Origin of the sequence: Algivirga pacifica (genome assembly GCF_039543525.1) — a bacterium.
Taxonomy (GTDB): Bacteria; Bacteroidota; Bacteroidia; order Cytophagales; family Flammeovirgaceae; genus Algivirga; species Algivirga pacifica.
In genome coordinates this window covers 115,343-173,013 of sequence record NZ_BAABJX010000052.1, presented here as the reverse complement: position 1 = coordinate 173,013, position 57,671 = coordinate 115,343, and the positions used below count along the sequence as shown (strand labels likewise).

Annotated in this window: 42 protein-coding genes (1 of these 42 cut by a window edge); 15 read left to right on the top strand and 27 right to left on the bottom strand. The window is 40.0% G+C overall.

Annotation, left to right across the window (positions count from 1 at the left end; genetic code table 11):
- Positions 1-264: 264 nt before the first annotated feature.
- Positions 265-1,284: an arsenosugar biosynthesis radical SAM (seleno)protein ArsS gene (arsS, locus tag ABD985_RS16990; RefSeq protein WP_345373824.1), complete on the top strand. Its 1,020-nt coding sequence runs from the start codon at positions 265-267 to the stop codon at positions 1,282-1,284.
- A gap of 371 nt (positions 1,285-1,655) precedes the next feature.
- The gene (locus ABD985_RS16985) at positions 1,656-2,879 is read left to right on the top strand and encodes an amidohydrolase family protein (RefSeq protein ID WP_345373822.1); all 1,224 of its coding nucleotides are present in this window, start codon (positions 1,656-1,658) and stop codon (positions 2,877-2,879) included.
- Between the two features lie 49 nt (positions 2,880-2,928).
- Here the strand turns inward: ABD985_RS16985 and ABD985_RS16980 are convergent, their stop codons facing one another.
- On the bottom strand, positions 2,929-5,754 hold the full coding sequence (locus tag ABD985_RS16980; protein WP_345373820.1) for an Ig-like domain-containing protein: 2,826 nt from the start codon (positions 5,752-5,754) through the stop codon (positions 2,929-2,931).
- 218 nt (positions 5,755-5,972) lie between these two features.
- Between ABD985_RS16980 and ABD985_RS16975 the strand changes: the two genes are divergently transcribed.
- Both ABD985_RS16975 and ABD985_RS16970 read left to right on the top strand, forming a co-directional pair.
- Entirely contained in the window at positions 5,973-7,151 is a 1,179-nt protein-coding gene (locus ABD985_RS16975; RefSeq protein ID WP_345373818.1) for an anhydro-N-acetylmuramic acid kinase, read from the top strand.
- A 218-nt stretch (positions 7,152-7,369) separates the two neighbouring features.
- Complete coding sequence (locus tag ABD985_RS16970; protein WP_345373816.1) at positions 7,370-7,930, top strand: rhomboid family intramembrane serine protease; 561 nt, start codon at positions 7,370-7,372, stop codon at positions 7,928-7,930.
- Positions 7,931-8,333: 403 nt separating this feature from the next.
- Here the strand turns inward: ABD985_RS16970 and ABD985_RS16965 are convergent, their stop codons facing one another.
- Entirely contained in the window at positions 8,334-9,815 is a 1,482-nt protein-coding gene (locus tag ABD985_RS16965; protein ID WP_345373814.1) for a Do family serine endopeptidase, read from the bottom strand.
- A 688-nt stretch (positions 9,816-10,503) separates the two neighbouring features.
- Here ABD985_RS16965 and ABD985_RS16960 point away from each other — a divergent pair.
- Positions 10,504-11,139, top strand: a complete 636-nt coding sequence (locus tag ABD985_RS16960; RefSeq protein ID WP_345373811.1) for a hypothetical protein — start codon at positions 10,504-10,506, stop codon at positions 11,137-11,139.
- 137 nt (positions 11,140-11,276) lie between these two features.
- Here ABD985_RS16960 and ABD985_RS16955 read toward each other — a convergent pair whose 3' ends face one another.
- From ABD985_RS16955 to ABD985_RS16945, 3 genes are all read right to left on the bottom strand, one after another.
- Positions 11,277-11,624, bottom strand: coding sequence for a four helix bundle protein (locus ABD985_RS16955; RefSeq protein ID WP_345373809.1), 348 nt, complete (start codon positions 11,622-11,624; stop codon positions 11,277-11,279).
- A gap of 117 nt (positions 11,625-11,741) precedes the next feature.
- On the bottom strand, positions 11,742-12,710 hold the full coding sequence (gene arsM / locus ABD985_RS16950) for an arsenosugar biosynthesis arsenite methyltransferase ArsM (RefSeq protein ID WP_345373807.1): 969 nt from the start codon (positions 12,708-12,710) through the stop codon (positions 11,742-11,744).
- 209 nt (positions 12,711-12,919) lie between these two features.
- On the bottom strand, positions 12,920-15,103 hold the full coding sequence (locus ABD985_RS16945; RefSeq protein WP_345373805.1) for a S9 family peptidase: 2,184 nt from the start codon (positions 15,101-15,103) through the stop codon (positions 12,920-12,922).
- Positions 15,104-15,387: 284 nt separating this feature from the next.
- On the opposite strand from ABD985_RS16945, the gene ABD985_RS16940 reads away from it, so the two are divergent.
- On the top strand, positions 15,388-16,095 hold the full coding sequence (locus ABD985_RS16940; protein WP_345373803.1) for a cytidylate kinase-like family protein: 708 nt from the start codon (positions 15,388-15,390) through the stop codon (positions 16,093-16,095).
- Positions 16,096-16,517: 422 nt separating this feature from the next.
- Entirely contained in the window at positions 16,518-18,770 is a 2,253-nt protein-coding gene (locus ABD985_RS16935; RefSeq protein ID WP_345373801.1) for a HEAT repeat domain-containing protein, read from the top strand.
- Between the two features lie 471 nt (positions 18,771-19,241).
- Here ABD985_RS16935 and ABD985_RS16930 read toward each other — a convergent pair whose 3' ends face one another.
- The 6 genes from ABD985_RS16930 to ABD985_RS16905 form a co-directional block, all read right to left on the bottom strand.
- The gene (locus ABD985_RS16930) at positions 19,242-20,141 is read right to left on the bottom strand and encodes a ChaN family lipoprotein (RefSeq protein ID WP_345373799.1); all 900 of its coding nucleotides are present in this window, start codon (positions 20,139-20,141) and stop codon (positions 19,242-19,244) included.
- 341 nt (positions 20,142-20,482) lie between these two features.
- A complete protein-coding gene (locus tag ABD985_RS16925; protein ID WP_345373797.1) occupies positions 20,483-21,106 on the bottom strand; it encodes an HmuY family protein in 624 nt (207 codons plus the stop codon).
- A gap of 30 nt (positions 21,107-21,136) precedes the next feature.
- Positions 21,137-23,365 carry a TonB-dependent receptor gene (locus ABD985_RS16920; protein ID WP_345373795.1) on the bottom strand — a complete coding sequence of 743 codons (2,229 nt, stop codon included), beginning with the start codon at positions 23,363-23,365 and terminating at the stop codon, positions 21,137-21,139.
- Positions 23,366-23,378: 13 nt separating this feature from the next.
- On the bottom strand, positions 23,379-24,821 hold the full coding sequence (locus tag ABD985_RS16915; protein ID WP_345373793.1) for an FMN-binding protein: 1,443 nt from the start codon (positions 24,819-24,821) through the stop codon (positions 23,379-23,381).
- 73 nt (positions 24,822-24,894) lie between these two features.
- Positions 24,895-25,821, bottom strand: coding sequence for a sirohydrochlorin chelatase (locus tag ABD985_RS16910; RefSeq protein WP_345373791.1), 927 nt, complete (start codon positions 25,819-25,821; stop codon positions 24,895-24,897).
- Positions 25,822-26,100: 279 nt separating this feature from the next.
- Positions 26,101-28,884, bottom strand: a complete 2,784-nt coding sequence (locus ABD985_RS16905; protein WP_345373789.1) for a TonB-dependent receptor — start codon at positions 28,882-28,884, stop codon at positions 26,101-26,103.
- 283 nt (positions 28,885-29,167) lie between these two features.
- Here ABD985_RS16905 and ABD985_RS16900 point away from each other — a divergent pair, with 283 nt between their 5' ends.
- Positions 29,168-29,302 (top strand): bacteriocin, encoded by a 135-nt coding sequence (locus ABD985_RS16900; RefSeq protein ID WP_345373787.1) that lies wholly within the window; start codon positions 29,168-29,170, stop codon positions 29,300-29,302.
- Between the two features lie 78 nt (positions 29,303-29,380).
- Here ABD985_RS16900 and ABD985_RS16895 read toward each other — a convergent pair whose 3' ends face one another.
- The 5 genes from ABD985_RS16895 to ABD985_RS16875 form a co-directional block, all read right to left on the bottom strand.
- Entirely contained in the window at positions 29,381-29,806 is a 426-nt protein-coding gene (locus tag ABD985_RS16895) for a hypothetical protein (protein ID WP_345373785.1), read from the bottom strand.
- Positions 29,807-30,003: 197 nt separating this feature from the next.
- Positions 30,004-30,486 (bottom strand): hypothetical protein, encoded by a 483-nt coding sequence (locus ABD985_RS16890; protein ID WP_345373783.1) that lies wholly within the window; start codon positions 30,484-30,486, stop codon positions 30,004-30,006.
- A 551-nt stretch (positions 30,487-31,037) separates the two neighbouring features.
- A complete protein-coding gene (gene thiD / locus ABD985_RS16885; protein ID WP_345373781.1) occupies positions 31,038-31,859 on the bottom strand; it encodes a bifunctional hydroxymethylpyrimidine kinase/phosphomethylpyrimidine kinase in 822 nt (273 codons plus the stop codon).
- A gap of 142 nt (positions 31,860-32,001) precedes the next feature.
- Complete coding sequence (gene dnaG / locus ABD985_RS16880; protein ID WP_345373779.1) at positions 32,002-34,002, bottom strand: DNA primase; 2,001 nt, start codon at positions 34,000-34,002, stop codon at positions 32,002-32,004.
- A gap of 140 nt (positions 34,003-34,142) precedes the next feature.
- Positions 34,143-35,492 (bottom strand): C69 family dipeptidase, encoded by a 1,350-nt coding sequence (locus ABD985_RS16875; RefSeq protein ID WP_345373777.1) that lies wholly within the window; start codon positions 35,490-35,492, stop codon positions 34,143-34,145.
- Positions 35,493-35,764: 272 nt separating this feature from the next.
- Here ABD985_RS16875 and ABD985_RS16870 point away from each other — a divergent pair, with 272 nt between their 5' ends.
- Together ABD985_RS16870 and ABD985_RS16865 are read left to right on the top strand one after the other, a co-directional pair.
- Positions 35,765-36,379 carry an NUDIX hydrolase gene (locus tag ABD985_RS16870; RefSeq protein ID WP_345373776.1) on the top strand — a complete coding sequence of 205 codons (615 nt, stop codon included), beginning with the start codon at positions 35,765-35,767 and terminating at the stop codon, positions 36,377-36,379.
- Positions 36,357-38,723 (top strand): WG repeat-containing protein, encoded by a 2,367-nt coding sequence (locus ABD985_RS16865; RefSeq protein ID WP_345373774.1) that lies wholly within the window; start codon positions 36,357-36,359, stop codon positions 38,721-38,723. Before ABD985_RS16870 ends, ABD985_RS16865 begins: the two co-directional genes overlap by 23 nt.
- Positions 38,724-38,810: 87 nt before the next feature.
- On the opposite strand, the gene ABD985_RS16860 is transcribed toward ABD985_RS16865, so the two are convergent.
- From ABD985_RS16860 to ABD985_RS16850, 3 genes are all read right to left on the bottom strand, one after another.
- The gene (locus tag ABD985_RS16860) at positions 38,811-39,086 is read right to left on the bottom strand and encodes a hypothetical protein (protein ID WP_345373773.1); all 276 of its coding nucleotides are present in this window, start codon (positions 39,084-39,086) and stop codon (positions 38,811-38,813) included.
- A 155-nt stretch (positions 39,087-39,241) separates the two neighbouring features.
- Positions 39,242-39,628, bottom strand: coding sequence for a response regulator (locus tag ABD985_RS16855; RefSeq protein ID WP_345373771.1), 387 nt, complete (start codon positions 39,626-39,628; stop codon positions 39,242-39,244).
- A 182-nt stretch (positions 39,629-39,810) separates the two neighbouring features.
- Complete coding sequence (locus tag ABD985_RS16850; protein WP_345373770.1) at positions 39,811-43,065, bottom strand: PAS domain S-box protein; 3,255 nt, start codon at positions 43,063-43,065, stop codon at positions 39,811-39,813.
- A 612-nt stretch (positions 43,066-43,677) separates the two neighbouring features.
- Here ABD985_RS16850 and hemA point away from each other — a divergent pair.
- Positions 43,678-44,943, top strand: coding sequence for a glutamyl-tRNA reductase (gene hemA / locus ABD985_RS16845; RefSeq protein WP_345373768.1), 1,266 nt, complete (start codon positions 43,678-43,680; stop codon positions 44,941-44,943).
- A gap of 33 nt (positions 44,944-44,976) precedes the next feature.
- On the opposite strand, the gene ABD985_RS16840 is transcribed toward hemA, so the two are convergent.
- The 5 genes from ABD985_RS16840 to serS all read right to left on the bottom strand — a co-directional run bounded on the left by ABD985_RS16840 (position 44,977) and on the right by serS (position 49,426).
- The gene (locus ABD985_RS16840; RefSeq protein WP_345373766.1) at positions 44,977-45,879 is read right to left on the bottom strand and encodes a TIGR01777 family oxidoreductase; all 903 of its coding nucleotides are present in this window, start codon (positions 45,877-45,879) and stop codon (positions 44,977-44,979) included.
- Between the two features lie 102 nt (positions 45,880-45,981).
- Positions 45,982-47,127: an N-acetyl-alpha-D-glucosaminyl L-malate synthase BshA gene (bshA, locus tag ABD985_RS16835; RefSeq protein WP_345373764.1), complete on the bottom strand. Its 1,146-nt coding sequence runs from the start codon at positions 47,125-47,127 to the stop codon at positions 45,982-45,984.
- 41 nt (positions 47,128-47,168) lie between these two features.
- Positions 47,169-47,498: a bacillithiol system redox-active protein YtxJ gene (gene ytxJ / locus ABD985_RS16830; RefSeq protein ID WP_345373763.1), complete on the bottom strand. Its 330-nt coding sequence runs from the start codon at positions 47,496-47,498 to the stop codon at positions 47,169-47,171.
- A 254-nt stretch (positions 47,499-47,752) separates the two neighbouring features.
- Positions 47,753-48,004: a 30S ribosomal protein S20 gene (rpsT, locus tag ABD985_RS16825; RefSeq protein WP_345373761.1), complete on the bottom strand. Its 252-nt coding sequence runs from the start codon at positions 48,002-48,004 to the stop codon at positions 47,753-47,755.
- Positions 48,005-48,154: 150 nt separating this feature from the next.
- Positions 48,155-49,426, bottom strand: coding sequence for a serine--tRNA ligase (gene serS / locus ABD985_RS16820; RefSeq protein WP_345373759.1), 1,272 nt, complete (start codon positions 49,424-49,426; stop codon positions 48,155-48,157).
- 432 nt (positions 49,427-49,858) lie between these two features.
- Here serS and ABD985_RS16815 point away from each other — a divergent pair, with 432 nt between their 5' ends.
- Both ABD985_RS16815 and ABD985_RS16810 read left to right on the top strand, forming a co-directional pair.
- The gene (locus ABD985_RS16815; RefSeq protein ID WP_345373757.1) at positions 49,859-50,614 is read left to right on the top strand and encodes a sulfite exporter TauE/SafE family protein; all 756 of its coding nucleotides are present in this window, start codon (positions 49,859-49,861) and stop codon (positions 50,612-50,614) included.
- 365 nt (positions 50,615-50,979) lie between these two features.
- A complete protein-coding gene (locus ABD985_RS16810; RefSeq protein ID WP_345373756.1) occupies positions 50,980-51,654 on the top strand; it encodes an HAD family hydrolase in 675 nt (224 codons plus the stop codon).
- Positions 51,655-51,789: 135 nt separating this feature from the next.
- Here ABD985_RS16810 and ABD985_RS16805 read toward each other — a convergent pair whose 3' ends face one another.
- Positions 51,790-52,374: a 5-formyltetrahydrofolate cyclo-ligase gene (locus ABD985_RS16805; RefSeq protein ID WP_345373754.1), complete on the bottom strand. Its 585-nt coding sequence runs from the start codon at positions 52,372-52,374 to the stop codon at positions 51,790-51,792.
- Between the two features lie 71 nt (positions 52,375-52,445).
- Here ABD985_RS16805 and ABD985_RS16800 point away from each other — a divergent pair, with 71 nt between their 5' ends.
- Both ABD985_RS16800 and htpG read left to right on the top strand, forming a co-directional pair.
- A complete protein-coding gene (locus ABD985_RS16800; RefSeq protein ID WP_345373753.1) occupies positions 52,446-53,180 on the top strand; it encodes a peptidase associated/transthyretin-like domain-containing protein in 735 nt (244 codons plus the stop codon).
- Between the two features lie 198 nt (positions 53,181-53,378).
- A complete protein-coding gene (gene htpG, locus ABD985_RS16795) occupies positions 53,379-55,247 on the top strand; it encodes a molecular chaperone HtpG (RefSeq protein ID WP_345373751.1) in 1,869 nt (622 codons plus the stop codon).
- 256 nt (positions 55,248-55,503) lie between these two features.
- On the opposite strand, the gene ABD985_RS16790 is transcribed toward htpG, so the two are convergent.
- Both ABD985_RS16790 and ABD985_RS16785 read right to left on the bottom strand, forming a co-directional pair.
- A complete protein-coding gene (locus ABD985_RS16790; RefSeq protein WP_345373749.1) occupies positions 55,504-56,157 on the bottom strand; it encodes an HD domain-containing protein in 654 nt (217 codons plus the stop codon).
- A gap of 473 nt (positions 56,158-56,630) precedes the next feature.
- Positions 56,631-57,671, bottom strand: the end of a protein-coding gene (locus tag ABD985_RS16785) for a B12-binding domain-containing radical SAM protein (RefSeq protein ID WP_345373747.1). The gene runs 1,170 nt beyond the window's last position; the window shows 1,041 of its 2,211 coding nt (coding positions 1,171-2,211); the start codon falls outside the window, past its right edge; its stop codon occupies positions 56,631-56,633.

Below are 57,671 nucleotides of genomic sequence, written 5' to 3'. Positions count from 1 at the left end.
AAAGATAGATACTATAGCATTCGTTTTGGTTGATCGCTTATCGATTACCGCTTATTGTTTATAAAAGATATCCGTAATATACATCCAGTAAATTATATATCTTACACAACTGATTACAGACTTCACCTTAAAAACCTTTTCGACTTACCTTTAAATAAAGCCTTTTCCTCCTGTTTTGGTTCTTAGCATTTTGTTAATAACTTTTATAACTCTTTTTAGAAAAATCGCGTTATACGATTATCATTATACCAAACCAAAAATTCTATGCTTAAAACAAAGCTTCCCTCTCCTAAGCAACAACTTGAAACCTTAGCCAATTGCAACGTCCCTACTTTTTCTGAGAAGTTACAGGAACATCAACTTTCCTCACTTACCCCTAACGCCTTGGAAATCCTTCAAATCAACTTGGGGAAAATGTGTAACCAGGTGTGTAATCACTGCCATGTGGACGCCGGCCCCGACCGAAAGGAGATTATGCCTAAGGAGATTATGGAAAAATGCCTTGACCTTATTAAAGAAGGAGATATTCATACCGTAGACCTCACCGGAGGAGCACCCGAAATGCACCCTCACTTCCAATGGTTTGTTACTGAAGTGCGTGCTTTAGGAGCAGAAGTTATTGTAAGAAGTAATCTCACGATTCTGACAGTCAATAAACATTATCGTACCTATCCAAAGTTTTTTAAAGATCATCAGGTAATAGTAATCTCCTCTCTTCCATGTTATACCGCTGACAATACTGATAAGCAAAGAGGTAAAGGGGTATTTCATCGCTCTATAGAAGCCCTAAAAGCATTGAATCAACTAGGATATGGTCAAGAAGGCTCTCCTTTGCAATTACATTTGGTTTATAATCCGGGAGGTCCTTCTCTTCCCCCTTCACAAGAAGCTTTGAAAAAGGATTATAAGAAAGTTCTTAAAGAAGACTATGATATTGTTTTCAACGATCTATATACCATTACCAACTTACCAATCAACCGCTTTTTAGAAGAGCTAATCCAAAAAGGAAGGGTAGAAGAATATATGCAGAAACTGGTCGATAACTTCAATCCATCGGCTGCTTTAGGTGTCATGTGTACCAATACGTTATCCATCAGTTGGGATGGTTATCTCTACGATTGTGATTTCAATCAGATGTTGGAAATGCCTATCAACGCTTCTTTTGCCCCACATATTAACGACCTACAACTAGCTACTCTTCAGCAAAGGGCTATTAAGGTGGCCCATCATTGTTTTGGCTGCACAGCGGGAGCCGGCTCCAGCTGTCAGGGAGCTTTAGTTTGATTCCACTAAAAAAAGACGCCCCCAAAAGGAGCGTCTTTTCAGTATTTTAACCAATTCAATTATATTTAATTGACTCTTTAGATGGAGAACAATTTCTCCTCAATATCTTTAATAATTAGGCCTTTGATGTAAAGTGAAGATTAACTTTTCAATATGTATTAAGAGAAAAAATTGACACTAGATTCTCTTTTTCTAATCATAAGTTGGTTTGTATAATACCACTTACATGCCACTAAATATAACCAACTGAAAAACAGTTGCATACAATAATATTTCAATTTATCACACTTCTATCAATTGTCCGATAACGATCAATTTTGTAATAGAAGCGTTCACTTTTATCATTATACTATTTCTCAATTTTGAACTGCATGAACATTCAAGTAATTAAACAGGCGATCCTATCCAGCCCACTGGAACGTATTCCAGAAAAGATGAGAACCTTACTAGCCAACGAACTGCCCTTTGTCGACGTACACACCCATTTATTTAATTATAAAGATGTCCCTGACAAATTTTTGGGAGTACGTTTCCCAATGCACGCCAACATTTTACAGTGGACTGAAAATATTCTAGATGCCATCATTCCCTGGGACGCAGAAGATAGTCTCAGTCTATTAGCTGATTTTATTGATGAAATAAACTCTGAGCACAGCGAGGAGGTTTTCCAGCATCTATGTTCTTTTTATCGAGATGATGTAATCTTTGGGGTGTTAACCATGGATATGTCCATTGGTATAGAAGGAAACGTAATGCATGAGTGGGAAATGCAAATGGAGATCATCAAGCAATTAAGAGACAAGCACCCTACAAGGATTGTCCCCTTTGCGGCTATAGATCCTAGAAGAGAAGATGCACTGAATAAATTTCATCAAGCTTTTGCTGCCGATGGACCTTATCAGTTTGCAGGCCTAAAAATCTATCCTTCTTTGGGCTATGTTCCTAGCCACCCTCGTATGATGCAAATGCTAGAGATTTGTGAGGAAAAGCAAATTCCTGTCATTGCCCATTGTAGTGGTGCCAGTGTAAAGGCTAGCAGTAATGTGCTTACCGTAGAGTATACCGAGCTAGATCAAGATGGACAACAAGTACATAAAAGTAACGAAGTCGTATTAGAGACTCCACAAGACTATTCGGACACCTTTAACGACCCTATCCATTGGACTACCGTTTTAGAAGCTTATCCTAACCTAAAGCTTAATCTGGCACACTTTGGGGGAGCTGATCAGTGGAATGCCTATCAGGTTTCTACCATTCATGATACTTGGGTAGACACTATTTTGGGCTTTATGGAAAAGTACCCTCATGTTTATGCAGACTTTTCCTATACCATGGCTTTTCCTGAGCTAGGAGCTGCCCTACAGACTATGATGACCCAGAATAAAACCGTACGTCATCGTACACTCTTTGGATCTGACTATTATATGCTCTTGCAAGAAGGGAAATATCAGCGAATGCTGGATGATTTTGCAGGAAAGATGGGCGCTGACTATATGTACCAGATTGGCGTGCATAATACACATCGCTTTTTATTTGGTATAGAAAAAGAGGTAACCACTGAAAAAAAACATGTGCTTACTTCTAAAAAGGTATAAAGTAAAAGGTAAGAGGTAATAATTACCTCTTACCTCTTACTTTTTACCTTTATTGTTTTAGTAGACGTTTCGTCACAACTTCTTCAGAGGTCTGAATACTCAGGAAATACAAACCACTCTCCAGGTTCTCCGTATTGATACTTCCTCTCAACTTAGCATTTACTTTCTCCATTCCTCCACAGTATACTTGCTTCCCATTTATATCATAGATTGCAAATACCCCTTTGGTAGCTGTTGAAGGCAGTTCTATATTGATATAATTGCTAAACGGATTAGGGTATACTTTTACTCCCTCAGCTTTGGCTACTTCCAACTCAGCAAAACGTGCTGAAGCCCCTCCGAAATAAGACGTATAGCTATTAGCATACTCATAATTCACCGTCTTATCCCAGTTGATAGACCAGGTCATCATTCCTCTAAGATTCGGGTATCCATTAGGATTTACCATCACATAATCTCCTCCAAAAGAAATCCCTTTGGTAAGGTAATCCAATGCCTTATGTACTTCTGCTGGTGTCACATATCCTCCAGCTGGAGCCGCTGGTGGTGTAGATGGCAAGCCTAAAGCAATCTGATCATCCCTAAAGGCAGGGAAGAATCCTGCTACACTTTTACTCTCAAAGCCTTGAAGCGTCATCTCTGTCATCGCTACAATAAAATCAGGGCTTGCCTGGCTATATGCCTGTCCATCCAGCGCCAATAAACTTCCTGTATTGTAAAGCTGTACGTGTACATAATTGAAGTCCTGATGGAATGCATAAAGTATAGGAAGGTAACCACCCCAAGATCCTCCATAAGAAATTGCCCCTCCTTGTACATAAGCGGTCTCAGGAGCAGCTGTCAAAATTAGAGAACCATTGAAGTGATCCAGAATTCCTCTTATACCGTCAATAAAGTTTACGATACGAGGGGTTTTCGGATTTTTGAAATCATCATCTCCTGCATCTAATGTCAAAGAAGATCCTTCCAAATCAATATCCACACCATCGAAACCATAAGTTTCAATCAAATCAATCATGGAAGCTGTAAACTTCTGCTTCTCGGTATCATTATCCAAATGCACTACGCCATTTGCGCCACCCAATGAAATCAATACCTTTTTTCCTTGACTCTGCAAGTAAGCAACATCCTCTTTAAACTCCTGTCTTGACTTATCAGTAGGTTGATATTGGAAAGCATCCAGATCCATAGGGTCAAAGATCATCGTATTATCTACGTCTCTTACCTTAGGCTCAGCAAAAGCAATACATACAACGTTATACGCAGGATTAATATCTCTCAAGCGGATATATGGTGCGCTGGCGTTGTTCCAGTTATGCCAGTACCCTACCAATACTTTATCTGTAAACGCAGTGTTTTCAGTAACTGTCACACTCACGGTTTCTGTTGTTGACAAGCCGTCATTATCCGTTACTGTTACTACAATACTATATGCTCCAAAGGTTGATGGTGTCCATGAAGCACTTGCTTGATTAAACGTTTGTCCATCCACTGTGATACTGGTGGATACTATGGTTCCATCAATGTCCGATGCGCTTACGGTAATCGCTACAGGAGCCAAGCTACTTTGCTTGATATTACTTCCATTTGCTGGTGAAATAGCAGTAATCACCGGTGCTTGTGGACCTTCAGGCTCACTTACAGTAAGCGTATAAGTTGCTGTACTGCTCGCATTATCTTCATCAGTTGCTGTTACCGTTACAGTAAAGGCTCCGTAAGAAGCCGGGGTCCAGGAAGCTGCATAGTTATCTCCTGTTGCCACTCCTGACAAAGTTGTGCCGTCCACTTCAAACGATACGGCATCTACCGTTCCATCAGCATCCACTACCGCTGCGTTAAGTGATACCGCAATCAGTCCTATGCTCTCCTGATCAGCTACTGTAATTTCAGGAGCATTGTTCGTATCCACACAAGGCCCCAATGGTTTCCACCAATGATCTGCCGTTCCTGGTTCGATGTTATACAAATTATCTACCTGTGCCTCATAAGTATCCCCGTTGTACTCCACAATATCTCCTGTCTGGTATACTGTAGGGTATCCCTCATAAGGAAGGTAATTACATAATCCATTATTTTGCTCCGCAATCGTTACTGATACACTACTTGTTGCTGTTAATCCATCGCTATCTGTAGCGTTAGCAACAATAGTATAGGTCCCAAAAGCTGAAGGTACCCATGAAGCTGTTGTTCCATTGAAAGACTGTCCATCCACCTCTATCGAGGTGCTGCTTATCATACCATCCTCATCTGATGCAGAAATATTAATCGTTACTGCCGAAAGACTCTCCATACGAATCGTTTCTCCATCTACTGGACTATCAATACTTACTACCGGTGCTACGGGAGCAGTAGAAGTAACCGTTATGGCGATGCTTGCAGTCGTTGATTTTCCTTGATCATCTGTTGCAGTGGCCGAAATCGTATAGTCACCAGCTGCTGTTGGTGTCCAGGTAGCTGAAGTTCCCGAAAAAGACTGTCCATCCACTTCTATAGAAACACTGCTGACTGTACCGTCTGCATCCGAAGCTGCCACATTGATTGTTATGGAAGAGGTAGTCTCCAGCTCAAAAGTCGCATTATTAGCCGGTGAGATAAAAGATACTTCAGGAGCCAAATTTCCATCATCACAAGTCCCCAATTCTTCCCAAGCGCCCCAGGTATTTGCTCCTGGCTCTTCTCCTATATTGGCATACCATTTATTCCTCCACAACTTCCCATCATATACTACTTTGGTGTTGGGACTTGGATATGCAATCGTAGCATCCCAATCCGGATAGTTACAATCGATAACTTCTACAGTAGTTGCTGTCACTTGTTGTACAGGCAATAGTGACCAGCTCATTACTACAAGAAGTAATAAGCAAGTAATTTTCATTTTCATATTGTTTATTGGTTTCTTTATAAAAAAGAGTTAGTAGCTGAAAGGTAGGGCCTTCTTTTAAGGTAAGGCAAATACTGGGGTGGTACATTTGGGGGTACAAGGAAGAAGGCTTAGGGTCTTCATCAGGTATACGAATACGATAAAAACTTACATTAACCCTATAAAAAGGTATAATTTATGGGGTACACATCACATAAAAAGATATAACTGAAATGAGCAAAACATATCGTGTTATTGGATTGATGTCTGGTACTAGTCTGGACGGTGTTGATCTTGCCTATTGCGAGTTTACCTATAAAAATGAAAAGTGGAGCTATGAAATGCCCATTACTGAAACCATCGCTTACTCCAAAGAATGGATTACCCGACTATCGGAAGTGGAAAATGCTTCTGCCCTGGAATATGCCCTCACCGATAAAGACTTGGGAGACCTTCTAGGATCCTACGTTAAGGAGTTTATTCAAAAGCATCAAATACAACCTGACTTTATAGGCAGTCATGGACACACGATTTTTCATCAACCCGAAAAAGGACTTACGACTCAGATTGGAAGTGGAGCCAACCTATCCGTTCAAAGTGGCTTACCCGTGGTGTGTGATTTTAGAACGGTAGACCTTGCCTTAGGAGGACAAGGAGCCCCATTGGTTCCTATAGGAGACCAACTCTTATTCTCTACCTATGACTATTGCATCAACCTGGGAGGGATAGCCAATATCTCCTATCAATCGCAAGGTGAGATGCAGGCTTTTGATATTAGCCCTGCCAATATGCCACTCAACCATTATATGCGCCTACACAAAGAACTGGAATATGATAAAGACGGTGCCCTAGCTGCTACGGGCACAGTACAGCAATCTATTTTAGACGCACTTAATGCTTTGCCTTACTATCAAGAACCTGCTCCAAAGTCATTGGGAAAAGAATGGGTTCTTGAATTTATCTATCCATTATTAGAGCAAATCAATGCTACGGAAGATCTATTGGCTACTGCGATAGAACACACGGCTATGCAAATTGGACAGGTACTTCAAGCACATGCGCCCAAAGGAAAAGTCTTACTTACAGGTGGAGGCGCTTTCAACAAGCATTTAGTAGAACGTATCAAACATTATAGTCCTTCACATAGCATTATTGTACCCGATGCAGCTACCGTATCCTTCAAGGAAGCCTTGATCTTTGGTTTTTTAGCGGTATTAAGAGTAGAGCAACAAGCGAACTGTCTCCAATCTGTTACAGGAGCAAAGTATAATAACTGTGGAGGGGCTATCTACCATCCTCAGGTAGATTCCTCTGCTTCTAAAAATAAGCTGGAAGAGAACACGTTAGAAGAAGACGACTACTCCCCTTTATCTAATCAAGGCTTTAATCGGTTGATTGGGTGTGGGGGATGATACAGCACTGCAAACCCGCTGTAAGTCGTAGGGAGGACCCTACGAGCAGTTTCTACCTTTTTACTTTCAGCTTAAGTTGACGGCATTGGACAGGAGCCTACGACCAGTACTAGATGCTTACGAACAGTGTCAGATGGATTGAAGACTTAATCCGTCACGATAACAGAAGGCTTAAATTGACAGCAGATAACAATAACAAACACCTATAAACTGTAAATATGAAAATTCAATACAACGCACCAGTCATTCTCACTTTTTCACTGGTCTGTACCATTTTTATGCTGATCAAGTCTTTTTTATTTATAGACCTGACAACGGCCTTTGCCATAGGTGGAGATTTCCAATACTCCGACCCTATAGACTATTTTACCTTGTTTACCCATGTACTCGCTCATGGCGATTGGGATCACCTCATGAGTAATATGCTATATATTTTACTGCTAGGCCCTATCCTGGAAGAGAAGTATGGCTCCAAGGCAATGTTCTGGATGCTTGTCGTTACTTCTTTGATCACAGGGGTTATTCACTTGATCTTATACAGTCATGAAATGCTGGTAGGAGCTAGTGGTATTGTCTTTATGCTTATCCTGTTGATCTCCGTAGTAAATGTACAAAGGGGACAAATTCCTATTTCCTTCTTATTAATTGTCGTCTTATTTATAGGACAAGAACTATTAAGAATGATGGATGACAATAACATTTCTGAACTAGCGCATGTGATTGGAGGGATTTGTGGGGCTTTCTTTGGGTTTAGACTGCTGAAAACCTCCAAAAGATGATTATTCAAACGGTCTGCACCTTATACTCTGTTCATATTGTTTAATTGTCGTTGCTTCGCAACTACGTTCATAATGTTTAGTTGTTTGTTAAACTCATTTCATGAACTTAATACACTTTTTTTCAACTAAACATCATGAACGAGCAAAGCTCAATTAAACAACATGAACAAGATTTAAAGTGCAAGCCACTCCAACATGAAAAAAGGCCTCCAGAAGAGGCCTTTTTTTCGATAACTTAAAGCAAACTAGTTAATATAAAATGAGAAGATCTTTAATCTCTTATAATATACTTTGTATGTGATTTAAGGTAGTGTAATTATTTACAATAGCCTTATTTACAGAAAGAGATTTGCGTTAACAAATATAAATGGACAAGAAACTCCCCAAATAATCCATTTACTTCTTACTGTAAGCCTAAACCATAGTATTTCTTACTACCTCCTGGATAGATCCCTTCCAATAGAATTGCATCTTTCTCATTCAGTATTTCATTCAATTTTTCTACATCTTCTATTACCTGTCGGTCTGCATGAGTAATGATAAATCCTTTACGGATACCCGCCTCCTGCAATTTACCAGGATACACACGACTTACCACTACACCATTCTCTAACTCAAATTTCTCTTTTTCTTCATCCGTTAATACTCTGAAGTTAGCCCCTAAAAGCTCTGTCAGTTCTTTCTTAACATTAGAAGACGTTGCCCAAGTCGTAGAGTTATTTCTGTTCTTCAAGGTTACTTCGAGTTCCTTCATTTTTCCAGCTCGTTTCACCACAGCATCAACCTTATCCCCCGGGTGTTTTCTGGCTACCAACTCTTGCAAAGCCGATACCGTGTTCACTTTAGTACCATCGATCTCAAGAATCACATCACCCGCTTCTATACCTGCATCATCTGCCCCACTGTCTTCCCCTACACCAGCGACGTATACACCTTCAATTTTATCTAATCCTTTATCTTCTTTAAGGGCTGCGTTAACATCCAGAATACTGATTCCCATCACAGCGCGCTGTACTTCTCCAAACTCCTTAATATCTTCTACCACCTTACGAGCCAACTCTGACGGTACGGCAAAAGAGTATCCGGTAAACGATCCTGTTTGGGAAGCAATTGCGGTGTTGATTCCGATCAAATTTCCATTTAGATCAACCAAGGCCCCACCACTATTTCCAGGGTTTACGGCCGCATCTGTCTGTATAAAAGATTCAATCGCCAGATCTGCTCTTCCTCTCAGAATATTAATACTACGTGCTTTGGCACTAATAATACCTGCCGTCACCGTTGATGTCAAATCAAATGGGTTTCCAACTGCCAATACCCACTGTCCTACCAGGGCATCGTCAGAGTCTCCAAACGTCAGATAAGGAAGGTCTTTTTCTTCTACTTTTACCAAGGCCAGATCCGTCGTAGGGTCTGTTCCCAATACTTTTCCTTTATACGAACGTTTATCTTCCAATACCACCTCAATCTCATTCGCCCCATCTACTACGTGGTTATTGGTTACAATATATCCATCGGAAGAGATAATAACGCCAGAACCAGATCCCCTACGCATATTTTGGCCACCTCCATGTTCTGGTATACCAAAGAACTCTCTCAGGAACTCATCTCTAGGACCTCCCTGGGGGGCTTTACTAAACGTCTTAATATGCACTACGGCAGGAGTTACCCTTTTCGCTGCTGTGACAAAGTTCAAACCTTCAGGAACGACATAATCCGACGGTGTATTTAATGGTTTTGTAAAATTAGTTGGCAGGGCTGTGGAAGTGATTGGGTCATTCTTTGGATCATCGCTTTCCAATGCCTTAAAAGTTGCCACGGATAACATACCTCCAATCATTGCAGAGGCTGTTAAAGCCATAAATAGTTTTCGATTGCTCATCATAGTTGTTAATTGTTTTACTAGAAATATTTTTATTCAAGATCACTTTGGATACGATCAAGTCCTTATTGATACAACATCCCTTTATTGCTTCTTGTTATATTCTTCGTTGATCGCTTGTCGGTTATTACTTATCGGTTATACACCATGAACTATAGTGAATTACAACAGGATTAACCTAAAAGGCTTTAATAAAAAGGGATCTTATAACAAGAAGCCATTCACCAAAAAAATATATAAGGTTTACTTGGTGATTTCTATCCGAAAATACGAGGAAATCACAGTACAGGATACACCCTAACCCTCTGTTTTTATATTATTTAACGTAAGTCGTCAGGTTTTAATTTTTTTTAAAAAACAAGTTGTTAAAAATTGCCTTGTCTATACGCTCTGAGAATTTGTCTTTTGATTAATAACTTGTTTGATTATTAATTTGCGAGACAGGATATCTATTTATATTTTTTCACAGAGTGATACCCTGTACTAGACTAATGATCTAAACACTAAGTTTTCTGATAGAAATAAAGGTACTACTTCCATATGGATAAAGGATCAAGGAAGAAGGAGGAAGGAATAGAAACCCCTGAATAGCAATCCTTCCTCCTTAAACCCCTTAAAAGTAGCACTTAACTATAAGTTTACTTGCGTTTAGTCCACTAGTATTCCCCTAAAACTAAGACTAAAACCAATCATGAGATTTCTGCTAAAGTGCTGTATTCTTTTTTTAATAACCGCCACTTCTCTAAATGCACAAGCTGTCTATAACCTCGAAACCCGTGTGGAAAATGATCAGGTATGGATTAATTTTGACCTTGTAGAAAAAGAGGATATTCGAGAACGTTTCGATATAGAAGTCTATTACCTCAAATCCAGATTTTCCAAACCTATACTAGCCCAAAGCCTTCATGGAGAAGTTCACAACACTTCTATCGGTCCACAGAAAAAAATACTATGGAACGCAGGAAAAGACCTGAACCAATACGATGGGAAAATGCGCATCAAGGTAGTTGCTAAACAAGTCTACACTCCTATGCATGCCAGAATGGTACGTATGCGCACTCGTTTTCGTTATGACCGTCCCAAGAGCATCAAACTATCTTGGAGTGGTGGTAGCCGAAAACCTATGGACTGGGTTTATGTCGACCTTTATGCAGAAGGAAAATTGATACAAAAAGGCATCAAAAAAACTAGAAGTAATAAAGGGAGTGTATGGGTCAATACCCCTATACAGAGAGGCAGCGATTATCAATTTTGCTTAAGGGATGATTATGGGAGCAAGCTGTTTGTTACACCGGAGTTTAGGGTAGGGTATTTTGGGCTGAAATAGTTGGAGTTTGGAGTTTGGAGTTTGGAGTTTGGAGTTTGGAGTTTGGAGTTTGGAGTTTGGAGTTTGGAGTTTGGAGTTTGCTATAAAAAAATTATTTCTCAATACTTTTAATAGCAAACTCCAGGTTCAAAAGAGTGTTATTTTATATTCTTAGAGGTTTTACAAATTGAACCTATTATTCTCTGTAGCTCTTCTGCAGCTTCTAGGCCTTCTTTTGCCTCCTTTAAAGAAATCATATTGAGATCTTTTAATAATCGATACCAATAATGTGCTTCTTTTGCTTCTTTATAAGCAATATACATTTTCGCAGTAAAATCCTTCACCGACTGTCCTCCTTGTGCTTCCTCTATATTTGCTCCTACAGAGGTAGCACAACGAATCAACTGTTTTGTAATAATATACTCCTTATGCTCTTGCATAATCGTGTAGCACGACTTTACTGTATTTAAAGCAAAATTGTAGCTTTTTTCTAATGCAACCCCCATAATAAATTAGGTTTAAAGTGAATCAATAATTTGATCACTTAAAATCATCACTCAGAAGATTATGAGATTACCCTGTCCGTTAATATTTCCAAACTCATCACAACTCCAGACTCCAAACTAACAGCAGCCTCCTCCATCATAACAGTAAGTAGAAGGGGTAATCAAGATATCCTCTCTTCCCAGCTCTTGTAAAGCATTGGCTGTTTTATCACATACAGCCAAAGGTTGGTTATTGAGAAGGGTATGCCCTTTTTGATCATCGAAGAACGACTCTGTTCCATAGTATACGGCCGTCTTTCCGGTAAAAATACATGGGCCATCCTCTGGCATCGGATCCTTGATCGCACAAACCTCCAGGCTTTCGATATAAATATTCTCCTCGGTATCATAATGTGCCGGAGACAGCACGCGGTACGGACGTTTTGCCCTTACCTCAATAGTTCCAAACCCTACCTCAGTCAACATATCTAGGTATTCCTTCATTGGTAAGGCTCCACTCAAGCACAAGGCCCTCAATCGCTCGTCCTGCTGTAAGTTCTCAGGCATAGACTGATTGCAAATAGGGTCACTCATCACCAATCTTCCGTGTGGCTTTAGTACCCTATACATTTCTTTAAGTGCTTTCTTTAAGTCCTCTTTTTCGAAAATATTGAAAAGGCAATTCTGGGCAGCAACATCCACACTTTCATCTTCCACCGGCAAAGAAAGGGCATTGCCTTTTTTCAAGGTTACAAACTCTTTTTTAAACCAAGGGTTTTGTTCCTCTGCTTCCAAAAAATTCTTTTGGCAGGCCTCCAACATCTCATCCACCACATCAATTCCTACGACACCATTTTCTTTTCTGGAAAAATAAGCAAACTGTAGCAACTCCATTCCTCCTCCAACACCTACATATAAGATTGTGGGATCATTCACCAGGTCTCTGAAATGTACGGTACTCCCACAACCATAATTCATCTCCAACATAATTTTAGGAATCTCTAGTCCCGGGAATTTCCATACCGGTGTGGTCGTGCAGCATAGCCCCACATCAGGGGTTAAAGCAGCTTGCTTGTATACGTCTTTGGTAGTTTCTAAATAAGCCACGGTTTATCAGTTATCAGTTATCAGTTATCAGTTATCAGTTATCAGTTATCAGTAAACAAGTTAAAGGCTACTAGGTTATAATTTTCCTAATAATATGACAAAAAAAAGGCAGCGATATCATTATACCGCTGCCTTTTTATTCTTAGAACAACAAAATTGTTCACTGTTCACTGTTCACTGATCACTGTTCACTGATCACTGATCATCGTCTACAGATTATTTTCTACGTAGTTGGTCATCATCTTATACAAATGCAAACGCGTATTTCCACCATAGATTCCGTGATTACGGTTTGGATAGTAGAATACATCAAACTGCTTCCCTGCCTTAATCAATGCATTCTGAAGCATAATGGCATTTTGTACGTGTACGTTATCGTCTCCTGTACCGTGGATCAAAAGATATTTCTTATCATCTCCCAGTTTGTCTACGTGCATGATTGGAGAGTTATCATCATACCCTGACGCATTATCCTGCGGACGTTTTAGGAAACGCTCTGTATAGATAGAATCATAGAATCTCCAAGTGGTTACTGGCGCTACTGCGATAGCCATCTTGAAAGCATCTCCACCTGTGAACAATGCCAAAGAAGACATATAACCTCCGAAGCTCCATCCCCAGATACCAATACGCTCACCATCTACATATGAAAGTCCTTTCAGATAGTTTGCTACATGGATTTGATCCTGTGCCTCCAATTTACCTAGCTGTGCATAAGTGCTATGCTTAAAGTCTCTTCCCTTGCTTCCTGTACCTCTACCGTCTACTACAGTAACGATGTAGCCTTTTTGTGCCAATAGTTGGTGCCACTCAAAGTTGCCACCACCCCATCTGTTTGCTACTTGGTTAGAACCAGGTCCACTGTACTGGAACATCAATACTGGGTATTTCTTCGTCTCGTCAAAGTCTGCTGGCTTCAACATATAACCATTTAGCGACTCTCCTGATGCTGACTCAAAAGTCATATGTTCTTTTGGAACAAAACCATACTGCTCTACCACTTCCTGATAAGCCTTGTTGTCTTTCAGTACCTCCAACAATTCATTTCCCTTGGTCTTATATAATGCGACTGTAGGAACATCTTTTGAGCTGCTGAAATAACTGATGTAGTACTTGAAGTCATTACTCATGTTCACCGAAGTGCTTCCCTTTTGCTCACTTAGCTTACGCTTACCTCTACCTCTTGCGTCAATTCTATAGAAATCTCTATCCAATGAAGACTCCTCTGTAGAAGTATAGTACAATACTGGTGTTCTTGAAGACTCGTCAATTCCTACCAAAGAAGTTACTTCCCAGTTTCCGCTTGTAATTTGTCTTACCAAACTACCATCTAACTTATAAAGGTAAATGTGCTTATAACCATCTTTCTCTGAAGTGAAGATGAACTGCTTACCATCTTTCAAGTACGTCAAATGATCATTGTAGTCAATATCTACATAGGTCTTGCTTTCCTCTGTCAGGATGACATTGCTTTTCCCTGTTGTTGCATTGGCATGAAGAATCTCCAACTTATTTTGAAGGCGATTCATACGAATAATCGAAAGCACCTCTGCATCTTGTGTCCACTGCACTCTTGGGATATAGATATCCTCTTCTGTACCGATGTCCATTTTAGCCACCTTGTCTGTTGAAAGGTGATAAACAGAAATAGTGATCTTAGAGTTATCTTCTCCTGCTTTAGGGTACTTGAAACGATAATCCTCTGGATAAAGACCATTACTCCACATTTGCATGTTATACTCCTTTACACCGCTTTCATCAAACGTATAGTAAGCAATTTTTTTGCTATCTGGAGCCCAGAAGAAAGCCTTTGCCATGGAGAACTCCTCCTCATATACCCAGTCGGCACTACCATTAATAATATGGTTGAACTTTCCGTCTGTAGTCAACTGCTTTTCTTTCATGGTAGACAAGTCTACAACAAATACATTGTTATCTCTGGCGAATGCTACCTGCATTCCGTCAGGAGAAAAGGTAGCATAAGACTGCTTACCTCCTTCAGAGAGTTTTTTCAGTTCTTTTGATGCGATATCATATACATAATAATCTGCCTTGAAAGAACGACGGTAAATACTCTCAAAATTCGTCATCAACAATACCTGACGCTCATCTGCAGAGAAGTTATACCCATCAATCTGAATACCCAGAGCACCTCCATCTACCAATGTTAGTTTATCCTCTTTATTGGTAATATTTCTACGGATCACTTTATTGTCCGACAATTCGGAATAAAACTGTCCGTCTTTCATCCAACGTACACCTCTTACAGACTCGGATCTGAACGTACGCTTACTCCAAATGTCCTCTAATGTAATCGGCGTTGTCGCCGTTTGTGCAAATACCTGCATGGTTAGTGAAAACAATAACCCAAGAAGCAAAATAGGCTTTCTCATGTTTATTAGTCTTAATTTTGTATTATGTAGATAAGTTTATTTGTCACTAAAAAATGGTGGAAACCCGAGTAGACTGAAATACAACTACCAGGTGTTATCCCAAAAATTCACATTGAACTCACAATTTAATAATAAGAAGCTGATTTTTACATTTTTCTAGCAACTTTACAAAAAAGGAATCTTAGTGAAATCCAATAATAACTAGAACGAAACCTATCTGTTTTTCGTAAAATACAATAAGATGATACGGTATTATGTCTCACCTTTAACCCACACCCAATACTATGAAAACAGTTTTGTATGATTACCTTATCCAACGATTTGCACACCCTAAGCAGTTTGGTATGGAGAGAGGGCCATTTATTACCCTTTCCAGAGATTATGGTTGTCTGGCCAAAGTACTTTCCAAGGAGTTAGTTGCTCGATTACGAGAACGAAAAGACTCCTTAAAAGAACACTTTAAATGGATTGCCGTCGATAAGGAAATTGTATTGGATGTCGCCAAAGAACTAGAACTCGACCCTGAATTTCTTAATCAAATAGACACTGAGAATCGTCGAGATATCTTCTCCCAAGTAGTTTTCTCCTTTGCAAAAAACTACAATATCGCTGATGTCCATATGACCAATGTGCTAAAAGAGGTGATCCGTTCCTATGCCTATAGAGGTAATGTTGTGATGGTCGGAAGAGGAGGTGCCATCTTTACACAAGATGATCCTCTAGGAATACATATCCACCTCACTGCTCCTTTGGACTGGAGAGCTGAGCATCTGGCTGAACGAAAAGGGGTTTCTGTCAAGGAAGCTCGCAAGGAAATAGAAATGATGGATGAGAAAAGAGATGACTTCCTTGCTTACCTCTATCCAGGCGATAATTATAAAGACGTCTTCGACTTAACCCTCAACTGTGCTAAGCTCACCCACGAGGAAATGGTGGATATTATTATCCATACAATGGAAATGAAGAAAGCTGCGGCAACACACAGTAAATAATTTTTTAATTATAAAAAATGGAATGAGAAGAAATCCTTCTCATTCCATAAAAACTAAGGGTATTGAAGTTTGGGCTAATTAGATTAGGTTAAACTGTAACTTAAACCGACAGTTATGATTACTAGATACTACTAGCGTACTATTATTTGCTTTCAATTATAAGACACACCAACTGGGCAATAGGACAAATATTTTTTTATTTTTTTTATTATTATTTCTAATAGACCTATTTCTAAGGATAAAGGAAGGGCGACCACAAAGGTCGCCCTTCCTTTATCCTAATAACTTTTCTGATTTCAATGAATTCGACATAAGTCATGTTTTTTCCCATGATTTTATTAGATTTTTAGTGTGAAACTTAAATATCAGTCATAGACTTCATCAAACAATACTTTCTCACTTTGCTCTAAAACCAACAACAGATGAACATCCCCTTGCGCCCCAGCTTATCACTTCTTGTCGCTAGCGTACTCTGCTGGATAGGTAGTCTTTTTTATGCCTGTACTGTAGAAAAATCCAATCCCGACAAATGGGAAACCTTAGAAGCTTCACTTAATGGCCCCAGACACTTTGTAGGAACCAACACCTGTAAAAGCTGTCATGAAGAAGCCTTTCAGGATTGGACAGGGTCCCACCACGAATGGGCAATGAAAGAACCGAACGACACGACTGTTCTTGGAAATTTTAATAATGTGATCCTTACCTTCAATGGTATTACTTCAAGGCTTTTTAAAGAAGGTGGTAAGTATATGGTCAATACTAGGGGTGAAGATGGTGTATACCACGATTATGAAGTCGCCTACACTTTCGGGGTAACGCCTCTGCAAAATTATCTGGTCAAGTTTCCGAAAGGTCGTTTGCAAGTACTTCGCCTCACCTGGGACTCCGAGAAAAACGAATGGTACAATATGCACAAAGATATGCACCTGGAAGATGGGGAATGGCTCAACTGGACAGGAGGAGCCGGCAACTGGAATACCATGTGTGCGGACTGCCATTCTCTCAACGTACAACAGAACTTCTTTTCTGAAGAAGATTCTTTCCATACCACTTTTGAAGAAATTAACGTGACTTGTGAATCTTGCCACGGCCCAGGAAGTGCACACGTTGCCTGGATAGAACATCAGGCCTATAAAGATTCCTCCAACCTTTTCCCTGGCCACCTGTTACATCAAACTGCTGTAATCACTTCTCAGGAACAGGTTAATCAATGTGCTCCTTGTCACTCCCGCAGACAAACATTGGGACAGCATCAATTTGACAGTGCGATGATGAACGCCTACCTTCCAGATATCCTAAGAGAAGGATTGTATCATGCCGATGGACAAATAAATGATGAGGTGTATGTCTACGGCTCTTTTACACAAAGTAAAATGTACCATAATGATGTAAGATGCTCCGACTGTCACAACCCTCACTCTTTAAAGCTCAAACGAGAAGGTAACTTGCTATGTACTTCTTGCCATTCTTCTAATACCTATGATGTACAAGCACACCATTTTCATGAAATGAATACAGAAGGTGCCGCTTGTGTAAGCTGTCACATGCCTGGGAAGACCTATATGGAGGTGGATTTTAGAAGGGATCATAGCTTTAGGATTCCTCGCCCTGACCTTAGCGCTGACTATGACACGCCCAATGCCTGTAATGATTGCCATAGTGAAAAAACAGCCCAGTGGGCCGCCAAACAAGTAGAAGAATGGCACGGCAAAGAAAGACCTTATCACTATTCGGAAGCGTTAGCCAAAGGACGAAATGCTACCGAAGATGCACTACCTGCCTTAATCGACCTGGTCAGAAGAAAAGATCAACCAGCGATTGCCCGTGCTACTGCGATCTATTACCTCAGCAGTATGCCACAAGAAGAAGCTATTAAAACAGTGATGAGTGCCTTAGCAGATGAAGAGCCTTTGGTACGCTACTGGGCAGTGGAAAGTATGACTGCCTATAGTGAACAAGACCGTATCGCCTACCTGCTTCCTTTAACCAAGGATAGTACCAAAGCAGTACGCATCGCAGTAGCACGAAGCCTAACTGGAATTCCTCTACAGCGTATTCCCAAGAATTACCAAGGACTATTAAAGGACACACAAGAAGAATATCAACAACAGCTGGCAGTCAATGCAGGATTAAGAGGGGGACAATTCAATATTGGACAGTACCATATGAGAATAGGAGAAACCCAACAAGCGATAAAAGCCATGGAGCGTACCCTTGCGATGGATAGTCTATTTGGCATGGCATCTATGAATCTTGCGATTCTTTACAATCGGGAGAATAGGAATACAGAAGCCTTAAAACTATTAAGGCTCCTCGTCAAACAAAATCCACAATATGGAGAAGGTTATTTCAACCTGGCTCTTCTATTAGCCGAAACAGAGGAATACGAGGAAGCTATGCTCGCACTACAGAATGCGGCCCTATATATGCCTGATAATCCAAGAGTCTTTTATAACTGGGGGTTAATTCAACAAAAGCTAGGCGCTTACCAAGAGGCTTCCAATACATTTCAGAAAGGTCTCCAAACAGCCCCTTATGATGAAGCCTTACATCAAGCAAGACTACAATTGTTACTACAACTCAATCAGAGACAAGAAGCGCGTACACATTTGGACTTTCTTTTGAAAAGATATCCTAACGATACATACCTACAGAACTTATCCAGAAGCCTTTAACACTTATCACAAAACCATCAAATAGGATTATTTCAATATTTTCTAGTTTATTATGATGTTTTTTTGACTTTTTTTTGGATAACTTTAGTAAGAGTGCTCTAAAAAAATTTATTTGTAAGTACATTAAGAATGGAACTAAAACAATTTAGCTATAAACCACTATCAGAATCATTGATTCTTGAAATAGCCCAAAAACTACTTAGGCCGCACAGTTATCTACTGTGTGGCCTTACTTTTTTTTCAGTGAGCAGTGAGCAGTGAGCAGTGAGCAGTGAGCAGTGAGCAATGAGCAATGAGCAATGAGCAATGAGCAATGAGCAATGAGCAATGAGCAATGAGCAATGAGCAATGAGCAATGAGCAATGAGCAATGAGCAATGAGCAATGAGCAATGAGCAATGAGCAAAAATATTTTGGATTCCTTTACGAACCAAATTTTCACTGTTCACTGCTCACTGCTCACTGCTAATTGTTATCTGTTGGTCTTCGTCATATTGCTTGGCACCAAAATAATATAATCTGCCGTCGTGAAATCTACCCCCTCTGTCTTATCCGGATGTTCTACCTCCATCACTGCAATATTGGCTATCGTCGCTTTCTTCATATCTTGCTTCACATACCAAGCCGTCCCTTCCTTAAAGTTAGAATGATAGCTCCCGTTAAAATGTAAGAACAAAGCGCCCTTGTTCGCCTTTTTCATGGCCTTAACAATACTATCACCCATCGTAGCGTCTTTGATTGCTTGAGCAGCTACGAATCTCTTCAACATTTCCTCTGGCATCTGATGTCCGTGTCCTCCCATCATCATACCCATATTTTTATAAGAAGGCAACTCATAATCTACCTCAATCGGTAGTTTAGGAAGGTACTGCTTACGAGCTGATTTTTCTACTTTCTCCAAAGCTTCCAGCCCTTGTTTTGAAACCAAACTCGCATAACGTCTTGGAACGTTGGTAGCTATAAAAGGTAATTGGTGTTCCTTTGCGAAATCTACCAAAGGCGCATAATCGGTCTGATAGTTTCCCCATGCTTTTGTTTCACTGAGCAAATGCTTTTCAGGAATTAAACCGGAGAGATACTCATCAAGCACTACCTGATCATCACATTCAAACATCTCTGCACCTAGAATCAAGTTTTCTTTTTTTCTTTCATATAATGCTTTAGTTGTTTCTAGTTGCATCCAGTGCGCAATAGGATTGTTGTGCAGTTCTCCAAAGAAAACGACATCTGTCTCAGACAAGGTGTCCATCATCTGCTCAAAAGTCACCACCTTTCCCTGAGCATTGTAAATTTCAAATGCTTTAAGTTGTGCAAAGCTGTTTGTTGTGATCATACTCAACAAAAAAAGAAAAACGATACGAAGATTAGCCATAGATTATTAATAGATATAAATTAAAAAAATCCCTTTTTAAAAAATGGAATTTAGGGATATTTTTCTCTTCCGAAAAATCAAAAAGATAAGATGCAGAAGGGGCTCAATAATTAACCGACAGTTGAGGCGGCTTACGCCGCTAGTTGAGTGGCACTCCGTACCGTTGAGTAGCCCTCCGGGCTGTTGAGAAATAGCAGTACTCTAAAAGCTCAACGGAGCGAAGCTCTACTCAACGACACGCAGTGTCACTCAACAAAGCCATTTAGTAGTATGACGGTTATTTATTCAAATTTAATAATTGCGCCCACACAAGCATAATTTATCACGCCCCAACCGCTATCTTATCTCAAACGCTGATACTCAAACCCAGGAGTACCTTTCACACCATCCAAATAGAAGTCCAAGAAACGAAGTTTGAAGTACTCACCTTCAGCAGTCTTGATTACGTAATACTTGTCTGCAACGATGTCATACTGGAAAGTATCAAAATTCAAGGACTTCCAATTATAACCTACTGCCTGCATTTCAGTTGACAACTCCATGCTTTGTGCCCTTGCCAAATCTACCTCAGCGTAATTGCTGCTGTCTACTGCTACAGCCATTGCTCCTGCTTCAGTGTTGATCAAAACACCTGTTACATCATAAGCTTGAAATTCTGTAGCACTTACTGGTATGTTGATTTTATAATTCGTGAAAAGGATATCCCATCCTTCCAGATTGTTTGGCGTAGGAATTTGATCTGCTGTAAAATCAAAGACCACATAATCATTTGCCGTACTTTCTACAGACAATGTTTTTCCTTCTTCCTCATCCTGATCAAGATTTACAAAAACTTGTGTTGTATACTCCTCCCCCATGACTACTTGAAGCTCTTGCGCGTCAGTATTGACAGGATCAACGGTTGTAGTATCACAAGACCAAAGTAAAGAAGTAAGTGCTAAAGCGAATACGGATAGTTTTTTCATTTTTATTTACTAGTTAGATTATTACAATAATTAAATTTTAGATAAACGATACTGTAAAGTGATAAAGACACTACGCCCAGTCGCCACTACCTGCGCACCTGAGCCTCCTCCCGAATGCGCCCCACCACTATACCCTGAGGTAGCGATATTGGTCACACCCAAAATATTTTTCACTCCCAAAGTGCATTGTAACTGATTTCTCAGGAAGCTTTTATGGAAAGAGGCATTAAGTATATGGAAGCTATCCTGCCAGCTTTCTGTAATTTCATCTTCAGAAGAAACAGAGAGTCTACGTTGTGCTCCATTCCATTTATAATCCAGTTTGATATCAGTATCCCAGAAAGGGCTTTTCCAAGTCGCATTAGCAATAAAATTGGTTTGAGGCACCGTAGATAACACATCGTTTTCGGCAAGTTTATAACCTGTCATCATGTAGTTTACCCCTGCCTTTAGCTTCAAGCGATTGTTATAATTATAGTTTGCAAAGACGTCTCCCCCCATCGTATGCTTGCGATCCAGGTTATCGTACGTATAAAAGTTGTTACTGTCTGCACCTTCTATCAACAATAAATCAATGACATTCTCGATACTGTTGTAAAAAGCGCTTGCTTCCAATGTCACCAAGGATGCTCCTATTTCTATATAGCGCTGTAGACGCCCTGATACGTGTTGGGAGGTTTCTGCTCCAAGATTTTCATTTCCAAAAATCGTATGGTTGGAATCCACAAAATCCATAAAACGCTCTTTCAAGGATGGCGCTCTAAATCCCTTGGCATAAGAGAAATGTGCCTCCCATTGATTTTGAACAAACCACTTTCCATGCAAGGTATAAATCATAGGGGCTTCATAAGCACTGTTTTCCATCCATCGTACTCCTGCTTGCAAGCCTAATGAAGGGGTTAACTCCACTTCTCCATTCATGTAGATCCCGAGGTCATTCATCATCGCATCTTGCGCCAGCTTATCTCCTATCCCGGCATCATAATTATGGTCTATTCCCAAAGTCAATCCCCAGTTTTCCTGATTAAACAAATATGAGAAGCGGTTATTATAATTAACAAATTGATCTGATGTAGCCCCTTCTTCCAGCGCTATTTTATCATTAGAGATAAGGCTTACCTCATAGGTCATACGTTCTCGTTGATACCCATTTCTGGATAACTGTAAATTAAATTTATGTGCTTCTCCTGCTTTCCAGTTTCCTTGAAGGTATAAGGTGTTTCTTAAAGTAGTGAAGTAATTGTCCATCGCCCTACGATTGGAAGAAAGTCCTATGGGTGTACCCAATATCCTTAACTCTTCCTCAAACCTATTCCAGCCAAGCTTCAAGTCTGACCCTTTGTTTTTCCATTGATAATAAGGCTGAAAACTCCATTGACTCTTAGGATTCCAGGCTACTTCTCTTACTTCCTTATCTTCATCAAAACCATTAAAATGCAAATATCCTGTACTCACGCTCATGTGATGGTTCCCGTTCATTCCTTTCACACTCACATTGCCACTATACTTCCCGATAGACTCGGCATAAGTATCAGCAGTGGCTTGCCAGCTATGGTATTTATTCGTCTTCGTAATCAGGTTAATCGTTCCGGCTAGCGCATTACTCCCATACGTAACAGAAAGAGGGCCTTCCAAAATTTCAATATGGGCTATTTCTGAAAGGTTTAATTGTGACAGGTCTATATTCCCATCCAGGCGACCAACTACCGGCATGCCGTCAATCAGAATCTTTACGTTTTCACCGCTCAATCCCTGCATACTTACTCCCGTACCCAAAGCGACATCCTGAGAAAGTTGTACGTTGGAAGTAAAGTGTAAAGCATCCGCCAAGGTTGTCGCACCCAGCGTTTGGAACTCCTTGCTTCCCATCACTTTGATATTGTACAAGGATTGGTCTACAGGAGTGGGACCTCCCTGTCCAGTCGTTACCAATACTTCTTCCAGCATTTTCATATCGGCTTTCATACCAACCTGAATAAATCCTGCCTGCCGAGGATAAACCACTTTTTTCTGATACCCTGAATACGTCAGCGTGTAGCGTCTTCCGACCTTCCAGGGTAAAGAAGCCGTTCCTTTTTGGTCCGTAGTATAGTAATGAGTACTAGCATTTACCGTATCTTCCACACAAATATTCGCGTAAGGTAGTGGCGCTTTGTCGACTACATCGGTTAATGTAAATGTTAGTTTTTGGGCATAACTTCCTATTCCCACCCCTATAAACAACAGGGATAGTGTGATCACTTTGATATATATTTTCATATCTTCTAAAGGGTCATGAAATCACTGCAATTGTTGTCTTTTTTAGCGTTTTTCTTGGACGGGCAACGGTCTTTTTATTTTTGGACTTACTCGCTTCCGATATTTTTTGAAGGGTATCCAGCACACATCCTGTAGGGCAAGTTACTCTACACCATAGCATTGGAAAACGCATGGAAATCACGACAAAAAATACTGCCAGGAAAAACCAGTAAGACGTATAATCCAAACCAAATAAATCCGGGAACAACTCAAAGCTCCCAAAGTCCCTATAGCCCATGACAAAGCCAGCGATCAACACTAAGGTAAGTCCATAGCGAATATATTCCGCTTGCTTGTTGGTAATGATCAGCTTCTTATTCTTGAAAGGCGAATAACGTAAAGAGATTATTTGAGCAGCACCAAACGGACATATATATATGCAATAAATATTCTTCCCCCAGATTGCCCCCAATAACGTAAGGAGTGCGTATCCAGCCATAAAGAGGGAAAGTTCGGTACCCATGAAAGGTTGTAAATAAGTAATATAGGTAAACGAACTATTCAGCGTAAACCCCAAATATCCCAAAGATGCCAAGGCAATCCACAAACGCATACGCTTGGTTTTCTTGATCTGCGGAAGGCTTGTCAACAAGACTATCAACACCATAAACAAAAGATGAATAATCCAGATATAGGTTAGTTCTGCTTTCACCAAAAATGCGTCTAGTCCCGAAGCATAATACACATCCAAATGGGGAGCATACACCCCTATCATATCTGTAACGGACTCCGCTACGGCCTTTGTCGTAATCGTGGCTCCAGAAATGGCATCTACCTGAGCACTTTCTTCTTCCAGGGCTATTCCTTTGTACTGCTCATAATACCCTGAGCGACTAATTTTTCTAAGGTAACTTTCCGTCTCCTTGGAGGTAAGGTAACGTACTTCCTCTATTTCTCCCCTAAGATCCAGAAAAGCCCCTACATAAATTGGTCCGGCATAGCCTTGTACCTTATTGTGCGCATAGTTTTCTACATACAGATTAACCAAGCGGCCTTTTTCATAAATCTCTGCAAAACAAAATTCTTCTTGCTGCATCACCTCAAAGGTTGCTTCAGCACCTAGTATAGAGAACAAACGTTGCTCCATCGTTTCTGCCCACTCATTATCATGCAAAGAAGACACTTCCTTGCCGGAAGAAAGCAACCCAAAAGCATCTTGCTCCTTTTTACCAGGAGTCAACAACCCATACTCCAACTTGATCCCGTGATTGCCGGTGCTCAAGATTCCATGAGAGACAACCATTTTTTCATTCGGTAGTACCAACTTGGCAGGAAAGAACTCATTTTCCAATGTCTCAAAATGTAATGCTTCCGTCTGCTCGTTAATCGATCCATTGATCCCAAAAAAAACGAATACCCCTAAGATCGTTACTGTGATTAGTGACTTGCGGTAGTCGATACGGAGATGCTTTTTCATTGCTGTGCCTATTTGCTGTAAATCTATTGTGATTATATGGGGATGCGATTCATCACACCCCTACGGTTGTATTTTATAATACAACCTCTTCTACGGTTTGCTTCACGATATCAATTACCCATTGGTTGATATACGGATCTGGCAAAATCGCATCTTGCTTGTAAATCACTTTGTCCTTATCACCAATCATGTCTACTCCTTTCTGGATGATCTCTCCCTGGAAGTACTCATCATTTGCTACCAATACAGGAATAACAATTGCTTTGTCCTCCAACTCCAACACTTGCTCAATCGCTTTTTTAGTTGGCTCGCTAGAGTAACGTACCAAGTGTCCACACCATCCGTAAGAGATGGTTCCAATCCCTGTTTGTACTTTCAGGTATTTCCCTAGGTCTTCTACCATTTCTTCCCACTGTTGATTGAACTCTGCATCACCGTAAGCGATCAAGGCTACTCCCTCATTTCCGGAACCATCACTCAAAGCTTTGACTCTTCTGGTAATGTTCTTCTTCAATACGCTAGGGTAATCCAATAGAGGAGCAATCGTCACTTTCGCTTTTGCTTTATATGTTTCGATTTTTTCAGACTCCAATTGCTTCTTTACATCAGGATTATTCGCAATACCTGCAATCGTAGGAATATCCTTATTCGTGTGAGAGCTAATTGTCAAAAAAATAGGAACAATCACGACCTCATCATACCCTTCCTGATCAAACCATTTTAGCTGTGTGGCAATAGAAGGCTCAGTATACTCCATAAATGCCGTTCTCACTTCAGATACCACACCCGATGCCATAATACTATCTTCTACATTGGCCTCAATATCCAACAACATATTTCTCCAGTTCTCTGATACAGAACCATGGTTTACTAGCAATACCCCTACTTTCGGTTGATCACTATGATTAGCACTTCCTTTTGAAGCTTGTTGCTCTGCTGAACATGAAAAAAGTAACATTGTCACCAACAATGTCCAAAGTGTGTTTGTAATTAGTTTCATCGATTAATTTTTAAATTTTATTTAGACTAATTATTAATTGCATCACTAAATTAGACTAATTTTAAATAAGAAAAAGCAGCAATGATTCAGAAAGCATGAAAATCACTTAATTAAACACCATTAAAGCACTGAAAAACAATACTTTGATAACAAGTTAATGTAATTAGTTAAAATAAGTTAAAAATATAAACCTTTTTATTAAACAAAAACCGAGAAGTAAAGAGTAATCTCCTTACTTCTCGGTCCGTATATACTACTCTCTTGCACTTTTTTACTTCATTATATTCCAGTCTTGATATGACTCAACTTATATCGAAACGTTAGCATAAAATACTGTGTCAATACATTGGTTCTGGTATCCTCCAGGTAAGCATCCGAAATAGTTCTACTCAATGCCTGATTCTGATTCAGTAAATCAAATACTTCCAGACGAAGTTCTCCTCTCTGATCTTTGAATAATTTCTTACCTAAACTTGCATTCCAGATCAAGAAATTCTGATTCAGTTCATCCGACAATCCTGTATACCAGATATGATTAAGATCTGTGCGGAATACAAAGCCCTTACCAAAAATATAATTCAGACTCCCTCCTGTCGTTTGCTTATAGTAATTATTATCCAAGACTGGTTGCAAGGTATTTTTAGCAATACTATACTCCCCCGTAGTCGATAATGTAAAGTCCACCATCGGGCTAATATTACTGGCAACCACTACACCATAGTTCATCGCTTTGGTATTGACTTCATTGATCTCGTCATTGATCACCCCTGGACTATGGGTATAACTCGCTCCTGTAGTCAGGTTAATGTTGGATTTAATCCACTCTGTGGCTACTCCGTAATTTAGTAATGCCCGAGCATTAAAATATCCCTCAACATTTATTGGCTGGGTATAAGTTCCTCCTGCTGGCAAAGCCACTCCCTCTATCAGCATATCTTCTTCAGCAATCACAGTACTGCTTCCAATATGATTCTGATCCAATGTCACGTTTACAAAGCCAAATAAACTCTGTCCTTGTCCCAACTGACTATTTCTATATCTAAAATTTAAGGAATGGGAGTACGCTTGCTCCAAATTAGCATTCCCCGAAGATAATTGCTGAGGATTGCTATTATCAACCACATTCTGTAACTGCGTAATGGAAGGGGCATTGGTTCGGGTACGATAAGAAAGCATCAGCATACTGTTTCTTCCTTCCCTGATCATCCAACGAGCATGAGGTAATAGATTGTCAAATTGATATTCATTCGCATCAATCAGTGGGTAGGTTTGCTCAGACAGTAAACTGGCACGTTGGTAATCCACCCCAAGCATCAACATAGAGAACTTTCTATTCTCTCCTCTCTTTCTATAATTAAATGCAATACCTCCTTTGTGTGTAAGGTAATCGTTATCAAAATAATTGGAATATAGACTATCTAATACCTCGCTTTCCTCCAATAGGTCATACGTTTCTCGCTCTGAGGTATTATGGGCATAGGAGGACTGGTAACGAAACATCAAACTGCTATTTTTGGAAACAGGTTCCGTATAGACCAAGTCCCCTGATAACGTATACCCTCCATTAGTCTGCAGTACTTGTTGCTGAGTCGTAATCATCTCCTGAGTTCTTTCCAGTAGCTGCTCTGCATAGATTGATTCTTCTCCTTCCTGATTATTCGCTGCTGTTGATAAGTTCAGGGAAATGGTTCTTCCTCTTTTCTCAAAACGATGACGTAACAGCATATCATTATTCAGTTGCACCCCCAGGCGATCCTTCATATTTTCATTCACAATACTATTCAGCATTATATTATTTTCTTCCAGAAAGTTGGTTCCCGTAAGGTTATCTACTGCATTATATTGTTGCAAGCTTACCCTAGGACGAATCAATAAAGATGTTTTTTCATTGAACTTATGGTCTATGCGCATAGACAAGCGATGATTGGCATTGGTACTTTGCAAAAGATTATCTTCCTCATAACGCTGCCCGCTATCATTGAGGTAAGTACGGAAAAGTTGTTGATCACTATTGGTTTCTGTCATATTAAAGAAATAACTACCACTGACCTCCGTCTTCTCACCCCATTGATCATTATAGTTTACGCCAAAGGCATGTGTTGTGGCAATTCCTTCTTGCTGTCCTATCATAAAGTTTTCGGAAGCCCCTCCTCTCGGCCCTCCTGCACCTCTACCACGACCTCTTCTTCGAGACGAGGTTCCTACCACTCCCATGATATCCTCTGTCGCAAAGTTCTGCATACTCACATTATTGCTCATCCCAATAATCGATATACGCTGCTCCCCATTAAAAATATTGATCGTTCCCCCTGCCTTGTAGCGACTATCTGTACCATATCCGCCATACAGATTTCCAAACTGGCTTTGCTTGACTTCTGACTTTGTAATAATATTGATCGTCTTAGTCGTATTCCCATCATCCACTCCTGTAAACTCCGATTGCTCGCTGAGTTTATCAAAAACCTGAATCTTATCAATAATCTCAGCCGGAAGGTTCTTTAAAGCAATAGAAGGATCATCTCCAAAAAAAGGTTTACCATCCACCAATACTTTCCGCACTGTTTCCCCCTCGGCCTTCACACCTTCCTGATCAACAGCAATACCGGGCATCTTTCGTATCAAATCTTCCGCACTGGCATCAGGGTTGGTTTGAAAGGAAGAAGCCTTGAACTGTACCGTATCACCTTGAATCGTTGTGGCCGATTGATCTTCTACCACTACGACATCCAAGGTTTTTTCATCCGGTACCATCTCCAACACTTTGGCATTATTAAATCCTTTCTTCACCATGATGGACATTTGTAATCGTTGATACCCCATATAGGTCATTAATAGTTGATAGTTCCCTTCAGGTACTTCCTGAAAGCGAAAAAAGCCTCGCTCATTGGTTACTGTCATTTTCTGATAAGGAGGCTGTCCCAAGGTATCATTACTTAACAGCATGACATTCGCTCCTTCCAGCGGTTGTTTTTGTTCTTGCACCAGTTTTCCCATTAGGACACCTTGTGCCCATACAGAAGTGGTGATCATGGTAAATAGTATAAGGAGTAGGGTACGCATCATATTCATTTAGTCGTATAAAGTCTGTTTCCTGTTGAATCGTTTTAACTCCACCTTTGGTGAGTTGAATTGTTAAATGATTCTACAGCTCCAAAGTAAATACCCGATACCCCTATTCAAAAAAGAATAGAAGTATCGGGTGATTTCATCGACCAAACCGAGCATATAAGAAGTGAGTTTTTTTTGACGTTAACATACATTAGCTCCGGTACCATATTATTACCCTGAGTCGCCCCACCTTTGAACCATAGTAAAATTAACGTTTAACGAAAACCCATTGATTAAGATGAAAGAATTAACAAAACAAGAGATGCAAGCAGTACAAGGTGGTGTCGGTTTTAAGACCGCTTTGGTGGGACTATTTGTGATGATGTATGACTACATCAAGAAAAACACTAGACTTCCTGTGCCTATGCTGTAGAAGGGAATTTGGAGTGATGAGTTATGAGTGATGCTTAAGAAAAAGTTAAAATTCATAACTCATCACTCATAACTAACTTTACTCCGTAACTCTCAGGTAAACAACTGCCGTACCATCATATACATCCTGCCCTATACTCATAGTATCTCCATTTATTTCCAGTATTCCTCCCCAAGTATCCGTCAAGGAGATCATCAAGGTTTCTTTCTTTAAAATAAGGCTCTCATCATAAGAAAGTTTATAACTTCCTTCCCTGTCCCCTTCAGCTAACTCAAAATAAGGTGTCAACATTTCAGGCAACTCTACTTCATACTTGCCTCCATCAAAGTGAAGGATAGAAGCCTTGCCACTTGGTATGGTCTCATTGAGACCTGCAATTCCTCCGACATACTTAAACTCTCTCCAGCTTCCTTGTAGTTCTTTTTTGGTAGGGCGTATTTCGGATTGGCAACTGCTGAACTGAATAAGGATAAATAGTAATGGGATTAAAGAAAAATGTTTCATAAAAGTTTGTTTAGAATCTTTGATTTTTTGAGCTATGTATTTCAAAGAAACAGGAAGTGAAAAATAGGTTGAAACAGTGTCTACTTTTTCACATTATTTAATGCGATAGCTTTTTAAATCAACGCTGCTTATCGAGCATAAACCATAAACATATATCATGTGACAGCCTCCATCTTAACCATTATACTGTACCTCCTTTACTCAACTCTTTTATAAACTATCTTCTTGAATAAAATAATTGACAAGGCATTGGAATTACTGATTGGTTGAGGCTCAATGGTCAAGAAGTCTTCCGTTAGTGTAATAGGTCCTTCTGGCATATATGAATACTCATCATCAAACTCAAAATCAATAAACAACCGCTCCTCGGCTAATGCTTCTCCTCCCAAACTGTCATAATAATAAAGAGTATACCTCTCCCAAGGTGCAGGAGTATAATCAGCCACACGAGCAAGGTATGGAGGCAACTGGGTCTGATACTCCTCTCCCTTAAACTGAATCCGGGAAGCACTATCCTCTGCGATTATTTTCGTTGGATTATCGGAATTATGAAACTCGTACTGGTAAACTCTCCAAGTTCCTTCTAACTCTTGATAAGTAGGCTCTAGCTCCTCTTCGCAACTAAAGGTTAAAAATGAAAACAGCAGTAAAAAAAGTATGGAATTATTGGTCAATTTCATGACTATCATATTTGGATTATGAAAATGTTTGAATACATACATTGTAAAGAGTCATGAAACCTCAAAATGGTTGGAACTTGAAGCTTTGAGTCATAAAAGAAAAAACATGAATCATCCCATATTAACAAATGGCTTAGCTTTCTGAGAATTCATCCCTTTACAACTATCTCACAAGCCCTTTATGAGCTTCTTCATTTTTTCCTTGATGAAAAAACGAAGCAAAAAAATCAAGGCTTTGAAGAATTTGCCTAATTTCTAATCGCAAAAGCTAAAAATTCCAAACTCGCTGCGCTCAAACAATGGAATTTTCTTAACGCTTTTACGATTAAAAATTTTAACGGCAATTCTTCAAGGCCATTTTTAGATATATAAAGGCACTTTTTAAAGAAAAAAATATGAGCCACCCCTTAAATGTTAATATGGGATGACTCATCTTATCAACTTTTGGGAGTAGTGCAAACCCGCTGCAGGTCGTAGGCTGGAGCCTACGACCAGTTTCTAGGGACGCTACGACCAGTTTCTAGATATAATTACTTTTTACCTTTAACCTGTTACTTCTTACCTTCTATATTCTTTTTCTTCCAGAAATGGAAAAAATGATTTACAGGTCCCTTTCCATCACTCAAGTGCATATTTGCTCCTTGCTGAATGGCCAAGCCGATATACTCAATGGCTTTTTCTACCGCCACGTCGATAGCGACTCCTCGTCCCAAAAGTGCTGCGATAGCACTACTCAACGTACAGCCTGTACCATGCGTATTCTTGGTGGCAATTTTATCGTGAGTAATGACCAGGGGCGTATATCCTTTACCGACCCAAGTATCCTGTATTCTTCCTTCTAAATGCCCTCCTTTTAACAATACCGACTGACTTCCGTATTGTAACAATTGCTCTGCTTCCTTTAAGAGATGATCCGTGTCTAACCGTCTCTGTAAAACCACTTCTGCTTCTGGTAGATTAGGTGTAATCACTGTCGCCAAAGGAAAAAGCTTATCAACAATACTATCAATCGCACTCTCTTCTAACAAAATATGCCCCGAAGTAGAAACCATCACGGGGTCTACCACTAAATGTTTTGGTTCGTAGTAACGCATCATATCGGCCACCAACTCCACTGTTTCCTTATTATGCAACATCCCGATTTTGACGGCATCAGCCCCCATATCTTCCATAATCACTCGGATCTGCGCCTCCAGCGTCTTTAGTGGAATAGGATGTATATCCTGTACCCCATGGGTATTTTGCGCCGTTACTGCCGTAATGGCTGACATCCCGTAACACTCCAATGCGGCAAAGGTCTTCAAATCTGCCTGTATGCCTGCTCCCCCTCCGCTATCGGAACCGGCAATCGTCAATATTTTCGTATACTTCATATGCTTTTGTTGAGGCGGCTTGCGCCGCAGGTTGAGTTAAAGCTTCGCTTTGTTGAGCTTCACCTTTGGTGAGTTGAGATCCTAATGGTTCGATTATATATACTGGTCGTTGCGTTATTAAGTTTTGAATATTTACCCATCACTAAGAGATCACTACTCCTAACTCTTTTGCAAACGCATTCTTTTTCTCTGTACAACACATTAAATCAGTCAATAAAGCCTGTTGTTCTTTCCCTTCTACTTGACCTATTTTACGTATATAATCAAAGCACTTCTTCTCATACGAACGTAGATTCAACCAAAGCATAGTATTATTAACCAATTTTGGCAAATTCTCATCCTTTAGAGGTGTATATATTCTATGCTTTTCTTCCCAGTTAGGACTAAATTGACGGTCTATCATTAAGCACTCTTCAGCAAACTCACGTACCGCTTTATCTTCATGATCCAAGAAAAACTGTGCATCAGGATCTCGTCTTAAAGCTGCTTCGTTTTTATAAGTAATAATAATTTCATGAAACACCGGCTTTGTGATAACTATAGAGTCTAAATCATCAAACAAGAAGTGATATAGCTTATCACCATTAACTCCTATTGAAGTTTGACCATAAAGCAATAATACCCGTATCAGTTCCTCCTCTCTAGCTTGAAGTAGTTTAATATGATCTTTTGTGTAAAAACTTTGATCGTTTGATACTACCCTCTCTTCTACTTGGGGAATAACTTCTTCATGAATAGGTGGTATATCCTGAGGAATATCCGCATAGTACTCCGGTGGTGGTGGTGGCGTTTGCTCCCACTCCCTGCGTTGTCTATTCTGTGCTTTTTCTTTTTGATCTATAACTTTTTGCTTGATTTTCTCCCCTTCGGAAATCAAGAGTTCCTCGGGAATATTCAGCAACTTAGCACACTCTTTATAGAACACAGATTGCTTGATGGGATCGGGAATCTTAGCAATACTTTGTACAATATCCCTGGTAACATTTGCCTTCTTGATGGGGTCATTCTCGGCACCCTTTAAGAGCACATCCGTTTTGAACAGAATAAAGTCACGGGCGTGCTTGTCTATATATTCCTTAAAGCGTTGCCCTCCCAACTCACGACAGTAACTGTCTGGGTCTTGTCCTTCCGGCAATACCACTACCCTTACGTCCATTCCTTGTTCCAGAATAAGGTCAGTACCTCTTAAGGAAGCTTTAATCCCGGCCTCATCTCCATCATAGAGGACCGTCATATTATTGGTAAATCGCTTTACCAACTTGATCTGTCCCTCCGTCAAGGCCGTACCGGAACTGGCCACTACATTTTCTATACCCGACTGATGTAAGGAAAGTACATCGGTATACCCTTCTACCAAAAGGGCATTATCCTCCATACGAAGAGCATTCTTCGCCTGAAAAATTCCGTATAGGACATCACTTTTATGGTATACCTCTGTTTCTGGTGAGTTAAGATACTTGGGCTTATCATCCTTCTTTAGGGTACGAGCACCAAAGGCAATTACCCGGCCCGCCAGGTTATGGATAGGGAACATCACCCGACTTCGGAAACGGTCATACTTTCTATCCTCCTTGCGCATGATCAACCCTGCCGCTTCCAGAATGTCCTCCTTAAACCCTTTTTGGAGTGCTGCTTTCTCGAAAGCATCCCATTGATTAAGGCTATACCCTAGCTCAAAGTTTTCGATCGTTTGGTTATGAAAGCCTCTTTCCTTGAAATAACCTATCCCCACGGATTTCCCTTCAGACGTTTTCGTCATTTTCTCAATAAAGAAATCCTTGGCATAGTTCAGGGCAATAAAAAGACTTTCCTTGTGCTCCTGTTTGGCTTTTTCGTCGCTGGTGAGTTCTTTTTCCTGTATCTCAATCCCATACTTTTTTCCCAAGTACTTGATGGTTTCGATATAGGTCAATCCTTCTAACTCTTTTACAAAGCCAATGGCATCTCCTGCTGCTCCACAAGAAAAACACTTATAAATACCACGGGAAGGTGTTACGGTAAAAGAAGGACTTTTGTCGTCATGAAAAGGACACAAGCCAGACCAGTAATGCCCTTTTTTCTTGAGCGTCACGAAGTCTTCCACGATATCCACAATATCGACGGCATCCTTTACTTTCTGTATAGTCTCTTGAGAAATTGACAACGTTCTTATCTTTTTAGAATGAAGAAAAACCATTGATGAAGTCAATCATCAATCTTCCTACAAAGATAAGGATTTCAGTTTTTAATGAAGGATGAAGAATGAAGAATTCTTAATTAATAATTCTTCATTCTTCATTTTTATTACTCTATAGCGGCAGTCACTTCCTGGTTAAGCTGCTTCACATACCCTTTGTAGACTGGTGTGAACTGCCCTAAGCTTCTATAGTGCTTCTTAATCTCAAATTCCCATTCAAGAATCTTCTTCATGTGTATCTTTAAGCTATCCTCAGAGAGCTTGTTACGCATATAGCTATCGGCTTTTTCTATTCGGAAAAGTTCTTCGGTTTGCAGTAGTCGTTCCTGTATTTCGACTCTTTCTTGCTCAAAACCGGGACGATTACGCTTAAAATTCAAAGACACTAATCGCTGGAAGGACTCATGCCTCCACCAAAGGGAATCATTTTTCAGTAAGGTTGCTTCCTTAAATAACCCTTCGTAGATATTATCACCCGGAATAAAGAAAGGTTTGTACAAAGACATACTAGGGGTAGAAGTTCCTGTAAACCAGCAAACATTATCCTCCACCTTCTGACGAATATTTACTACCACAGAGTTATTGGTCTGCCAAGGGGTATTCTTGTTAGCATGTTTGCAAAGATCTTTATCTGTTGAGCTAGAAGGTTTAAATTTTTTCCCCACTTTTTTGTGGCTACTCAATAATTCCATTAACCCTTTCACAGTATAGTCTCCTTGTAGGTTATCCAATGCTTTCTCTATTAGCAATTGTCGTTTACCCTTTTTATGCTTGGATAATACTCCGGCCTTTCCAAAAACTTGATGAAAGTTAAACGGCTTATCTTCCTTGTACCAACGCTTATCCAAAGCCCACTGTTTTAGCCCTTCACTCTGTCCATGCAAGTCTTCTTCCAAGACCATTTCTCCTGAAAGTACTGCCACATCCGCTTTTATTTCCTGATAAGCCCACTCAGCTCCTACAAACTCCAAAACATAAATATGCTTTCGATCTGTGATCAAAAAACTAAAAGACGATCGCTCTTGCTTGCCAGCAAAATGCATCAGGGGATTTACCCCAAACTGTTGACTCAACTCCGTAATTTCCTTCACTGCTGCTTTGGCAGAATCAGATCGCTCTAAAGCCAATCGTAAAAGATCATACGCTGTCAATCCACTATCGGTAGCGGGCAGTTTTACCTTTGTTCGAGTCGCTGTCACGCCAATACATACCCCTTTTTCATTCAGTCCCATATGTGCCCCCCAATACTGTTTTGCCTTGGAGAGCAATACCTCATACGTGTGTGTATGTTGTGGTAGTTCCATAAATGTAGCTTCCACCACTTTCCATTGAGGATCTTTCTGAGCTGGAATTCTAAGAATAGACTGACCTTCATTCGGCACGCCATTGATATTCATACCAAACAAAACCTCAGAATCCGGGGACGATGCTACTCTTATCGCAAATAAATCAGACATATGTGCAGGTTGGAAATAAGAAGACAAGCGGAAAGTTCTAAAAGAGCTCCTTCCACGTCTATTACTTTATTCAAAAAATTATTCTCTTAATTGGATAATGAAAGTATTAATTTTTTCAGAAAAAACACGCATCTATCTCCAATGCATTTGAAAAGCTTGTTGACAATACTTTCACTTCATGCTTTCAACGCCTACCTTTGTTACTTAGTGTATGCATTCGTAGAAAACCCTTGCATTCCATGTTGTGATAATGATCAATAAGCAAAACTACCATGAAGTTTTTTGTAGAAGATACCGCCATAGAAATACGAAAAGAAGGAGATCGCCCCTCAGATGAACACCGTTACGTAACTTATGGCAATATTAGTGCTGACAGCATATGGAAACATTACTGTCAACTAAGAGATAAACAAGTACAAGGCCATAAACCCTTATTATTTTACGTCAAGGACTACACCAAAACTGTCAAGCAGGTCAGTGAACATTTTAAGGTAGTACATGCTGCCGGAGGCTTGGTGTCTAAGGAAGATACCATCTTATTTATGCATCGTCGTGACAAATGGGACCTCCCTAAAGGACATGTAGATGCAGGGGAAGAGATTGAAGAGGCGGCTGTCCGAGAAGTAATGGAAGAATGTCAGGTAGAAGCTTCTCTAGGAGAAAAAGTAGGGGAAACATGGCACACTTATGTATTAAAAGGTAAGGACATCCTAAAATGTACACATTGGTACTCAATGCATTGCACTAATGATTCTGACATGAAACCTCAAGAAGAAGAAGATATCACAGCTTTACGCTGGATGACAAGGGAGGAAGTTAAACAGGAAGTCTGGAAGAATACATTCGCATCGATCAAAGAAATATATGAAATTTTTGAACGTCGTTAAGGGAATCGCCTTAATAGGAAGTACATTACTACATACCTCACTACAGGCACAGGACATGCTTGTTCCTTTACTGTCTACAGAACATCAGAAGGTGGGATATATTCATCGTACGGATAGCTCCTCCTACATTATCGCACCCTCTTATGAAGAAGCAACTTCTTTCTCTGAAGGGCTGGGTAGAGTACGTACTTCTGAGGGATACTTTTTACTAAATAAGAAAGGAGAAAAACTCAATACGACTCCTTATGCCTTTATTGGCTGGAGTAATATGATGAAAAGCTCCCAGCTTTTCTTCTACGAAGGCAAGTATATTGCCATACAAACTGCTGAAGGGTTATGGGGATTGATAGATAAAAAAGGAAAAGTCGTTCTGGAACCCCGATACACTTCTTTTGAGTACTTTGAAAATGGTGTTTCAAAAGTTTCTGTTTATAACCAAAACTTGCAGCAAGAACTGTTTGGATTAATCGATCCTAAAGGCAGAGAAAAGCTAGCAACTTATTTTGATTTTATCACACCGCTAATTCACCGTAAAAATCGCTACCTGGCAGGACACTATGGAGAGGACGGCACGGTACGTATACGTCTTTTTGATGGGGCTGGGAAGGAAATTATTGGTAGTCAATACGAACTAATAGAGGAATTACCCAACGGGCTATTACGTGTACGACAAGAAGGTATTTACGCTCTTTTCAACGTGAATGGAAAAGCACTTACGCCATTCCAGTACCATGATATCTTTCCTGATGTCAAAGGATATATGCGCATTACTCAAAATGGGCGAGAAGGACTGCTATCCCCTGAGGGAAAAGAAATTTATGCTCCTATTTACCGTAAAGTGGCATTAACTGACACCACTGCGATCATTACTCCCATGCATCGTATCACTGCCGTAACAGCCTCCAAGGAAGTGTTGGGACAGTGGGATTACGATAAGTTGGAAAATATTGGAAAGGGAGTATTTCTTTTTGACAGTCATGGAAAAAAAGGAATCACCACCTTACACGCAGAGATCAAGCTCTTTGGACAGTACGAACATATCGGCCCTTTTATCAAAAATAGAAGTATCGTCCGAAAAGATGGTCTTTATGGAGTCATTAATCAGAATGGTGAGATCATTATACCTGTTGCTCATAAAAAAATCACCCAAGAGCAAGCGGAGGTTTTTCGAGTGACCGACCATAATACTGATCTTTACGACCATCAGGGAAGTAACATCACCCAAGGACGTTACCCCTATATTGATCAACCGTCAGGTAAGATGTATCGTGTATTTGATGGGCAGAAATATGGTTTTCTAAATGAAGAGCTCCAAGAGGTCATTCCACTGATATACCGAGATGCAGAGGCTTTTAATGGTCCTTATGCCGTTGTTCGTCAAGGACAATATTATGGCGTTATCAACCGAGAGGGTGAGTGGGTTATTTCTCCTTTTGTCGATAAACTTATGAGTATTTCTGAGGGCACCTTTTTATATAAAAACAATGAGCAATGGGGTACTCTAACCGCTAGTGGCATTGAGGTATTTCGTACGGACATCATGGAGTTACAGGTAAAGAAAGGGGCTGTTTACAGTAAGTATCGTGGAAAATTTGGTCTGATCAACGAAGCGGGCGAAGCTTGTCTTCCTCCTGTGTACGACTCCATTTCTACTGTGAGAGCAGATCAAACTGTCTTTATGTACAAAAACGGAAAACGATATTTCAAGCACCTCTATGAGCCTGGCGTACCAGGCCCTGATGCCTATGATCACTTATTATGGGTTGGTGAGCAAACTGAAGGGTATGCTCCTGTGAAAATCCATCAACGCTATGGATTTGTAGATTTTCTGGGACGTCTTCGTATCTCTGCTCGCTATGAAGCGGTACAGCCTTACTCTGAAGGACTAGCTCCTATTCGTTTAGGAAATAAATGGGGATATTTGGATAAAAGAGATCGTATTATCATCCAACCTAAGTACGAAGAAGCCACACCTTTTGAGGATAGTATGGCTATCGTCAAAAACAAAGGAAAGTATGGCGTACTACATCGTTCAGGGAAAGAAATTTTACCTTGTCGCTACGAACATGTCGAACGACTGCCTACTGGTAACTGGCTTATTCAGGAAAATGGTAAGGCAGGTGTTTTTGCAAAAGATGGTATGCAAGGCATTTATGGAAAGTACAGTCAACTAAAAGACTTAGGCAACGGATTTGTTATCACGCAATCTGAAGGGAAATATGGATTGGATTACCTTCGAGGATTGGTCATCTATTTCCCCCAATTTGATCGCATAGAATACAATGCTATGGATGGTACTTTCTTGCTGTACGAGAAGCAGGAAATTCAAGTCTATCCTTTGTAAGAGAGGTATAATACCCTTTTATCAAACTATCGGGTGCCCACAAGGGGCACCCTTTTACCTTTTACCTTTTACCTTTTACCTTTTACCTTAAATGTCTTTTTTCTGATCGAGCAGCTGTTCAAACAGTTTTTGATTTTTTTCAGATAATTCCTCCAGCACAATATCTTCTGCCAACTCATTAAGAATATTAATCAAAGAATTCACCTTTCCTTCCACAGAGTAATATTTATTGATCACGACCACCTTATTACTTTTCAAGATACAATACCCTGAATTGAAGCTCCCTTTTTCATAGCGCAATATGTAGGGGGTTTCAGCAAATAGATCTTCTATCTTATGTAATAATCCTTTGGTTGGTTTCATCGTTACGGCTTCTTTAAAAAATTTTATTCCAAACGTAGCAAAGCTAAAGATTGAAATATAAATTCTAACCTTTCCTCATAAAAAAAGTGGTATAGCACAAGGCTTATACCACTTAGTCAAATTGATTGGTAGTTGTATACTTCAGGATATAAACCTCAGTTTTTCACTTCTTGCGTAATTACTTTATTGACAGTATCGATCAGCTGATCATAATCTACAGGCTTTGGAAGGTACTCATTGATTCCTACCGCCTTGAACTGATCTACCGTAAAGTTTTGTGCATTTCCGGTAATTGCAACAATAGGGATACCTGCTTTATTTGGATCCTCCATTGCACGAATTTGCTTGGCGCACTCCATGCCATTCATTGTAGGCATATTGATGTCCATCAAAACTACATCAAAGTCAGAAGACTTTATCTCATTAAGTGCCGATACACCATCCTTTACGGATACAATTTCGAAATTTTGAAATTGAAGGACTTTACGTGTAATATTCTGAATTACTGCACTATCCTCTGCTATAAGAACTTTTCTTGCCATAATACTGGTGTTTTAGTTTTCAATCTGAGAGAAAATGTTTGCAAAGAGACAAGCTCACCTTCATCTCATTTTATGGGTTGTTTAAAAGGTGTCACTTCTTACGAAGATGGTATTTAATATTAATATATGTAAAATATTAGACTCAAAAAAAACTAATATTTCCATTTTCTATCACATTGGTCCTATTTCCATTCTTCCAATACTTGCTTAAACTCTTCAAAGGCTCTACGGATAGCCAGAAAATCCTCTCGCAAGTCACTGGCATTTTCAGCTTTTAGCTTCTGCTCCCCAATACGGGCTTTCTCCGATAACTTTACTATTCCTAGTTGGGCAGCAGCTCCTTTAATCGTATGCATATCCCCACGAATTCCTTCCAGGTCTTCCTCTTCCAATCCTTTTTCAATATGTTGGAACAAGACTTCTATATCCTGACAGAACTCTTCGTAAGACATGGCTATTAGCTCTTCACCTCCATACTTGCTCAGTTGTTGTGGAAAAGAGATCTGTATTACCACACTACCATCCTCTCCTAATAAATCTTTATTGAGAGCATAGGATTTTTTAACTGGCTTCGGTACATCGACAATAACAGAAGCCTCCCGCTCCTTCATCTCAAACTGCTTTTCTCCTCTATTCAAATGCTCCAATAAGCACTCGACCATACGCGGTGTATCAATAGGTTTAGGAAGCACATCATCTAAGCCTGCATCCAAGAACTCCTGGATTTCCTCTTCCATCGTGAAAGCCGTTAAGGCAATAATAGGAATCTTCCAATCTGGACGTACTTCATGGATTTTTGCGGTGGCTTCCAACCCATTCATCACAGGCATCTGTATATCCATAAATATGAGATCATAATCCTTGCTCAAGGCTTTTTCCACTGCCTGCTGTCCATCCGCAGCCTCATCCACTTCACATCCCAACTTCAATAGTATACTTCGTCCTATATGTCGGTTCGTTTTAAAATCATCGACAAACAGTAATTTAGGAGCTTCAACAAAACAATGCGTAAATACATTGCCTATTTTAGAAGGCTTATTGGTTTCTTCCTGAGTAGTAGTATCTGCCTCAATAGAAAACCAAAATGTACTTCCTTCTCCCTCTACAGAATCAACCCCTAATTCTCCACCCATCAAAACAGCCAGTTCCCTCGCAATAGGCAAGCCCAAACCTGTTCCCTTAAGCGTCTTGGAATAAGGATGATTGACCCTTGTATAAGGATCAAATAGTTTCTCCATGTCGGCCTCACTAATTCCTACTCCAGTATCTTTTACACTAACATAAAATACCCAACGACGGCTGTTCGTAAACTTAGGAGAACAAATTACCTGCACATGCACCTCTCCCTCTGGAGTATACTTAATTGCATTACTCACCAGGTTATTCAAGATCTGTATAAAGCGCAGTTCATCAATCATGAAGATTTCAGTAGGCTGACGATTAAAGGTGATTTTAAATTCAACTCCCTTTGCACGTGCTGCTGTTACATTCACCTCATGAATCTTATCCATGGTATACATCAGGTTGACAGGCCTCAAGTTAAGATCCATCATCTCTGCTTCTATCTTGGATAGATCAAGTATATCATCAATAATCTGCTGCAGCGTCATGGTCGTGGTCATAATCGTCTCCATATGTTTGACCTGCTCCAACTGTAAATGAGTATCTTGCAGTAGTTGCAGCTCTCCCATAATTCCATTCAGCGGTGTACGCATCTCATGACTCATCTTAGAAAGGAACAATCGGCGCACCTCATTGACATCTATCGCCTTATTACGTTCATCTTCTAAGCTATCTTTCAGCTTTTTCCATTCGGTTACGTCCTTCGCTACTCCTTGAATCTCCCAATTATCATTCTCGGTCTTTGATAACCAGAAGGTCAAAGAGATATACTTCTCTTCTCCAGTCACTTTATTTCTTACTGGATGTAAAGAATCTTTGACGATTTTATTTTTCTTCAGCTCAGGATAAACCTCTTCTTTCAGGGATTTCTTATCCAAATAGAAATCTGTCAACTTCTTGCTCAAAGCATCTTCTTCTGTTACTCCGAGCATCTCATAGATAGAAGGAGAAATCATCAATATATTTCCTTCCATATCAGCCTTGAAGTAAACCACATCTTTCAAGGACTGGAAGATGGTTCGGAAAACCCCTTCACTCTCTTTCAGTTTGGTTTCCAAAACTTTTCGCTCGGTCACATCTGTCGCTACGGCATATACTTCCCTGATACTATCATCCTTATAACGAACGGGACTAAGCTGTACTTCTAACCACTTTTCGGAGCCATCGGCATTACGCGTACTCCATTCAAACTTCAGATTTTCACCTTTGAAGGCTTTTACATACCGTCTTTCCCAAAAGTTAATCTGTGGTCTTCTAATATTCTTTAGATGGTAAACAAAATCGTTTTTATTAATCAGCGTCCCCAACGATAGCATGTATTGCTGAAACTTGTGATTGACCTTCACAAATCGTCCATGAGGATTAATTACCCATTTCAATTGCTCTCCACTCTCAAACATTGCCTCCAAACGGGATTTACTGCGATCCATCGCCTCTTCCGTCATCAGCTTATCCGTCATGTCTACCAAAAACATACGGAAGACATTCGGCTGCTTCATGTTATAAGATTTCTTGCAAGCCACATGTCCACGCAGGCTAAAGACCTTGTCCTTTCCCTTCATACGAATATCCAGGAAACTAGATTGGTTTGTTTCAACCACCCTTTCTAAAAGCTTCTCAAACGTCCCTTTGTCCTTCTCTAGGAGAAGCTCAAAAAGATTCTGTTCCAGCATATCCCCTTCCATGATTCCCAAGCCACTGCTACAAGAGTCATTGGCAAACAGAATATTTCCTTGCTCATCAAAAACAATAATAAAATCACTGGATTGAGAGAAGAACTCTTTTAATTCCTGATCGTCCCGAGTATATTTTTCAGCTGCCAGAACATAAGAAGTAATATTTTCTATCAATAGGACCGTCAGTTCCTGATCTTTCATTCCTCGCACACTGACATAAGGCTGTTGAAAAGGGCCTTTAAGCTTTGCTTTGTAAATAAAAAAATCTTGGGAAAAGTCAGGAGTTTGGCTAGCACCTACCTCAAATAGTTGCTTAAATGCATACCCTTTAATCGCATCTTCCTTCAATAAGCTCAGTTGCTCAAAAGCATGGTTAGCAGCCACAACCTCCCCCTCTCTGTCGCAACAGACGACTGCCATATCACCTTCACGCAAACGATAATATAAGTTATCAGAAGCCTGTAAACTCCCTGATAACTCCATCAGTTCATCAGAAAGCTCTTTTAGCAATCTTGGATTACAGGCTACGGTTGTTTCTTCCGCAGAAGGTTCTTCACTCAATGAATGATTCAAGCGCTGCAAACGAGCAGACAATGCCGCCAACTGGTTTTTAATCTGATGGTGTTCTGTGCGATTCATTACGTACTAATAACAAATTAGGCCTTTTGAAGTGTGATAGTTAATTGTAAGTGAGAGGACAAACCCTATACTATTCCGATTAAAAGTTTTTTACTCTTTAATTTAAGTTTCCTGTAAGGATCAGGATAACATACTTGAACATGTAAAGTAATATACCAATATTATTTGGCATTTACAGTACAGTTATTTAGTAAAAAATTAATTCAGAAGGATTTATCACAATTAATATCTAAAAATATTACCAATGCAATAAGTGTTTCTTACCCCTTAAAATAACATCTGTGTGCTTAAATCTGTGAAAAATCCTTTTTTTTGAACAGGAAGCTCCTATAAAAGGTTAATATTCAGGATATATTTAATTAAATTTGTCACTTCTCAAAGTTTAATCGTTTTCTAATGGAAAAACATTCGTCAGTGAAGTTCTGACATTCCTCATCTTTATCTATTGAGGAAGATCATTGGTTTACAGGATAATCATTGGCATTATTGTATACTACGTGATATCACCTTACATTTTGTACTGTATGAACACAAGGAATGTAAGAAGATATACGTAAAACATCCAAGGAAGCCATGATCATTGACAGAAACTGTTTTTTAAACGCTTAGGCAATGCAAAACAACTTTAAAGCCATTTCCCTTTCATATAAAACCGCACCGCTGGAAATCAGGGGGCAATTTTCCATACAGGAAGGGGAATATGCAGACGTATTGTTAAAGATAAAAGAGACCATCGGCATACAAGAAGCCCTGATTGTTTCTACCTGTAACCGTACAGAAGTTTATTACTCTGCTTCTGAAGACCTTTCCATACCCTTAATCAAACTTTTGTGTGTACAAAAAGGGATTCCTTCAGAAGACGCTACAGATCTTTTCGCTAATATCACCGATCCACAGGAAGCACTATGGCATCTGTTCAGTGTTTCTATGGGCTTGGAATCTCAGGTTGTTGGAGATATACAAATCTCCAATCAAGTGAAACGCTCTTACCAACAAAGTGCTGATGCCGATATGGCAGGACCTTTCCTTCACCGATTGATGCACAGTATTTTCTATACCAACAAACGCGTAGCTCAAGAGACTGCCTTCCGTGACGGAGCGGCCTCTGTATCCTATGCAGCTGTTGAAATGGTGGAAGAACTGACCAATGACATCCACCAGCCTAAGATATTGGTCGTAGGCGTAGGTGAAATTGGGGAAGATGTAGTCCGCAACTTATTGAATACAGATATTACAGACGTACAAATCTGTAACAGAACCTTCTCCAAGGCAGAAGCTTTAGCCGAAGAATGTGGCTTTGAAGCGATCGACTTCAGTCATGTGTGGCATGCTTCTAAGGAAGCTGATGTTATTATTTCCTCAGTAGCTGTTCCAGACTTCTTCCATAAAGAGCGTGTCAATGAGATGGATATTCTTGCATTTAAGTGCTTTGTAGATCTCTCAGTCCCTCGCTCTGTAGCTCACGAGGTAGAACAAATCCCTGGCGTTTTGGTCTACACGGTAGATGACATCAACAACCGAGCGGATAAGGCTTTAGAAAAACGTAAAAAAGCCGTTCCTCACGTAAAAAATATCATTGAAGAGACATTGACAGAATTTAGTCAATGGGCACAGGAGATGGTTTTCTCCCCTACAATACAAAAGCTGAAAAACTCTTTAGAGCAGATCCGCCAAGAAGAAATCCGTAAGCACTTGAAAAGTCTTTCGGAAGACGAAGCGGATAAAGTGGAAAAGATCACAATGAATATCATGAACAAGATCATTAAAATTCCTGTTCTACAGCTCAAAGCAGCATGTAAAAGGGATGAGGCCAATACACTCGCAGAGGTCTTGCATGACTTGTTTGACCTTGAAAAGACGAATACAACAAAGAAATAAATAAAAAGGAGATGGCTGCAGCCATCTCCTTTTTTAAAGCAAACCTTTTAATGCTTCTTGCAAGTCAGGATGTTTAAACGTAAAGCCTTGATGCTTAATTTTCCCTGTATACACCTTACAGCCTTTCAATACGATATCCGCTTGCTCCCCCAATAAAAGTCGTAAAGCAAATTCCGGCACATTAGGTAAAAGTATGGGTCTTCCCAATACTTTAGCTATTGTTTCTGTTAATTCCTTATTGGTGACAGGGATAGGTGCTGCCCCATTATATACTCCTTTCATTTGCTCATTCTCCAGGGCAAACACAAAAAGACGTGCTATATCCTCAATATGTATCCAGGACACATACTGTTTGCCTGAACCTAAAGGAGATCCTACCATATACTTCACAGGTAACACCATCTTAGCTAAAGCGCCTCCTCCTTCTGCTAGTACCACTCCTATACGAATCCATACGCCCCGAATGCCTTGATCGACAATAGGCTGTGTAGATTTTTCCCAAGCTACACAAACCCCTGCCAGAAAGTCGCTCCCTGCCTCAGCACTCTCTGTGATCAGCTGACCTCCTGTATGCCCGTAATACCCTACTGCTGAGGCTGAAATAAATGCTTCTACCTGATGATCTAACTCCTTTAGCTTGTCAGACAATAATTTTCCGGATTGCACCCTACTATTAACGATCTTCGCCTTATAAGCTTCTGTCCATCGTTGTCCTCCTACATTAGCTCCTGCCAAATGAATAATATAATGGGCTTGTTGAATTGCTTCAGGATCTATCATCCCTTTCTCTGGGTCCCATTGATAGTATTTAACCTTATCGCCCGTTCTTGCCTTTCGGGAGAGGTAACTAACACTGTACCCCTTATTTAGCAAAATATCTGTAATAGCCTGCCCTAACAAGCCAGTACCTCCAGTAATTAATACATTTTTTTTCATGAGTAATCGTTGGTCGTATTCGTTGGGTTACGTATTAAGGGTGTATTTATTGGTTATCGCTTATCGTCTATAAACAATAAGCGATAACCAATAAGTGGTATATTACTTTCTGTACTTCGCCATCACTTCCTCATACAAGGCTTCATACTTAGGCCTAATATTCGAAATTTCAAATTCTTGCGCTCTCTTAAGTGCATTAGCCTTAAAGGTCGCTAAATTCTCATCCTGCAAAATATGAATGGCATTTTTGGCCATATCCTCTACATCTCCCACTTCACTCATAAAGCCGGTTACCCCATTAATATTTAGTTCAGGAAGTCCTCCTGCGTTCGATGAGATTACAGGTACCTCACAAGCCATTGCCTCCAAGGCAGCCAATCCAAAGCTCTCTTTTTCGGAAGGCATCACAAAAAGATCTGCCACAGATAATACTTCCTCAATCTGTTCTAGTTTTCCAAGGAAGCGAACATCTCCACAGATTTGGCACTCATAACACATCTCTTCCAAGTGTGTACGTTCAGGGCCATCTCCCACCATCAATAACTTGGCTGGCACCTCCTTAGATACTTTCTTAAACACTTCAATCACATCTGCCGCCCTTTTCACCTTTCTCATATTAGAAATGTGAATAATCAACTTTTCTCCGTTGGGGCAAATCGCTTTCTTGAAATGGTCTTTAGGGTGCTTACGGAAACGGTCCAAGTCAATAAAGTTATGGATAACCTTAATATCGGTTGTATCCCGTATTCCAAAGTATTCATGTGTCTCCTGCTTTAAGCTATCTGACACTGCCGTTACACCATCTGATTCATTTATACTAAAAGAAACTACTGGCTCAAACGTCTCCTCTTTTCCTACTAAGGTAATATCTGTACCATGTAAAGTGGTCACAAATGGAATATCATAGCCCTCACTTTTCAGGATTTGCTTTGCCATATAAGCGGCCGAGGCATGAGGAATTGCATAATGTACATGCAATAAATCCAGTTTCTCATTCCGTACAACATTCACCATACTACTGGCCAATGCTAGCTCATAAGGAGGGTACTTAAACAAAGGATATGTACGAATATCTACTTTATGATAAAAAAGATTTTCATTGAAAAAATCCAGGCGCGTAGGCTGATTATACGTTATAAAATGAACATCATAACGACCTGTCTCCGCCAGTGCTTTTCCCAGCTCTGTTGCTACTACTCCACTTCCGCCATAAGTGGGATAGCAAACAATACCTATTTTAAGTTTCATAAGTGCTTTTTAGTAAGTAAACGCCGGTCACCAAAATTAAATTAGTGAGCGGCTACCACTGCATTATAACTGATTCCCATATGTGAGGTGTCATAGACACAAATCCCATTCTCAATCACCAATACCTGTGGAGACTGATGATCAACCGCAAACTCTTGAGCTACCTGATTAGAAACATCCCTGTAGCTAATCAAATCTAATAGATAAGGCTTTATGGGGGTCTCTTCTTTCCAGGCTCTCTCCAGGCGATTCAAAGCCATAGCACTTATAGAACAACGGGTACTGTGCTTAAAGATCAATACCTTCTCATTTTTTGATATTTCCTTGATTTCTTGCAGTTGCTCAACTGACGTCAAACTATTCCAATCCATAACTTATTTATTTTTTGGTCTTCGCTGCAGACCTATTGTAGTTGTTTTTATGTAATGTATAGACACAAAGATAATAACTCTTTGTTGACTGATAATGTTCAGGGAATAAGCGAACCCTTGCCGTGAGGTAAGGGTCTACACATATGAGGCAAGAGCCTACACAAAGACCTCTTTTTTGTAAATTATCGGATATAAAAAAACCGGACTCTAACATAGTAGAATCCGGTTGTATATCTTTCTCCTCGTAAAAAGGATTAGATGCTGTTTACAAATCTAGTCAATTTAGATTTTTTGTTGGCAGCGTTATTTTTGTGGATAATATTTTTCTTTGCCAATTTATCCAACATAGACGAAACTTTTTTCAAAAGCTCTTCTGCCTCTGCTTTATCAGTTGCCGCTCTTAGTTTTTTAATGAACGTACGAGTAGTTTTCAACTGATATCTATTTCTTAGACGTTTCGCCTCATTCGAACGAATTCTTTTCTTCGCAGATTTATGATTAGCCATTTTATATAAAATTAAAAATAATTCTTACTTAAATGTATTAACTATATACACCCTTCAAAACGGAATGCAAAACTATGACATTCTGATCAATAAAGCAAAAGTTTTGTCAAGGTAATCCTGTATATATCTATAAATATTCCTAAGAAATTCTTAGTCAATGATCTCAAAACCTGTGTATTTGTGCAATACCTTAGGAATTTTGATGCCCTCTGGCGTTTGGTTATTTTCCAAGATAGCGGCCAAAATTCTTGGTAATGCCAAAGCACTACCATTTAGTGTATGCAACAAACGTGTCTGCTTACCATCTCTATAACGCAGTTTTAAGCGGTTTGCCTGATAGTTCTCAAAATTACTCACAGAACTTACTTCCAACCAGCGTCCCTGTCCTGCAGACCACACTTCCATATCGTAGCAAAGGGCAGCGTTAAAACTAATATCTCCTCCGCACAATAGCAACTTACGATAAGGTAATTCTAGCTTTTGCAACAACCCTTCTACATGCGCACACATCTCGTCCAATACTTGATAAGAATCTTCCGGCTTCTCGATGCGTACCAGCTCTACTTTATCAAATTGGTGCAAACGGTTCAACCCTCTTACGTGTGCTCCCCAGTTTCCAGCTTCACGACGGAAACAAGGCGTAAAACCAGCAACCTTTTGAGGAAGGTCTTTTTCTTCTAGAATCACATCACGATACATGTTTGTAATCGGCACCTCGGCTGTAGGAATCAAATAGAAGTCGTGGTTCTCAATATGGTACATCTGTCCTTCCTTATCAGGAAGCTGTCCTGTACCGATTCCTGAAGCTTCATTGATCACGATAGGAGGTTGTACTTCCATATAACCATTATCAACGGCCTCATCCAGGAAGAAACTCACCAACGCACGTTGCAAACGGGCACCTTTTCCTTTATAGAATGGAAAACCTGCTCCGGTTACTTTATTCCCTAACTCAAAATCAATAATATCATATTGGTCGATCAGGTCCCAATGTGCCTTCGCATCTTCTGCCAATGTTGGTTTCTCCCCTTTCTCGTATACCACTACGTTGTCATCTTCTCCGTTACCTTCCGGTACACTTTCATGTGGTACGTTAGGAATTTGGTAAAGCAAGCTTTTCAACTCTTCCTCCAACTCAGTCACACGGTCAGCCAACGTTTTAGAACGCTCTTTCAGCTCACCTGCCTTTGCCCTTACCGCCATGGCTTCATCTTTCTTGCCTTCTTTCATCAAGGCGCCAATTTGGCGGTTAGTTTGGTTGGCTTCAGCCAAAGCATCATCTCTTTCTTTTTGACAGCCTCTACGCTCCTCATCTAATTTGAGCGCTTTCTCTACCATTGCTTCCGCATCTTCCAAACGTTTCTTCTGAAGACCTTTAATTACGGCCTCCTTATGCTCTCTTATATATGCAACTTGAAGCATTATTAACTAAATCTAGTAGTTCACCATGAATAAATAATCGCACACCTGCTTTCTTCATCTCTTGTAAAAGGTATCATTGTATCCACAAAAATACAAGGCATAGCAAAATGGATCAGAAAGGAAAAAGATAGGTATTTCCACTCTCATAATCCATACAATTCCCAAAAGGCTTACATGCTATAAAAATCCCCTTAGGACGTGGAACTCAAGCGTACAAACAAATATAAGTAAACATTTATGACTTATCGGGTATGTTATTATAGAAATGGGAGATAAATTGAAAATTTTAGATAATAATCATGAAGATTTCCCATACTCTTTGAGTATCTCCATTTCTTTCTTTCAAAAAACGCACGTGCATATTTCGATGATTTTTTAAGAAGCGTTAGAAAAGTAGTACTTTTCCTACCTTGTTTTTGACTGCCTATACTTATGGAATTGTTGGAATTAACGGCCTATCTATCTGCAGGCATTGCCGCAGGTGTGGTCAATACCCTTGCAGGGGGTGGGTCTATCTTTACCTTATCGTTACTTTTATTCATGGGGGTGCCCGCTCCACTAGCCAATGGTACCAATCGGCTAGGGATTCTAGTGCAGAATATCTCTGGTGCCTATACCTTTCATCGCTCCGGTCTACTCAATGTAAAACAAAGCCTCATCTTCATCATTCCATCTTTATTGGGCGCCTTAACGGGGGCCTATATTGCCACAGATATTTCCACAGAACATATGGAGGATATTGTAGGTGCGCTAATGGTCTTTATGTTATTCTCCATTCTTATCAAGCCTTCTACAGGTAATAAACGTATACAAACCTTAGGACAGGACCTCTTCCGATGGTATTTTATTCCCCTGTTTTATGCGATTGGTTTTTATGGAGGGTTTGTACAGGCTGGTATCGGTATCTTGATCATTGTTTCCCTATCCCTCTCTGCCTCTATGCCCCTTATTCGGAGCAATGCGATCAAAATGTTAATCATTGCCCTTTATAGCTTACCTGTAGTTCTTATCTTTGTCTTTCAGGGCCAAATCTTATGGCTTGCCGCCATTCTCCTGGCTATAGGTCAATTAAGCGGTACCTGGATCACAAACCGATATCTCACAAAAATTGAGGGAATCGATAAATGGATCAAATGGATTATGATTGTCATGATTTCCATTACGATTGTGAAAACATTCTTTTTATAGTATAGTAATTAAGCGTTTGTTCAATTTGTTTAATTGAGCTTCGCTCGTTCATAATGTTTAGTTGTTGAATCGATTATATGGTGCTTAAAACTTATACCTATTCGTTATTTCTCCTTAATAAGAAGAACGATTAATCACTAATTCCGTTAAACTTTTCGGAGTTTATTTCAAATAAACATTGTGAACGAGCGAAGCTCCACTAAACACTATGAACAAATTGTTTTATTAAAACATTCGAGTGGCTTGTTAAGCTGTTTTATGGTTAAACGATAAGCAATAAGCGATAAACAACTAAACATCATGAACGAGCGAAGCTCAACTAACATACGCTGTGTAGCGGTATCAACAACAAGACAGATAGACTAATGAACATCAACTTTATGATTAGTGACTGTGATGGTGTCATCATTGACAGTGAGATCATCGCAGCAGGGGTAATGGTAGATTACCTAAAGGCACAAGGTGCCCATATCGATATGCAAGAATACCTACGTACTTGGTCTGGAACCACTTTTACGGGTATTATGAAGCACTTCCGAGAAAATGAAGGAGTACACATCCCTACGAACTTTTTAGAGGATATTGAAGAGCGCCTATTAATCCGAAATGCGAAGGAACTAAAAGGCATCAGGGGCGTCAAAGAAGCTTATGAGAGTATTCCCCTTCCCAAAGCATGTGTTTCCAACAGTATCAGCTCACACGTACGAAAGGCGATAGAAATGGTTAACCTGAAAGATAGTTTTCAGGATAGGGTATACTCCGCCGTAGAACTCGTAGAAAACCCTAAACCTGCACCAGATATTTACCTACATGCCGCCCAGAAAGAAAAAGTGACTCCTTCTGAAGTAGTCGTTATTGAGGATAGTAGAAGTGGGGTAAATGCAGCGGTAGCAGCAGGTATGACCGTCATCGGATTTACAGGAGCCAGCCATATTCTGGATGGATATGGAGAAACGTTGAAAAACCTCGGAGCACACTATGTCATCAACGATATGAGTGAACTACCTGCTTTGGTGGAGCAGATTGGAATATTCGTTTAAATTGTTGAATCGTTGAATCGTTGAATTGAGCTTCGCTCGTTGATTCGAGTTGATATGTTCTATGAGTATTAGTATACATCTCAATTAACAGTTCAACTCGAATCAACGAGCGAAGCTCAATTCAACGATTCAACATTATGAACAAAATACATGATCCACGGGAATATCATGTTCCTCCACCGATAGGTGATCAACCATTTGAAAGCTATGCGCCAACCCCACCTTCATTGCTTCCGGATGGTCTTGTAAAAAGGTATCATAATACCCTGCCCCATACCCCAATCGGTTACCTTCATGATCATACCCTACTGCGGGTATAACAATCAAATCATAGCGTCCCTCATATTCTTCCTCTGTCGTAGGATGAAGTGTCCCAAATTTACCAGTTTCCAGTTCAGACAAGCTATGCAACACACAATGCTTAAGTGCTCGATTTTTCAAAGTTTTAGGAACGACCACCTTGTGCCCTTTCTCTAAAGCATACCTCACTAGTGGTAATGTGTCTACCTCATTCTGAATTGGTAAATAGGTATGAATAACATCGGGGGTATGCTCCTCTATCCAATCTTTTAATTGCTTCCAAATGATGTTCGAAGAATGGCTAACTTCTTCCTGTGACATATTTCGACGATGCTCCAATAATATTTTTCTTAGCTCTTGTTTCATGTTGGTGGTTTGGTGATTGGTGGCTTGTGCTTTTGTTTGGTTAAGATATCTCAACGTTTTTTAACATCTTCTATTCCAACCTTTTATGATAAATCGTTTTCTTTTCTGTAAACAAATAAATTTATATGTACAGAAAAATACTATATCTCATCCTGCTTTTTCTTGGTCTGACATTTAAAGGGTATACCCAAGATAGCTTAAGTGTTTCCTTGCTCGTAACCGATTTTGACACCAAAGCTCCCTTACCTTATGCCCATGTCTTACTTACCGACAGTACGGGCGTTACGACAGACTTGGAAGGAAGGGCGTTCTTCTCTTTTGTACCTGGAGATAGTCTAACGGTTAAGTACCAAGGATACCGTCCTATTACTATAGAAATTCCCGAAACCCAAGAAGTCATCTATTTTGTACATATCCCCCTTTCTCCTGATAAGGTATACCTTTCCGAAGTAATTGTACGTCCATTTCCAGCAACCAAAGAAGCGTTCAAAGAAGCCTTTATAGCTTATGGGAATGTCGAAAATGCTGAAAAGGCCAAGTTGGAGAACATGCAAAAAAATATGCAAGACCTCAAAAAGCTGCTGTTGGAGAACCTCCATAATTATGATAAAACTGCAATGGACCAAACGGAGATGTTCCGGCAGTTTAATCAACAACTCATTGACTCCAGAAGTAACGTAGTCCCTACATTTGGTCCTTCTTACTCTGGTTCTGGAGGTTTTTATAGGACCTCTCGTGAAAAACAATTAGAGAAACTCAAAAAAATCAAGGAGCAAGAAAAACAGGCATTACTACAATCACTACAAAAACCCGATTCCTTACTATTCTCCCCTCTTGATTCTGCCGCTGTGACAGAGTAAACCTGTCATATAACGTCAAGTTTTCATCCAATACTGACAATTTTTCACCTTAAAACGCAATGGAACGGGTATTGATAAAAAAGGAGACAAGTACTGCTTGGCAGGAAATTAATGAGTCATAAACCATCATTAAAAATAAAACTTGTATACCTGATTTAGTAGCTATACTAAATTCATTAATACACAATCATTAGAACAATGGCAGAAAAAGGTAGAATTTCGGTAAACACGGAAAACATCTTTCCGATCATCAAGAAGTTTTTATACTCAGATCACGACATCTTTTTAAGAGAATTGGTAGCCAATGCAATTGACGCTACACAAAAGCTTCAGAAACTTGCTTCTATGGGTGAGTTCAATGGTGAATTGGGCGAGCTATATGTACAAGTAGACATCGATAAGGAAGCGAAGACCATCAGTATCTCTGACCGTGGTATCGGTATGACGGAAGAAGAGGTGAAGAAATATATCAACCAAGTGGCTTTCTCTGGTGCGACAGAGTTCGTAGAGAAGTTCAAGGATCAAGATACCTCAAGCATTATTGGTAAATTCGGTCTTGGTTTCTACTCTGCCTTTATGGTATCCAAAGAAGTAGAAATCTTCACAAAGTCTTATCAGGAAGGTGCACAGGCTGTCAAATGGAGCTGTGACGGAAGTACTGAGTTTGAGATCGAAAACACAGAGAAAGAAAACAGAGGAACAACGATCGTTCTTCACGTAAACGAAGACTCTGAAGAGTTCTTGGAAGAAGCTACTATTAGCGGTATCCTAAACCGTTACGCTCGCTTCATGCCAGTAGAGATTCGTTTCGGTACAGAAAAAATTACTGAAGGAGAAGGCGATGACAGCAAGGAGATCGAGCAACCAAAAGTAATCAATAATACAGATCCACTTTGGACAAAAGACCCTAAGGAACTTAAGGATGAAGATTACCTGAACTTCTACAAGGATCTTTATCCAATGTCTGAAGAGCCTATGTTCTGGATTCACCTGAATGTAGACTATCCATTTAACCTAACCGGTATTCTTTACTTCCCGAAAGTGAAGAACGATATCACCCTTCACAAGGATAAGATTCAGCTTTACTCTCGTCAGGTATTTATCACCGACAATGTAGAGGATATTGTCCCTGAGTTCCTTCGTTTGATGCACGGGGTAATTGACTCTCCAGATATTCCATTGAACGTATCTCGTTCTTACTTGCAGTCAGATGCGCAAGTGAAGAAAATCAGTAACTATATCACTCGTAAGGTTGCAGATAAGCTGAATGAGTTATTCCGTGACAACCGTGAGGATTACGAGAAGAAATGGGAAAGCATTGGCTTGTTCGCAAAATACGGTATGATGACGGACGACAAGTTCTTCGACAAAGGGAAGAAGTTCTTGTTGCTGGAAGATATCGATGGCAAGAAATACACCTTAGATGAGTACAAGTCACTGATCAGCGAAAATCAAGTAGATAAGAACGATAACTATACCTTCATCTACACTACTGACGAAGGACTACAGCACAGCTATATTGAGGGAGCGAAGAGAAAAGGCTACAACATCCTTAAGATGGATAGCATGATCGATAGCCACTTTATCCAAAACGTAGAGCACAAACTGGAGCAAATCCAGATGAAACGTGTGGATGCAGATATTGCTGATAAGTTGGTAGAGAAGGATGAGGAAACAAAACATGAGCTAACTGAGGACGAGCAAACTAAATTGGTTGAGCTTTACAAGAAAGCACTAGGCAATGAGAACCTGGAACTAAAAGTGGAAGCACTTTCTGCTGAGGAATCTCCAGTTACCATTGTAAAACCTGAGTTTATGCGTCGTATGCAGGAGATGGCTGAGATGCAAGGCGGAGGCGGAATGTTCGGTATGGGCATGATGCCAGGAAGCCAAAACATTATCCTTAATGGCAACAACGCTCTAATCGCTCGTATCTTGAAAGAAGAGAATGAAGCCGAAGCACACAAGCTGGCTCGTCATACCTATGACCTTGCTCTTCTTTCTCAGAATATGTTGAAAGGAAGTGACTTGACGAACTTCATTAATCGTTCTTTGGAGTTGGTATAAGGTATTACTTATATAACATCAATCCTATGGCGCTGCAAACGTATTTGCAGCGCTTTTTTTATGAATATGTCAAAATCGTCAACTTAAAGACATTGTGTATGTAGAGAGCGTGGTGCAAACCCGCTGCAGGTCTTAGGCTGGAGCCTAAGACCAGTTTCTACCTTTTTACTTTCAGCTTAAATTGACAGCATTGCCACATGGGGCTATCCTAAACTACTACTGCTGATTATAGGGCGACCACGTGGGGTCGCCCCTACTATTTTTTTCCTTCCCACTCAGCGTAAAACTGCTCCAAAAACGCTTGCATGTAGGTGTGTCGCTCTGCAGCCATCTTCTTTGCCGCTGTCGTATTCATACGGTCCTTCAAGAGTAATAACTTCTCATAGAAATGATTGATGGTAGGCCCTGTACTTTTCTTATAAGACTCAAAAGAATCATGGGATTCCGGTTTAATATTGGGGTTATACATTTCCCTGCCTTTATGGCCCCCATAAGCAAATGTTCTGGCAATACCGATTGCTCCTATGGCATCCAAACGATCAGCATCCTGTACCACAGCTCCTTCCAACGTACTCATAGGAGTTTCTACTCCTGCTCCCTTGTAAGACACCTCTTTTACAATAGTCTTTACCTTTTCTATGACTTCCTCTGTTACCCCTTGTGACTCCAGCCACTCCGCTGCTTTTTGGGGACCTACCGTATCATCGCCGTCATGAAATTTGTGGTCAGCAATATCATGTAATAATGCTCCTAAAGACACTATAAAAGGATCTACTTGCTCTTCTTTCGCCAAATGCTCTGCATTCTTCCATACCCTATAGATATGCCACCAGTCATGTCCTGATCCTTCTCCTTCAAACTTTTGCTGTATATAGGCAGCTGTATTCTCAATAATCTGTTCTTTATTCATTGCGGTTTCAGTTTATTATTCCATAATTTTTCGGTTCTGGATAAATAACCATCATACTGCTAACCCACTTTGTTGAATCGTTGAGGCAGCTTACGCTGCTGGTTGAATTGAGCTTCGCTCGTTGATTCGAGTTGATATGTTGTATGAGTATTAGTATACACCTCTATCAACAGTTCAACTCGAATCAACGAGCGAAGCTCAATTCAACTCACCGAAGGTGAAATTCAACGATTCAACAAAGCGAGTTCGTAGTATGACAGGTAAAGCATTCATAAAAAAAGGTTGCTTTATGCAAAGCAACCTTTTCGAACTTTTGGTTTAATGTCAAAACTTGAAAGTGTCTTTCTCACTCTTACCCCAAGTATGAGTGACAATAAGTATCGTATATTGATAATACTATATTTTTACAAGTAAAACAACCTTGAATCCAAAATCCTTCCCAAGGAAGAGGTTTCTTTTTCCTATTTATTTTCTTACCTGATTAACAGTAACCCTTTCTGTCGAAGTGTCTTCCAAACATAGCTATCTAATAGGTCCATTAAAGGTCGCTGGAAATGTTCTTCATAGTCTTCCTTCAGTTGCTTAATAGTGACTGTTTCCTCTTGGTATATATGTGCCAAGTGTAAATACTCTACTAACCAGTCGGCCAATGAGGCATTTGTGGTAATTTCAAAATCCTCCTTACGGTCAAAGAACGTTAGTTTCATTTGCTTGAACTGCTTCTTCTTTTTCTGTACAACAACTTCTTCCGCAAAAGGAATTTTACCCAACCATAACAAACGATGATTAAGCATCTTATCCACATCTGTGGCTTGTGCCTTAATTGCTTTTTCTATCAATCGTGGAGAATGCGTTGGACGGGGGGTATCAAAATCAAACCAATGTTCTACGGGAGTCTGCAACTCCATTCCATGCATATAATTGAAAATAGATACTCGGAGTCCCTCTGAAAAAAGTTGATGATCCGCACCAGATGGGTCTTCGTGTTGGTAATCATTTTTGGCAAATCCACCAAACTCCGGACCTATACGCTTTACACCATACTTCTCAGGATTCAATCCAATAGGCGCATGAGCTGTCATAGAGAACAAATGCCAGAACCCTGACTGTATACACCCTTGCTCAAACAATTGACGAACTATTTCAAGCGAATCCATCGTCTCTTGCTCAGTCTGAGTAGGGAATCCATACATCAAATAAGCGTGTACCATAATCCCTGCCTGCATAAACCCATGAGTCACTCGAGCTACTTGTGCAATATCTACTCCTTTTTCCATAAGCTTTAGCAGGCGATCAGAAGCTACTTCCAACCCTCCTGATACGGCAATACATCCTGCTGCAGCCATCAATCGACATAGGTCAGGGGTAAAGGTTTTCTCAAAACGGATGTTCGCCCACCAAGTAACCTTCAATCCTCTTCGGATAATCTCCAATGAGATATCCCTTAAGGCTAATGGAGGGGCTGCTTCATCTACGAAGTGAAACCCAGTTTGTCCCGTACTCATCACCAACTC

Bases quoted from the DNA above. Each gene is read 5' to 3' on its own strand.
- htpG (WP_345373751.1), top strand. From the start codon at position 53,379: ATGGCAGAAAAAGGTAGAATTTCGGTAAACACGGAAAACATCTTTCCG.
- ABD985_RS16930 (WP_345373799.1), bottom strand. From the start codon at position 20,141: ATGGCTAATCTTCGTATCGTTTTTCTTTTTTTGTTGAGTATGATCACA.
- ABD985_RS16800 (WP_345373753.1), top strand. From the start codon at position 52,446: ATGTACAGAAAAATACTATATCTCATCCTGCTTTTTCTTGGTCTGACA.
- ABD985_RS16810 (WP_345373756.1), top strand. From the start codon at position 50,980: ATGAACATCAACTTTATGATTAGTGACTGTGATGGTGTCATCATTGAC.
- rpsT (WP_345373761.1), bottom strand. From the start codon at position 48,004: ATGGCTAATCATAAATCTGCGAAGAAAAGAATTCGTTCGAATGAGGCG.
- bshA (WP_345373764.1), bottom strand. From the start codon at position 47,127: ATGAAACTTAAAATAGGTATTGTTTGCTATCCCACTTATGGCGGAAGT.
- ABD985_RS16895 (WP_345373785.1), bottom strand. From the start codon at position 29,806: ATGAAACATTTTTCTTTAATCCCATTACTATTTATCCTTATTCAGTTC.
- thiD (WP_345373781.1), bottom strand. From the start codon at position 31,859: ATGAAGTATACGAAAATATTGACGATTGCCGGTTCCGATAGCGGAGGG.
- ABD985_RS16850 (WP_345373770.1), bottom strand. From the start codon at position 43,065: ATGAATCGCACAGAACACCATCAGATTAAAAACCAGTTGGCGGCATTG.
- hemA (WP_345373768.1), top strand. From the start codon at position 43,678: ATGCAAAACAACTTTAAAGCCATTTCCCTTTCATATAAAACCGCACCG.
- ABD985_RS16905 (WP_345373789.1), bottom strand. From the start codon at position 28,884: ATGATGCGTACCCTACTCCTTATACTATTTACCATGATCACCACTTCT.
- ABD985_RS16955 (WP_345373809.1), bottom strand. From the start codon at position 11,624: ATGGGGGTTGCATTAGAAAAAAGCTACAATTTTGCTTTAAATACAGTA.
- ABD985_RS16945 (WP_345373805.1), bottom strand. From the start codon at position 15,103: ATGAGAAAGCCTATTTTGCTTCTTGGGTTATTGTTTTCACTAACCATG.
- ABD985_RS16815 (WP_345373757.1), top strand. From the start codon at position 49,859: ATGGAATTGTTGGAATTAACGGCCTATCTATCTGCAGGCATTGCCGCA.
- arsS (WP_345373824.1), top strand. From the start codon at position 265: ATGCTTAAAACAAAGCTTCCCTCTCCTAAGCAACAACTTGAAACCTTA.
- ABD985_RS16790 (WP_345373749.1), bottom strand. From the start codon at position 56,157: ATGAATAAAGAACAGATTATTGAGAATACAGCTGCCTATATACAGCAA.
- ABD985_RS16965 (WP_345373814.1), bottom strand. From the start codon at position 9,815: ATGATGAGCAATCGAAAACTATTTATGGCTTTAACAGCCTCTGCAATG.
- ABD985_RS16865 (WP_345373774.1), top strand. From the start codon at position 36,357: ATGAAATTTTTGAACGTCGTTAAGGGAATCGCCTTAATAGGAAGTACA.
- ABD985_RS16855 (WP_345373771.1), bottom strand. From the start codon at position 39,628: ATGGCAAGAAAAGTTCTTATAGCAGAGGATAGTGCAGTAATTCAGAAT.
- ABD985_RS16915 (WP_345373793.1), bottom strand. From the start codon at position 24,821: ATGAAAAAGCATCTCCGTATCGACTACCGCAAGTCACTAATCACAGTA.
- ABD985_RS16900 (WP_345373787.1), top strand. From the start codon at position 29,168: ATGAAAGAATTAACAAAACAAGAGATGCAAGCAGTACAAGGTGGTGTC.
- ABD985_RS16975 (WP_345373818.1), top strand. From the start codon at position 5,973: ATGAGCAAAACATATCGTGTTATTGGATTGATGTCTGGTACTAGTCTG.
- ABD985_RS16890 (WP_345373783.1), bottom strand. From the start codon at position 30,486: ATGAAATTGACCAATAATTCCATACTTTTTTTACTGCTGTTTTCATTT.
- ytxJ (WP_345373763.1), bottom strand. From the start codon at position 47,498: ATGGATTGGAATAGTTTGACGTCAGTTGAGCAACTGCAAGAAATCAAG.
- ABD985_RS16940 (WP_345373803.1), top strand. From the start codon at position 15,388: ATGAAAACAGTTTTGTATGATTACCTTATCCAACGATTTGCACACCCT.
- ABD985_RS16910 (WP_345373791.1), bottom strand. From the start codon at position 25,821: ATGAAACTAATTACAAACACACTTTGGACATTGTTGGTGACAATGTTA.
- serS (WP_345373759.1), bottom strand. From the start codon at position 49,426: ATGCTTCAAGTTGCATATATAAGAGAGCATAAGGAGGCCGTAATTAAA.
- ABD985_RS16935 (WP_345373801.1), top strand. From the start codon at position 16,518: ATGAACATCCCCTTGCGCCCCAGCTTATCACTTCTTGTCGCTAGCGTA.
- ABD985_RS16860 (WP_345373773.1), bottom strand. From the start codon at position 39,086: ATGAAACCAACCAAAGGATTATTACATAAGATAGAAGATCTATTTGCT.
- ABD985_RS16970 (WP_345373816.1), top strand. From the start codon at position 7,370: ATGAAAATTCAATACAACGCACCAGTCATTCTCACTTTTTCACTGGTC.
- ABD985_RS16985 (WP_345373822.1), top strand. From the start codon at position 1,656: ATGAACATTCAAGTAATTAAACAGGCGATCCTATCCAGCCCACTGGAA.
- ABD985_RS16840 (WP_345373766.1), bottom strand. From the start codon at position 45,879: ATGAAAAAAAATGTATTAATTACTGGAGGTACTGGCTTGTTAGGGCAG.
- ABD985_RS16980 (WP_345373820.1), bottom strand. From the start codon at position 5,754: ATGAAAATTACTTGCTTATTACTTCTTGTAGTAATGAGCTGGTCACTA.
- ABD985_RS16925 (WP_345373797.1), bottom strand. From the start codon at position 21,106: ATGAAAAAACTATCCGTATTCGCTTTAGCACTTACTTCTTTACTTTGG.
- ABD985_RS16875 (WP_345373777.1), bottom strand. From the start codon at position 35,492: ATGTCTGATTTATTTGCGATAAGAGTAGCATCGTCCCCGGATTCTGAG.
- ABD985_RS16960 (WP_345373811.1), top strand. From the start codon at position 10,504: ATGAGATTTCTGCTAAAGTGCTGTATTCTTTTTTTAATAACCGCCACT.
- ABD985_RS16870 (WP_345373776.1), top strand. From the start codon at position 35,765: ATGAAGTTTTTTGTAGAAGATACCGCCATAGAAATACGAAAAGAAGGA.
- ABD985_RS16920 (WP_345373795.1), bottom strand. From the start codon at position 23,365: ATGAAAATATATATCAAAGTGATCACACTATCCCTGTTGTTTATAGGG.